The organism is Methanoregula sp. (assembly GCA_026625165.1).
GTDB lineage: Archaea > Halobacteriota > Methanomicrobia > Methanomicrobiales > Methanospirillaceae > MVRE01.
On sequence record CP112999.1, the window covers coordinates 1323230 to 1380900 of the forward strand.

48 protein-coding genes, 2 tRNA genes and 1 pseudogene (2 of these 51 running past the window's edge) are annotated in these 57671 nt (G+C 52.5%); 33 read left to right on the forward strand and 18 right to left on the reverse strand.

Going from position 1 to position 57671, the window contains the following annotated elements:
• The 11 genes and pseudogenes from thiC to ade all read left to right on the forward strand — a co-directional run.
• On the forward strand, positions 1–1245 hold the 3' portion of the coding sequence (gene thiC / locus OS112_06930) for a phosphomethylpyrimidine synthase ThiC (GenBank protein WAC04202.1). It extends 33 nt beyond the left edge of the window; the window shows 1245 of its 1278 coding nt (coding positions 34–1278); its start codon lies beyond the left edge, outside the window; the stop codon is at positions 1243–1245.
• Between the two features lie 101 nt (positions 1246–1346).
• Complete coding sequence (locus tag OS112_06935) at positions 1347–1931, forward strand: 5-formyltetrahydrofolate cyclo-ligase (GenBank protein WAC04203.1); 585 nt, start codon at positions 1347–1349, stop codon at positions 1929–1931.
• 61 nt (positions 1932–1992) lie between these two features.
• Positions 1993–2712: pseudogene (locus tag OS112_06940) on the forward strand (anaerobic ribonucleoside-triphosphate reductase activating protein).
• Positions 2672–3220 (forward strand): AAA family ATPase, encoded by a 549-nt coding sequence (locus OS112_06945; protein ID WAC04204.1) that lies wholly within the window; start codon positions 2672–2674, stop codon positions 3218–3220. Before OS112_06940 ends, OS112_06945 begins: the two are co-directional and overlap by 41 nt.
• Positions 3217–3990 (forward strand): sugar phosphate isomerase/epimerase, encoded by a 774-nt coding sequence (locus tag OS112_06950; GenBank protein ID WAC04205.1) that lies wholly within the window; start codon positions 3217–3219, stop codon positions 3988–3990. The genes OS112_06945 and OS112_06950 overlap by 4 nt, the downstream gene beginning before the upstream one ends.
• Before the next feature lie 155 nt (positions 3991–4145).
• The gene (gene rnz / locus OS112_06955) at positions 4146–5084 is read left to right on the forward strand and encodes a ribonuclease Z (protein ID WAC04206.1); all 939 of its coding nucleotides are present in this window, start codon (positions 4146–4148) and stop codon (positions 5082–5084) included.
• Between the two features lie 182 nt (positions 5085–5266).
• Complete coding sequence (locus OS112_06960; protein ID WAC04207.1) at positions 5267–7111, forward strand: S1 RNA-binding domain-containing protein; 1845 nt, start codon at positions 5267–5269, stop codon at positions 7109–7111.
• A 221-nt stretch (positions 7112–7332) separates the two neighbouring features.
• The gene (locus OS112_06965) at positions 7333–7584 is read left to right on the forward strand and encodes a hypothetical protein (protein WAC06151.1); all 252 of its coding nucleotides are present in this window, start codon (positions 7333–7335) and stop codon (positions 7582–7584) included.
• Between the two features lie 28 nt (positions 7585–7612).
• Positions 7613–7801 carry a hypothetical protein gene (locus OS112_06970; GenBank protein WAC04208.1) on the forward strand — a complete coding sequence of 63 codons (189 nt, stop codon included), beginning with the start codon at positions 7613–7615 and terminating at the stop codon, positions 7799–7801.
• Positions 7802–7973: 172 nt separating this feature from the next.
• Positions 7974–8294, forward strand: coding sequence for a hypothetical protein (locus tag OS112_06975; GenBank protein WAC04209.1), 321 nt, complete (start codon positions 7974–7976; stop codon positions 8292–8294).
• A 12-nt stretch (positions 8295–8306) separates the two neighbouring features.
• Positions 8307–9968 (forward strand): adenine deaminase, encoded by a 1662-nt coding sequence (gene ade / locus OS112_06980; GenBank protein WAC04210.1) that lies wholly within the window; start codon positions 8307–8309, stop codon positions 9966–9968.
• Positions 9969–10002: 34 nt separating this feature from the next.
• Here the strand turns inward: ade and OS112_06985 are convergent, their stop codons facing one another.
• Positions 10003–10749, reverse strand: a complete 747-nt coding sequence (locus OS112_06985; protein ID WAC04211.1) for a heparan-alpha-glucosaminide N-acetyltransferase — start codon at positions 10747–10749, stop codon at positions 10003–10005.
• A 129-nt stretch (positions 10750–10878) separates the two neighbouring features.
• On the opposite strand from OS112_06985, the gene OS112_06990 reads away from it, so the two are divergent.
• From OS112_06990 to OS112_07005, 4 genes are all read left to right on the forward strand, one after another.
• The gene (locus tag OS112_06990) at positions 10879–11742 is read left to right on the forward strand and encodes a DUF2099 family protein (GenBank protein WAC04212.1); all 864 of its coding nucleotides are present in this window, start codon (positions 10879–10881) and stop codon (positions 11740–11742) included.
• A 150-nt stretch (positions 11743–11892) separates the two neighbouring features.
• Positions 11893–12843 carry a DnaJ domain-containing protein gene (locus OS112_06995; GenBank protein ID WAC04213.1) on the forward strand — a complete coding sequence of 317 codons (951 nt, stop codon included), beginning with the start codon at positions 11893–11895 and terminating at the stop codon, positions 12841–12843.
• A 187-nt stretch (positions 12844–13030) separates the two neighbouring features.
• Positions 13031–20347 carry a tetratricopeptide repeat protein gene (locus tag OS112_07000; GenBank protein ID WAC04214.1) on the forward strand — a complete coding sequence of 2439 codons (7317 nt, stop codon included), beginning with the start codon at positions 13031–13033 and terminating at the stop codon, positions 20345–20347.
• Between the two features lie 179 nt (positions 20348–20526).
• Complete coding sequence (locus OS112_07005; GenBank protein WAC04215.1) at positions 20527–20904, forward strand: MscL family protein; 378 nt, start codon at positions 20527–20529, stop codon at positions 20902–20904.
• A gap of 140 nt (positions 20905–21044) precedes the next feature.
• Here the strand turns inward: OS112_07005 and OS112_07010 are convergent, their stop codons facing one another.
• The 4 genes from OS112_07010 to larE all read right to left on the reverse strand — a co-directional run bounded on the left by OS112_07010 (position 21045) and on the right by larE (position 26157).
• Positions 21045–23282: an RND family transporter gene (locus OS112_07010; GenBank protein WAC04216.1), complete on the reverse strand. Its 2238-nt coding sequence runs from the start codon at positions 23280–23282 to the stop codon at positions 21045–21047.
• Positions 23283–23459: 177 nt separating this feature from the next.
• Positions 23460–24368: a quinolinate synthase NadA gene (gene nadA / locus OS112_07015; protein WAC04217.1), complete on the reverse strand. Its 909-nt coding sequence runs from the start codon at positions 24366–24368 to the stop codon at positions 23460–23462.
• 105 nt (positions 24369–24473) lie between these two features.
• A complete protein-coding gene (gene fdhD, locus OS112_07020; protein ID WAC04218.1) occupies positions 24474–25247 on the reverse strand; it encodes a formate dehydrogenase accessory sulfurtransferase FdhD in 774 nt (257 codons plus the stop codon).
• Position 25248: 1 nt separating this feature from the next.
• On the reverse strand, positions 25249–26157 hold the full coding sequence (larE, locus tag OS112_07025; GenBank protein WAC04219.1) for an ATP-dependent sacrificial sulfur transferase LarE: 909 nt from the start codon (positions 26155–26157) through the stop codon (positions 25249–25251).
• Between the two features lie 282 nt (positions 26158–26439).
• On the opposite strand from larE, the gene OS112_07030 reads away from it, so the two are divergent.
• From OS112_07030 to OS112_07040, 3 genes are read left to right on the forward strand one after another with little or no spacing between them, the layout of a single operon-like run.
• A complete protein-coding gene (locus OS112_07030) occupies positions 26440–27189 on the forward strand; it encodes a HesA/MoeB/ThiF family protein (GenBank protein ID WAC04220.1) in 750 nt (249 codons plus the stop codon).
• A complete protein-coding gene (locus tag OS112_07035) occupies positions 27186–27464 on the forward strand; it encodes a MoaD family protein (GenBank protein ID WAC04221.1) in 279 nt (92 codons plus the stop codon). The genes OS112_07030 and OS112_07035 overlap by 4 nt, the downstream gene beginning before the upstream one ends.
• A 26-nt stretch (positions 27465–27490) precedes the next feature.
• Positions 27491–27913, forward strand: a complete 423-nt coding sequence (locus OS112_07040; GenBank protein ID WAC04222.1) for a molybdenum cofactor biosynthesis protein MoaE — start codon at positions 27491–27493, stop codon at positions 27911–27913.
• Positions 27914–28103: 190 nt separating this feature from the next.
• Here the strand turns inward: OS112_07040 and OS112_07045 are convergent, their stop codons facing one another.
• Positions 28104–28616 (reverse strand): hypothetical protein, encoded by a 513-nt coding sequence (locus tag OS112_07045; protein ID WAC04223.1) that lies wholly within the window; start codon positions 28614–28616, stop codon positions 28104–28106.
• A gap of 153 nt (positions 28617–28769) precedes the next feature.
• Between OS112_07045 and OS112_07050 the strand changes: the two genes are divergently transcribed.
• From OS112_07050 to OS112_07070, 5 genes are all read left to right on the forward strand, one after another.
• On the forward strand, positions 28770–29219 hold the full coding sequence (locus OS112_07050; protein ID WAC04224.1) for a DUF2178 domain-containing protein: 450 nt from the start codon (positions 28770–28772) through the stop codon (positions 29217–29219).
• Positions 29209–29427 carry a helix-turn-helix transcriptional regulator gene (locus OS112_07055; GenBank protein ID WAC04225.1) on the forward strand — a complete coding sequence of 73 codons (219 nt, stop codon included), beginning with the start codon at positions 29209–29211 and terminating at the stop codon, positions 29425–29427. The genes OS112_07050 and OS112_07055 overlap by 11 nt, the downstream gene beginning before the upstream one ends.
• Before the next feature lie 272 nt (positions 29428–29699).
• The gene (locus OS112_07060; GenBank protein WAC04226.1) at positions 29700–31034 is read left to right on the forward strand and encodes a hypothetical protein; all 1335 of its coding nucleotides are present in this window, start codon (positions 29700–29702) and stop codon (positions 31032–31034) included.
• 11 nt (positions 31035–31045) lie between these two features.
• Positions 31046–31726: an ABC transporter ATP-binding protein gene (locus OS112_07065; GenBank protein WAC04227.1), complete on the forward strand. Its 681-nt coding sequence runs from the start codon at positions 31046–31048 to the stop codon at positions 31724–31726.
• Complete coding sequence (locus tag OS112_07070) at positions 31723–32916, forward strand: ABC transporter permease (GenBank protein WAC04228.1); 1194 nt, start codon at positions 31723–31725, stop codon at positions 32914–32916. Before OS112_07065 ends, OS112_07070 begins: the two co-directional genes overlap by 4 nt.
• Positions 32917–33024: 108 nt before the next feature.
• Here the strand turns inward: OS112_07070 and OS112_07075 are convergent, their stop codons facing one another.
• The 3 genes from OS112_07075 to OS112_07085 all read right to left on the reverse strand — a co-directional run bounded on the left by OS112_07075 (position 33025) and on the right by OS112_07085 (position 37714).
• Positions 33025–33927, reverse strand: coding sequence for an AAA family ATPase (locus OS112_07075; GenBank protein WAC04229.1), 903 nt, complete (start codon positions 33925–33927; stop codon positions 33025–33027).
• Entirely contained in the window at positions 33924–35882 is a 1959-nt protein-coding gene (cooS, locus tag OS112_07080) for an anaerobic carbon-monoxide dehydrogenase catalytic subunit (GenBank protein WAC04230.1), read from the reverse strand. Before cooS ends, OS112_07075 begins: the two co-directional genes overlap by 4 nt.
• A 527-nt stretch (positions 35883–36409) precedes the next feature.
• The gene (locus OS112_07085; protein ID WAC04231.1) at positions 36410–37714 is read right to left on the reverse strand and encodes a DEAD/DEAH box helicase; all 1305 of its coding nucleotides are present in this window, start codon (positions 37712–37714) and stop codon (positions 36410–36412) included.
• A 240-nt stretch (positions 37715–37954) separates the two neighbouring features.
• On the opposite strand from OS112_07085, the gene eif1A reads away from it, so the two are divergent.
• The 3 genes from eif1A (at position 37955) to OS112_07100 (ending at position 39999) form a co-directional block, all read left to right on the forward strand.
• The gene (gene eif1A, locus OS112_07090) at positions 37955–38293 is read left to right on the forward strand and encodes a translation initiation factor eIF-1A (GenBank protein WAC06152.1); all 339 of its coding nucleotides are present in this window, start codon (positions 37955–37957) and stop codon (positions 38291–38293) included.
• Between the two features lie 190 nt (positions 38294–38483).
• Complete coding sequence (locus OS112_07095; protein WAC04232.1) at positions 38484–38747, forward strand: hypothetical protein; 264 nt, start codon at positions 38484–38486, stop codon at positions 38745–38747.
• A gap of 187 nt (positions 38748–38934) precedes the next feature.
• The gene (locus OS112_07100) at positions 38935–39999 is read left to right on the forward strand and encodes a hypothetical protein (protein ID WAC04233.1); all 1065 of its coding nucleotides are present in this window, start codon (positions 38935–38937) and stop codon (positions 39997–39999) included.
• A gap of 64 nt (positions 40000–40063) precedes the next feature.
• Here OS112_07100 and OS112_07105 read toward each other — a convergent pair whose 3' ends face one another.
• Entirely contained in the window at positions 40064–40231 is a 168-nt protein-coding gene (locus OS112_07105) for a DNA-directed RNA polymerase (GenBank protein WAC04234.1), read from the reverse strand.
• Between the two features lie 173 nt (positions 40232–40404).
• Here OS112_07105 and OS112_07110 point away from each other — a divergent pair, with 173 nt between their 5' ends.
• The 3 genes from OS112_07110 (at position 40405) to OS112_07120 (ending at position 45129) form a co-directional block, all read left to right on the forward strand.
• Positions 40405–43044, forward strand: coding sequence for an aminotransferase class V-fold PLP-dependent enzyme (locus OS112_07110; protein WAC06153.1), 2640 nt, complete (start codon positions 40405–40407; stop codon positions 43042–43044).
• A 128-nt stretch (positions 43045–43172) separates the two neighbouring features.
• A complete protein-coding gene (locus OS112_07115; GenBank protein WAC04235.1) occupies positions 43173–43400 on the forward strand; it encodes a YwbE family protein in 228 nt (75 codons plus the stop codon).
• Positions 43401–44313: 913 nt separating this feature from the next.
• Complete coding sequence (locus tag OS112_07120) at positions 44314–45129, forward strand: hypothetical protein (GenBank protein WAC04236.1); 816 nt, start codon at positions 44314–44316, stop codon at positions 45127–45129.
• A gap of 216 nt (positions 45130–45345) precedes the next feature.
• Here the strand turns inward: OS112_07120 and OS112_07125 are convergent.
• Positions 45346–45430, reverse strand: a tRNA-Leu gene (locus tag OS112_07125).
• Between the two features lie 198 nt (positions 45431–45628).
• Here OS112_07125 and OS112_07130 point away from each other — a divergent pair.
• Positions 45629–46153 carry a hypothetical protein gene (locus OS112_07130; GenBank protein ID WAC04237.1) on the forward strand — a complete coding sequence of 175 codons (525 nt, stop codon included), beginning with the start codon at positions 45629–45631 and terminating at the stop codon, positions 46151–46153.
• A gap of 350 nt (positions 46154–46503) precedes the next feature.
• Here the strand turns inward: OS112_07130 and OS112_07135 are convergent.
• Positions 46504–46588 (reverse strand) — tRNA-Leu (locus OS112_07135).
• A gap of 269 nt (positions 46589–46857) precedes the next feature.
• Between OS112_07135 and OS112_07140 the strand changes: the two genes are divergently transcribed.
• The gene (locus OS112_07140) at positions 46858–47412 is read left to right on the forward strand and encodes a TATA-box-binding protein (protein WAC04238.1); all 555 of its coding nucleotides are present in this window, start codon (positions 46858–46860) and stop codon (positions 47410–47412) included.
• A gap of 35 nt (positions 47413–47447) precedes the next feature.
• On the opposite strand, the gene OS112_07145 is transcribed toward OS112_07140, so the two are convergent.
• The 6 genes from OS112_07145 to OS112_07170 form a co-directional block, all read right to left on the reverse strand.
• Complete coding sequence (locus OS112_07145) at positions 47448–50144, reverse strand: DEAD/DEAH box helicase (GenBank protein WAC04239.1); 2697 nt, start codon at positions 50142–50144, stop codon at positions 47448–47450.
• On the reverse strand, positions 50131–50886 hold the full coding sequence (locus OS112_07150) for a metallophosphoesterase (protein ID WAC04240.1): 756 nt from the start codon (positions 50884–50886) through the stop codon (positions 50131–50133). Before OS112_07150 ends, OS112_07145 begins: the two co-directional genes overlap by 14 nt.
• Positions 50883–51653, reverse strand: a complete 771-nt coding sequence (locus OS112_07155; GenBank protein WAC04241.1) for a hypothetical protein — start codon at positions 51651–51653, stop codon at positions 50883–50885. The genes OS112_07150 and OS112_07155 overlap by 4 nt, the downstream gene beginning before the upstream one ends.
• 60 nt (positions 51654–51713) lie before the next feature.
• Complete coding sequence (locus OS112_07160) at positions 51714–52811, reverse strand: hypothetical protein (protein ID WAC04242.1); 1098 nt, start codon at positions 52809–52811, stop codon at positions 51714–51716.
• A 107-nt stretch (positions 52812–52918) separates the two neighbouring features.
• Entirely contained in the window at positions 52919–53479 is a 561-nt protein-coding gene (locus OS112_07165) for a tetratricopeptide repeat protein (GenBank protein WAC04243.1), read from the reverse strand.
• A gap of 71 nt (positions 53480–53550) precedes the next feature.
• On the reverse strand, positions 53551–54564 hold the full coding sequence (locus OS112_07170; GenBank protein ID WAC04244.1) for a DUF3821 domain-containing protein: 1014 nt from the start codon (positions 54562–54564) through the stop codon (positions 53551–53553).
• Positions 54565–54711: 147 nt separating this feature from the next.
• Here OS112_07170 and OS112_07175 point away from each other — a divergent pair, with 147 nt between their 5' ends.
• Together OS112_07175 and OS112_07180 are read left to right on the forward strand one after the other, a co-directional pair.
• Entirely contained in the window at positions 54712–55680 is a 969-nt protein-coding gene (locus OS112_07175) for a replication factor C small subunit (GenBank protein ID WAC04245.1), read from the forward strand.
• Between the two features lie 9 nt (positions 55681–55689).
• Positions 55690–57671, forward strand: the 5' portion of a protein-coding gene (locus OS112_07180) for a minichromosome maintenance protein MCM (GenBank protein ID WAC04246.1). Its footprint extends 130 nt past the window's final position; 1982 of the gene's 2112 nt are visible here — the first part of the coding sequence; its start codon is at positions 55690–55692; its stop codon lies off the right edge, out of view.

Here is a 57671-nt window from a genome sequence, read left to right on the forward strand (position 1 = left end):
GTCACCGATGAGATGAAGACCGTTGCTGCACAGGAGGGGGTCACCGAAGACTTCGTCCGTCGCAGCGTTGCCGAAGGCCACATCGTCATCCCCGTTTCCCCGTACCGCAATGTAAAAATCTGCGGGATTGGCGAAGGATTGCGCACGAAAGTGAACGCTTCGATCGGCACCTCGACCGATATTGTGGATATTCCGATGGAAGTCGAGAAGGCACGGCAGGCAGAACTCGCCGGTGCCGATACCTTAATGGAACTGTCAACCGGAGGAGATTTTGTTGAGATCCGAAAACAGGTTATCGCAAATACGAAACTATCCGTAGGGTGCGTTCCCCTTTACCAGGCATTCATCGAAGCAGCAGTAAAAGACGGTGCTGTCGTCCACATGAAAGAGGATGACCTGTTCCGGATCACCGCAGAACAGGCAAAACTCGGCACCAATTTCATGGCAATCCACACCGGTATCAACTGGGAGACTGTCAAGCGCCTCCGGAACCAGGGCCGGCATGGTGGTCTTGTCTCCCGTGGCGGTGCGTTCATGACTGCCTGGATGCTGCATAACGAGAAAGAAAATCCGCTCTACTCGGAATTTGACTACCTGCTCGAGATCATGAAGGAGCACGAAGTCACACTTTCGATGGGCAATGGCATGCGGGCGGGTGCCGTCCACGATGCGACGGACCGGGCTGCTGTGCAGGAGCTGCTCATCAACGCAGAACTTGCAGACAAAGCGCACAACGAGGATGTCCAGGTCATTGTCGAAGGGCCCGGACATGTACCAATCGATGAGATTGCGACAAATGTCACGTTGATGAAAAGGGTCACGAACAATAAACCGTTCTACATGCTCGGGCCGATTGTTACCGACATCGCACCCGGTTACGATGACCGGGTTGCAGCGATCGGTGCTGCAATCTCCTCCTCTCTTGGTGCGGATTTCATCTGCTACGTGACCCCTGCAGAACACCTTGCCCTTCCGACTCCGGAGGAAGTATATGAAGGCGTCATCAGCTCCAGGATCGCCGCCCATATCGGAGACATGATCAAACTCAAAAAGACCCGGGAAGCCGACCTCGAGATGGGGCACGCCCGCCACGATCTTGACTGGGAGAGGCAGTTTGCAGTCGCAATGAATCCCTCACGGGCGCGCCAGATACGAGCCGAGAGGATGCCGGCGGATGCTGACGGGTGTACGATGTGCGGGGATTACTGCGCGATCAAAATTGTGAACCGTTATTTCAAATTTTGATACATACTTTTTTTTTTAAACAATCAAGGACCCGGATGGTTTTCCGGCAACCCGATCGTCAATGCTTATAGCGCATTCCTGCCAATAGAGTACAACCTTTCATGATCCAGATTCACCCGGTCCCATCCAAGCAAACCCTGCGAAGTGCTGCAAAACAGAAGCGCAGCGCAATCCCAAAAGATGAAATCGCAGAAAAGAGCGTACGGATCTGCGACTACCTGTTTGGGTTGGTTGACGGGTGCGATCCGGTAATGGTGTATGTCTCAAAACTGCCTGAGGTCGACACACACCCGCTGATTGCAGGTCTGCTGCGCAAGGGGCGACGGGTGATTGTACCGATCATTGAGACGGATACGCGGACACTGCGGCTTTCGTATCTGATGGACCCATCCCTGCTTGTAAAAAGCACGTTCCATGTACCGGAACCCATCGGGAATGAAATCCCCGCAAAGGCTTCAGATATCCGGACAATAATTATCCCCATGCTTGCATTCGACCGCAGGGGAAACCGACTGGGTTACGGTGCAGGATATTATGACCGGTTCCTCAAACAAAATCCCGGCGCAAAAAAGATCGGTGTCGCATTCTCCTGCCAAGAAACAGAATCTGTACCGGGGGACGAGAATGACATCCGGGTTGACATGGTTGTCACTGAGGATGGGATTATCCACTGCACTAGAGAGTGAAACCAACTCAATATGCTCAAATAAACCCGGTTCAAACATTGTGTAGCAGGGTGGTTGTACGCAGGTCAACTTCGGGGGCTTTGTCCCGCTTTCAACGGTAGACTGGAGGGGCAGGTCCGTGTGCACGGTCTTTTTCCGGGGTTGCCCGGTCCGCTGTGTATACTGCCAGAATGCCGCGATCCTCTCCGGGACCGACATGCGCCCGATAAACGAAGTGATCGATTTGATCCGCGGATCGCGGATGTTTGTCTCCGGCATCATTTTTTCCGGGGGTGAGCCCACCATGCAGAGGGATGCGCTGGTTGCGCTCTCACAAGCCTCAAAGGAGATGGGCCTTGTTGTCGGTGTCCAGACTAATGGCATCTACCCGGACACACTCGATGCACTAATTAAACGAGAACTAATCGATCGCGTAGCACTTGACATCAAGGCGCGGTGGGCTCGATATAATAACCTGATCGGTGGAAATTATGTGAAGAATGTACAGCGGTCGCTTGCCCTGTGCAGGGATGCATATGAATCACGGAAACTTCCGGAATTTGAAATCGTCGTTACCCTGTTCCGGGGATATGAGGACGAGGTACCATATATCATGGCAGAAGCAGGCGACACTGAGATCGTGCTCCAGCAGGGCGTCACCGGAGACGTGAAGCCTTTGTCGGAAGACGAGTTGAAGAAGATCGGGGACCAGATGGGCAGGGCAGTCAAGATCCGGACGCGCGAAGGAGGTGAACTGTTCTATGAAAGTGATCGGAGTCGTCGGGCTTCCCGCAAGCGGTAAAGGGGAGTTTGCGCGGATTGCAACCCAGCAGGGAGTTCCTGTGATCGTCATGGGAGACGTGATCCGGGCAGCCGTTCACAAAGCAGGCCTCACACCAGACGACAGGAACATGGGGGCAATGGCAAACAAGCTGCGGAAGGTTGATGGCATGGACGCAATCGCAAAACTCTGTATTCCGGCAATACAGCAGCAGTCTTCCTCCATCGTCCTTGTGGATGGCATCCGTGGCGATGCAGAAGTCCGGTTATTCCGCAGGCATTTCCCGGGTTTTGTTATGGTCGCCATCGACTCCCCGTTTGATATACGGCTTGCCCGCCTTGCCTCACGCGGGCGCTCCGATGACACCACGAGCGAAGAGTCGCTCCGGCTCAGGGATGAAAGGGAGCTCGGGTGGGGATTAGGTGCAGCGCTGTCAAAGGCAGAATACCGGCTGCAGAATGATGGCGATCTGGCAACCTTCGAGCAATCGGTTCGCAACCTTTTACAGATGATCGGGGATGACCCATGAGCCTTTCTCCCTATTTCTCCTCATCAGCAAAGGTCTGGGACTCAATTGAGTGGGTGTATGGCATCGAAGAGGCAGGATATGCCGGCTGGGAGATTGTGGCGGATGGTAACTACCGGCTAGATAATCCCGAAGCGTACAGAAAGATCGAGGATGTTGTTGCGAGCACCGGGCTCCGTGTTTCTGTCCATGCCCCATACGGTGATCTGAACCTGGCCACGCTCAACGACCCGATCTACCGCGAATCCATCCGCCAGATCTGCACCTGCATCCGGCACGCTGCCAGGCTCACTGACAGGGTGACACTCCACCCGGGATATTTATCACCGGTCGGAAAACTGATGCCACAGAAGATCTGGGATCTCCAGAAAGCAGCGCTCGTTGAGATAGGCAGGGTTGCGTCCGATCATTCGGTGCTTGCCTGTGTTGAGAACATGATCAGCACAAAGGAGTTTCTCTGCAGGTTCCCCGGTGAACTGATGGGCATGACGGAAGGCATAGAAGGCATTGGCATGACGTTTGATTTCGGGCACGCGAACACGGTCGGGAAAGTGAATGACTTTTTACCGTTTGTAAACAAGGCTGACCATATCCACCTTCATGACAATCACGGGATGTCTGATGAGCATCTCGCTCTCGGGGACGGTACAATCGACTGGAACGTCGTTGGAAAAACAATCGCAGGAAACTATAGCGGGGTGACGGTGATCGAAGGGCGATCGATCGAAGAAGCAAAGATCAGTCTTGAGGTGTTCAGGAGGTATTTCACGTGAACGTGCGGGTTTATGAGAATGCTTCAGGAAAATCCCAATATGGATTTTATGTGAACGGTGAGCAAATGCGAACCGTTTCAGGAAATTCCGAGGAGGAATTTACGTGAGCGGGCGAGCCTGCGAGACCGCTTCAGGAATATCCGGAGGGATTTTCCATGAGTGGTGAGACGCTTCATGTCCATTTCCTCGGTACAGCGGGTGCTCTCCCGACTCCTCAGCGCAATCCGTCCTGTATCATGATCCGGCACGGCTCTGACACGCTCCTCTTTGACTGCGGAGAGGGGGCCCAGCAGCAGATGATGCGGGCAAGAACGGGATTTTGCGTCGATGGGATCTTTGTCACCCACTGGCACGCCGACCACTTCCTTGGTATCTTCGGGCTTGTACAGACGCTCTCCTTTAATGGCAGGACACAGCCACTTATCATCTACGGCCCGTCATGGGTTCATGAATTTGTGACCACCCTGCATAACGTAGGAAAGCATAATCTCGGGTTTACAGTTGAACCGGTGGAACTTTCCGACGGATCATGGATCCGGTTCAACGGCTATACAGTCACTGCATTTTCTGTCAGCCACGGCATGCCGGCCCTCGGTTATGTATTTGAGGAGGACCCCCGCCCGGGAAAATTTGACCGCGGGCGGGCGATCGAGCTGGGTGTCCCTGCAGGGCCGCTCTTTGGCAGGCTCCAGCGCGGAGAGACAATAACTGTGGAAAAAGACGGAGTAGAACAGGTTATCAAGCCATCAGACGTGATGGGGATGCCCCGTCCGGGACGAAAGGTTGTGTATACCGGAGATACCGGCCCGGTTCCCTTGAAGATTGCCGCGGTTGCGCAGGATGCAGACCTCCTGATCCACGATGCCACCTATGATGACTCCGAAACTGTGCGGGCATCAGAATTCTATCATGCCACTGCAGGCCAGGCAGGAGAGGCTGCTGCAGCTGCTGAAGTCCGGATGCTTGCCCTTATACACATAAGCTCGCGGTACATCACCCCGGAAGTGCATATCGAAGACGCGAAAAAAAAATATTTTGGCCCCATCATTGCGCCGCAGGACCTCGACATGATCGAGGTCCCCTTCAGGAAATAACGCTCACTTTTTACCGGATACCTGCACCAGCTCCGTTTAGTTGCGCTCAATGACAATGTAGTTAATGCACCAGAGAAAATTGATGGTACACGCTGGCGTTTACAGTTATGAAACAAAAGAGAAGTGCAACAGGTAACAGATGAAGAATTTTATTTTGGTACGAAGTGTGTGGTGAGAGATCTATGCAGAAGGACGATATACTCGTCATCAGGCTTGGCGCAACCTGCGACCTAGCCGATGTACAAGAGCAGCAAATATACGCAGGAAAGGTACAGGGATTTGCAAATTTCGGGATGTTTGTCCAGTTAAATGAACGGATCAAGGGGCTCGTCCATAAAAGCAATATTAAGATGGAGCACAAAGAACGGGATTCCATTCTCGTGAAAGTCCGGCAGGTCCGCCCGAATGGCAATATCGACCTGGAGGAAGTCGTGATCCAGGTGTACCAGGTACAGAACCTCGAGAAGAAATCAACGACAGTGCGCATCGCGGACCTCGGGACAAAAATTGGCAGGACGGTCGCCATTGAAGGTGAAGTCGCACAGATCAAACAGACAAGCGGCCCCACGATCTTTACGATTGTTGATGAATCAGGCACCCAGAATGTCGCCGCTTTTGTTGAAGCCGGTGTGCGGGCTTTCCCTGAAGTCGAGCTTGCCGGGATCGTCAAGGTTGTCGGGGAGGTCATGAAGCGAAATAACCAGCTCCAGATCGAGGCAGACGTGATCACCTCCCTGTCAGGGGAGGAGGAGGCAACCGTCAGGGTACGAATCGAAAAAGCGCTCGATGCCCGTTCTGAACCCCGGGATATCCCCCTCCTTGTGAGATCGGATGTGATGGAACGACTGCGCCCAGAAATGAAAAAGGTTGCAAAAATTATCCGGAAGGCAATATTTACAGCGCAGCCGATCATCCTCCGTCACCACGCGGATGCGGATGGGATCTGTTCTGCTGTCGCAATCGAGCAGGCTGTCGTCGCGCTTATCCGGGAGAGCGGTACGGACTTTGATGCAGATTATTACCTTTTCAAGCGGGCCCCCTCAAAAGCCCCGTTCTATGAGATCGAGGACATCACCCGCGACCTGGACTTCTCATTAAAAGACCATGTCAGGTTCGGGCAGAAAATGCCCCTTGTGGTCCTTACGGATAACGGGTCGACTGAAGAGGATGAACCCTCCTACAAGATTGCAAGCGTGTACGATATCCCGTTTGTCGTTATCGACCATCATCACCCGGATGCATCGATTGACAAATACCTGCTCGCCCACGTGAACCCGTATCATGTCGGAGGTGACTTTGGGATCACTGCCGGGATGCTGGGGACGGAGATCGCGCGTCTGATCAACCCGGACGTGGAACCGCTAATCCGCCACCTCCCTGCTGTTGCCGGGGTAGGTGACCGGAGCGAGGCTGCGGAACGTGCCCTCTTCCTTGCACTTGTCCGGGAAAGCTACAGTGAGGATGCCTGCAAGAACATCGCGCTTGCCCTTGACTATGAACAGTTCTGGCTCCGGTTCAACGATGGCAGGGAGATCGTAAAAGACATCCTCAACATCAGCGGAAATTCTGCAAGGCATGAAAAACTCGTCTCTTTACTTGTTGAAGGAGCAAACCTGATGATTGAGGACCAGATGAGTGCGTGCATGCCGCATGTCGTCCCCCGTGACCTTCCCAACGGTGCAAAACTTTTCCTCATCGATGTCGAGATCCATGCCCATAAGTTCACCTTCCCTCCCCCGGGAAAGACCAGCGGGGAGGTGCATGACCGGCTCTGCAGGGCAAACCCGGGATCGCCTGTTGTCACAATCGGTTTTGGCCCGGACTTTGCGGTGCTGAGGTCACGGGGGGTGCTCATGAACATCCCGCGGATGGTCCGCGAGCTCCATGGCGAAATCCCCGGCGGTGGCATCAGTGGCGGCGGGCACCTTGTTGTCGGCAGCATCAAATTTGTGGAAGGCATGCGCGATACAGTGCTCGAAGCGCTGATCAACAAGATTGGCATGGCGCAGGTTCAAAAACAACCTTAAATTACAAATTTAATTTTTGAAACAGGCAGGAATCTTCATAGAACATTCGGATCACGTGTTTTTTGCGCGGATCGATTTTCGAATTCAAACCGGTGGGCAATAAATGCTTTCTGGTCAATTAATTGGTGGGCAAAATGAAAAAGGAGCCCGATTCTGCCACTTGGGGTAGATATATATATATACAAGTGGATCTATATGAGTTTTTAATGCTGAGGCAGCACATGTCAACTTCAAAAAAGATCCGTGAAACGTATAATGAGACCCAGCACAAAATTGTCGGCTATCTCCAGTCAGGGATAACCAAGGGCAAACACTACTTTAAATCAAAGTACATTGCAAAGGACCTCGGGTTATCCCCCAAGGAAGTGGGGACGAACATGGCGATCCTTGCCGATATCTGCAAGGATCTCAACATCATCCGGTGGAGCTATTCGAACAGCACGACGTGGATGGTCACGCCGCGGGCGATGTAATTTAACCATTCTCGCCAACCTTTTTTATATGCAAAAACTTCTTGAGATTGAGTCGGACGTCGAATTTGTCGCCGACATAAATGATCACAAGGACTGCCTGATGTCCCAGGATCCCACACAGGACAATCCCGGAGCCCTCTGGTTCAACATCGATATCCCCAAAGGGCATGGCATAAAAGCCGGTGACCGGGTCAGGGTTACGGTGGAAAAGATCTGACATTTTCAATCGTGGTTGAATCCCTTCATTCCTGCTCACCGGAGTGTTATTGGGTATGTCCGATTCATGGGGCTTTCATTCTAAGGTATAATCCCGGCAACGGTAAACCACAGGATTTATTATGTCAAAATTTTACCATTGAATCATGTCATCATGCCGGTTATCTCTCTGCATGCTGTGTATCATCCTTGTCCTGTCTGCAGGCTGCACGTCACTTGCGATTGGCGATGTAACTCCTGCTGACGGGGGAGTGAGGGTCCATGTCACCAACAGCGGGGATCCGATACAAGCCGGCATCCAGGTGCGGGTATTCCGGATCAATGATCTGGCGCAGAAGGAACTGACCAACACCGGTGTCCCGGTTAACCTGCACCGTGGTGAAAATGACATTACGGTCCCGGTGCGGCTCGAACCGGGAACCTATAAACTCTATGTGTATGTCACCACGAACGGCGAGCGTAAAACCGCAAGCATCAAGGATATTGTTGTCTGAGTAGTCTGATCAATGCCCTCCAATCCTGCCCGCATGGTTGATGCTGCACGCGGACGTGTGCCTGCAGATGCGGTTTTTAGTAACGCGAATATATTCAACCCGTTTACCTGCACATGGGAGCGGGGTGATCTCGCGGTAAAAGATGGAATCGTCCTTGGAACCGGGGATTACCGCGGCACCGTTGAACATGACATGAAAGGGGCATATATTGTCCCCGGCCTGATCGATGCCCACGTGCACATCGAGAGTTCGCTCCTTGTACCCCGCGAGTATGCCCGTCTTGTCGCACATCATGGCACCGCAACGGTGATCGCCGACCCGCACGAGATTGCCAATGTCGCGGGGGTTCCGGGCATCGGTTTCATGCTCTCCCAGAGGGAGGGATTGCCCGTTGACATCCGGTACATGCTGCCATCCTGTGTGCCGGCGACACCGATGGATGTGGGTGGCGCTGTCCTTTCCGCAAGCGATCTTGCCCGGTTCAAAGACACCGACGGGGTACTGGGACTTGGGGAGATGATGAATGTTCCCGGTGTATTGGCAGGGGATGCAGGAATATCAGAAAAACTTGCGGTCTTTTCGATCCGTGACGGGCATGCCCCACTGCTTGCCGGAAAAGACCTCAACGCGTACATCCTTTCCGGACTGCAGAGCGATCACGAGTGTACTTTTCTGGCCGAAGGTGATGAAAAACTCAAAAAAGGGATGTACCTGTATCTCCGGGAGGGTTCAATTGAGCGCAACATCGAAGCTCTGGCATCCCTCGTGACGCCGTTTACCGTCGCCCGCTGCTGTTTTGCCACCGACGACTGCCACGCAGACCTCCTGATGGAAGACGGCCATATCGACCGCTGCATAAGGAGCGCGATTGCATGCGGAATGACCCCGGAACTCGCAATCCGTATGGCCACACTCTCTGCTGCAGAACGCTTCGGGCTTAACGACCGGGGAGCCCTCTCTCCCGGTCGGCGCGCTGATTTCTGTGTTGTGGAGGATCCGGAGCGGTTCCGTGTACGGCAGGTTTTTGTCTCCGGCAGGGAGCTTGCTGATACCGGAGCATCAGCAGTAACACCAGTGCCAATTTCATTCCGGTGCGCGGTCCCATCCGTTGATACGATACGGATCAATGGCAGTGGGACGGCACGTGTCATCGGGATCATACCCCGTCAGATCATCACCGAACCGCTCCGTCTGGAATATGAAGGGAGATCTATGCCTGACCGCGACATCCTCAAGGTCGTGGTCTGTAACCGGTACGGCACAGGCACATGCGGGGTGGGGCTTGTAAAAGGATTTGGTTTTACAGAGGGGGCTATCGCATCGAGCGTCGCCCACGATGCCCATAACCTGATCGCGACAGGGACAAGCGACAAAGAGATCCTTTCTGCGATCGCAGAAGTGATCCGTATGCATGGTGGGATGGCGGCGGTTGCCGGGAAATATTATGCAAGCCTTCCCCTTGACTGCGGAGGGCTCATGTCATCCCTGTCATACCCCGTGGTTGTGGAGCGGTTAAAATCCCTCCAGAATGTCACCCGGAGGATGGGCGGCATTGACGACCCTTTCATGTACCTCTCGTTTTTATCGCTTACCGTGATCCCGGCGGTCCGCATTACCGACCGGGGCGTTTTTGATGGAGCAGAGTTCCGGGACGTCCCTCTGTTTGTAGACTGATGTAATCCTATTTGAGTGAAGAGATTTACCACGGCTACAACAACGGGATTCCCGCAACAAAATGCAGCAGGAGGATGATTGCAGGCTGGTGCACGAGATAGATCACCAGTGAATGCCTCCCGAGGACTGCCAGCGGTGACATGAAAATAAAAGGAATAGCCGGAGCCTCAAACCCGCGCCTTCCACCCGGGTATATGCTCTCTCCAATACCTAGCCCGATAAGGACAAGCCCAAACCATGGGAATAGGGGGGTGTAATCCACCGAGACAAAGGCCGCGGGGTGAATCCCGAACGGGCAGAGCCAGAGCGGCCCGGGGATGCCTGCATATGCTATTGCTATCCCGATGAAAACCACAACCGACCCGATGATGATATTATTGGAACGGAACCGGAAGAACAGGGGGGAGAGCATGATCGAGACGCCAATCGTATGCAGGATACCAAAGATTACAAATCCCTGCCCGAGATAAAGCCATGTTGCCACTGTGACGAGGACCCCGCAGGCAAAGATCCCGGCACCGCGTCTGAGAAATTTACCCGCGATCCGGACTGGCACCCCGTCCCCGGCCAGCCGCATTGCCCGGGAATGGCTGATGGAGAGTGAAATGCCCGCGATGAGCAGGAAGAGCGACGCAGTGGAAAACGCAAAGTACCGCCAGAAGCCGGATGAAACGTTCACCGGGTATATACTGAAAAAATACAGGTCAAAAACCGTGTGAAATATGATCATCATGAGGATCGCAATGCCCCTCGCGGCATCGATTTCACTGTACCGGTCCATTCCTGTCACACCGGACTATCGTTTGTAATCTGCAATAATCCTGTAGTACCTGATAATCACTCAGGGTCGCGCTGGATCAAAGGTCAGGGTTATGACGCACCAGTCGCAATATATAGACCGGGAAGAGCAATGGCGGGACCTGCAAATGACGAACATATCATAGAGGCGATCGGGAGATGCCGGATCGTGGTCCGGAACGGTATTGTTGTCGAAGTTGGGGATCCGATCATCAAAGACTGCCCGCTGGCAAAGAGGTTCGCATATCCCATACCTGCAATCACAAAAGACGAGGTTGCAAAAAACATTGCGCACCGTATTAAATCGTTTGGCATGTGCACGGAGCGCCGGGAAGTCCTTGACAACAGGGAATTTGTCGGGTTCGGGGCATCGGAACTGCTCAGCTTTGCACTTTTAACCGGACTGCTGGATGCTGTTGTCCTTGCCTGTGATGGGGCAGGGACCGTGATCGCGACAACACCCGGCCTTGTGCAGGGTATCGGCGGCAGGATGTCGGGACTGGTCAGGACATCCCCTATCCATACCGTGATGGACCGGATTGAAGAGAACCATGGGATCGTACCCGATCGAAAAACCGCCCGCATCGACCAGCCCGCGGGTGTCGCCCTTGCAAGAAAAAGAGGATACAGAAACATTGCGGTCACAGTCGCTGACGCAGGGACCGCGGAGGAGATCCGCGCAGCATACCCGGATACCATGATCGTAGCTGTTCACGTATCCGGGCTCTCCCATGACGATGCTCAACGGCTTGTTGCCGTTTCCGACATCGTGACTGCCTGCGCATCAAAACCGGTCCGCGAGATTGCAGGAAAAAAAGCGCTGGTGCAGGCAGGTACTGCAATCCCGGTCTTTGCGATGAGCGAGAAGGGCAAGCAGATAATTGTCCGGAAGATGGCGCAGTCGACAGACCCATTCCTTGTCAAGACCACAAAACTCCCGGTCAGTACGGGTTCCCAGCCGGAACCCCTTGTCTGAAAAACGACTCCTTCTCCGCCATTTTAAGGATCACCGACTATTTTATTTTACCGTCAGGCAGATTCCGGATATATATTGCAATGTTCAAATGATATGCTTCAAGAGATCAACCATCCCATAATCATGCAATAATTAAAAAGTCCAAGACCTATGCCGATAATCACCTACTACCATATCCTTGGCGTGAAAGATACTGCAACAAGAGGAGAAATCGCTGCAGCCTACCGCAAAAAAATAAAACAATGGCATCCTGATGTCTGCCGGCACCCTGATGCCGAGGAAAAAATGAGGGGGGTCAACGAGGCAGCAGAAGTCCTGCTTGACATGGATCGGCGTAAGGAGTATGACATTTCGCTTGCCAGGGAATTATCCTGGTTAGAGAAAGCAAAGTCATGGGCCCGTGAAGAAAGGCAGAGATCTGCCCATACTGGAGAGCCGGTTCAAGACGATCCTTTGGCTGAACATGCCAGAAGACAAAAGCCTTATGCGCACACTGATCCATGGATATCACCGGGGACTGCCCGGTTTGCAGCGGGATTCTGCGCCGCCGCATTTATTTTCCTTGTACTTGCGGCCGGAATATTTTCTGCCATTGCATCCTTGAACCCGCCAGGGAACACGTCAGTCCCTGCACCCGGCACTTCACAGGTAAACCCGGAGGTTGCCCCTTCAGGTGCTCAATTAACAATCGAAGAGGGCGATGAACTCTTTGCGGCAGGCGATTACGAAGGCGCACTCAGGATGTATGATGCGGTCATCGCACGGGATCCTGGTATTCCTGATAAAGATGTCTGGTACAACCGAGGTATGGCACAGAATATTTTAGGTCGCTATCACGATGCTTCGTCCTCATTTGACCATGTCCTCGCTTTGGCCCCTTCGGATTCGCTGGCGATGGGGCAGAAAGGAACTGCACTTCTTGGGCTGGGTAAGTATGAGGACGCCCTCGATTATACAGACCGGGCACTCTCAGGAAATTCCGATATTGCATGGATCTGGAACAACCGCGGTATCGCCCTGAGCCGGCTGGGACAGCAGAAGGAAGCCCGTGCAGCTTTCGATAATGCAATGGTAGTTACGACGGCAAGAACCGGATATTAATCCCGGCAATACACACGTTTCCAGGATACAAATACCAAATCCGGGAGTGGCAGGCCAACCTTTCCGTAAAATAAGGTGACGATTTTCATTACAGGTTTTCCTGTAAGAAGAGAATCTATTTTTATAATCAGTATCAAGATTGTTCCTTGACTGCAGATCCGGAGGGAGGGGTTGCGTGCGTAAGGAGATGAGTGATCAGGAAGGCGCCTACAAATGGTTCAACCGGGGGATCGCGCTCATAAAGCTCGGGCGGTACGAGGAAGCGACAGCCGAATTTGACCGGGTGATCTCGGTGCTGCCCCGGTACGCTGATGCATGGTACAATAAAGGCAACGCGCTCAACCGGCTCGGGCGGTACGAGGAGGCAAACGGCGCATATGACAAGGCGCTCGAACTCAACCCCGACCATGCGGTTGCATGGAACAACAAAGGATCCGCACTCAACAAGCTCGGGCGGTTCAAAGAGGCGCTGGCCGCACTCAACCGTGCACTCACCATCGACCGGGAACAGGCAGTTGTCTGGTTCAACAAGGGCACGGCGCTTGACAATCTCGGGCAATTTGAAGAAGCAATCAATTCCTATGACCGAGCCCTTACCCTGCGCCCCAGCGATCCCGATGCATGGAACAACAAGGGCAGCGTGCTCATCAAGGTCGGGAAATATGAAGACGCTGTTGCGGCGATAGACAAAGCGATCAGCATCCTCCCGAAGTTTGTCGCGGCATGGTTCAACAAGGGAGATGCCCTCTACAGGCTCGGGCACCTCGAAGATGCGCTGGGAGCGTACGATATCGTAAATTCCCTTGATCCCAAGTACGTGGAAGCCTGGAACGCGAGGGGCGTCGTGCTCCGCCGGCTCGGCCGGCTGGATGAAGCGATCGACTCCTTTGACCATGCTATCGCCCACCGCCCGAATTATGCCGTGGCATGGTTTGGCAAGGCAGAAGCACTCCGCGATCTCAAACAGGACCAGAAAGCGCAGAGCGTCTACGAAACAGCTGTCGCACTTGACCCGAAATATGCAGATAAATGGCCACAGACTCTCGTGATACCGCAGAAGGTACCGGAAGTACCTGCACCGGTTAAAAGACCTGCTGATACCATTTCCATCCCTGAAGAAAAAATTACAATTATCAAGCCAAAAGCACCGGTTGACGTCCCGGAGGCAGAGCCGGTTTTTGAACAGGAACCATCAGAAGAACCACAGGAAATTGTTCAGGCAGACGATGCAGTGACGTGGCATGATAAGGGGCGCGCACTGCACGCGGCCGGCCGATACGAGGAAGCAATCGAAGCCTACGGGCATGCGCTCTCTTTTGACACCGATAACCCCATGATCTGGAACAACATGGGAAAAGCACAGGATATGATCGGGCACCACGATGAAGCGATCGAGGCGTACGACCGTGCCCTTGCTGTCGATAAAGATAACGCCACCGCATGGTGCAATAAAGGATCGGCACAAAAGGAACTTGGAAAAATCGCGGAAGCAATTGAGTCCTATGATGCCGCGATCAAAATCGACCCCCACGACGCCATTGCATGGTTCAACAAGGGAGTCCTCCTCCACGGGCTCAAACGCGATACCGAGGCACTTGCTGCGATCGATACTGCTCTTGTCCTTGAGCCGGAAGACTCACGTGCATGGGCAATCAAGGGCTCACTTCATAATGCGCTTGGTTCCTACAAAGAAGCAGGCGACGCATCTGACCATGCAACCGCCATCGATCCGAAAGATCCTGTTGCATGGATGACACGCGGCCTGGCCTTACGGCGGCTTGGGAAGACGGAGGAGGCGGTTGAATCGTTCGACCGCGCCATTGTCCTTGGTACACGCGATGCTGCTGCATGGAACGGAAAAGGGGAATCTCTCTGTGATCTCGGCAGGTACGAGGAGGCAGTGGCAGCATTTCAGAGTGCGCTCGAGATTGCTCCCCACGATGCCGCCATCTGGAACAGCAAAGGGCTCGCCCTTGCCAGTTTTGGTATGCACAAGGAGGCGCTTGCTGCATATGAGCAGGCAACCGGGAACCGTCCGGACTATGCTGAAGCATGGGCAAACAAAGGAAACGCGTTATCGGAACTCGGGCAGCATGAAGAGGCAATCCGGGCATTTGACCGCGCCCTTTCAGAAGATACAGATAACCCTGCGCTCTGGTACAGCCGTGGAGCGGCGCTGGCAAAACTGAACCGGTACAATGAGGCAATCGCTGCGTACGACAGGGCAATCACAATGCGTCCTGATTACTGGAACGCATGGTCCGGCAAAGGATCGGCGCTTGCCGGTCTTGGCGACCATGATCAGGCAGTCAGTGCATTCGACCGTGCGATATCACTTGAACCAGACCATGGAGCAGTCTGGAACATGAGGGGAGCATCCCTGAGATCACTCGGACGGCTGGAGGAGGCAGTCGGGTCCCTTGAAAAGTCGATCAGCCTTGATCCTGAAAATCCGTCTATCTGGCAGAGCAAAGGGGAACTCCATCATGACCTTAACCAGTATGCCGATGCGCTCACATCGTTTGACCGTGTGCTCGGCCTTGAGCCGGACAATCCTCTTGCAGAAAACCGCAGGGCAGATGTCCTCCTGAAACTGGGACGACTCGACGAGGCGATCACCTCATTTGAACGGGTTGTCAGGCTCGATCCCAAAAATCCTGCTGCATGGGAAGATATGGGGGAAGCGTTTGCAGGGAAAAGGAACTACGAGCAGGCAGTGAAATCATTTGAGCGTGCCCTCTCCCTCAATACTAATGAGAGCAGGATTTGGCGCAGGAAGGGAGAAGTGCTGCTCGTGTCCAGGCAGGAGAAAGAGGCGGTTGCTGCATTTGAGCGGGCCATTGCGCTTGACCCTGCTGATACTGCAGCGTGGGCAGGAAAAGGAACAGCGTACGGCAATCTCGGGGATTATGAACAGGCTGTTGCAGCGTTCGATACCGCCCTCTCGGCAAGCCCGGACAATGCAGGTCTGTGGATACAGAAGGGGAACGCGCTTCTGTCGCTCAACCGGTCAGATGATGCCCTTGCAGCGTTTGACCGTGCGGTTATCCTGCGCCCGACAGATGCAGGGGCATGGGCGGGGAAAGGCAGTGCACTTGCCTCACTCGGGTATGCAGACGAGGCCCTCACTGCATTTGAACAGGCACTCGACGTGGACCCCCGTTCACCTGAAGTATGGGTCAAAAAAGGAGGAGCTCTTGCCAGCCTTGGGCAGCTGGATGATGCGGTTTCCGCGTATGACCGGGCAGTCACCCTCCGGTCTGATTATCATGCAGGATGGGCAGGACGGGGCACCGCGCTTGTATCTCTTGGACGGTATGCCGATGCCCTCGAAGCTTTTGACCGGGCTCTCGCCATTGTACCTGATGATGCGAAGGTCAGGGTAGCACAGGGGCGGGCCCTGTTCAACATGAACCGGTATGACGACTCGCTTGCAGCCTTTGAACATGCAATTGGGATCCAGCCGGAGAACGTGACTGCGTTATACTGGAAAGGAAGAGCACTACATGCCATCGCCCGTTATCCGGAAGCGCTTACGACCTATGAAAAAGCCCTTGCAACAGCCCCTTCGGATGCAGGGACATGGGCAGCCAAAGGGGATGCGCTGAGCAGCATGGGGCGATACGAGGAGGCTATCAGCGCATATACGAACGCACTCACACTGAACCCCTCCGATCATGTTGTCTGGAACAACCGCGGGTCCGCCTTCAATGAACTCGGACGCTATGAGGAGGCGATTGAGGCGTATGACAAGGCGCTCGCGCTCCATGCCAATGACCCGATTGTCTGGAACAATAAGGGATCTGCCCTCATCAATTCCGGGAATTATGAACGTGCGCTTGGTGTTTTTGACACTGCGATCGGGCTTGCGCCGTCATATGCGCAGCCATGGTTGAATAAAGGCCACGCGCTCGATGCAATGGAGCGGTATGAGGATGCAGTCGCAGCCTACGATACCGCCCTTACTATCTTACCGGACTATGCCGATGTATGGTACCGCAAAGGCAGGGTGCTCGCATCCCTCAACCGTACCGAAGAATCTGGTGCTGCGTTCCGGAAAGCAATCGGCATCCAGCCGTCCCATGCCGACGCGTGGTCAGGTCTTGGCACCGTGCTCGAAGAACAATACCAGTTAAAAGAGGCAATTGACGCTTTTGACCATGCACTATCGCTTGAGCCGGAGAATGCGGGGTTGTGGTTCACAAAGGCACGTGCATTAACAAACATGAAGCGCCATACCGAGGCATTGGAAGCATTTGAGCGGGCGATCAGCCTCGAGCCGGAGAACGCTGCACTTTGGCTTGCCAAAGGATCAGCACTTCGGGATGCTGGCAGACAGCAGGAAGCATCTGATGCTCTGGAACGGGCAACTGCCCTTAGTCCTGGCTCAGCCGAAGCATGGTTCTCGTTAGGACAGGTCCTGTGCACGCTCGGACGGTACCGTGAAGCGGTCGCCTCGCTCGACCGCGGGCTTTCCCTCAACCCCGCAAATGCGGGCGCCCGGGCAATCAAAGGGCAGGCTCTCGAGAGCCTTGGCAGGGCAGAAGAGGCGATAAGGGAGTATGACGAGGCGCTTGCAGCCGAGCCGGGGAATGCCTTATTCTGGGATTTGCGCGGAAACGCCCTGTCAGAGTTTGGGCGGAATGAGGAAGCACTTGAATCGTATGACCGGGCCCTTGCAATCGATCCGGGTGATGCTTCAATCTGGAACAGCCGTGGCAATACCTTATCGGCACTAGAACGATATTCTGAAGCTGTCGATGCATATGACAAGGGGCTGGCACATGAAAAGGACGACCCCACGCTCTGGTTCAACCGGGGGCTTGCACTGAGCAGTCTTGAGCGGTATGATGATGCGTTCGAGGCATATGACCGGGGCCTTGCCCTGGCGCCCGATGATCCGGACGCCTGGAATAACCGGGGAAACACCCTGGAGCAGCTTGGGCGGTTTGAGGAGGCGGCAGAAGCGTATGACAGGTCGATCGCCATTCATCCCGAAGATGCCGTAGTCTGGTATAACAAGGGAAATCTCCTGCGCCGTCGTGAAATGGTTCAGGATGCTGTGGCTGCATATGAGCGGGCAATCGCGATCAGTCCAAACGATGCAGAAGCATGGTTCTCGAAAGGTTCAGCGCTATATGATCTTGGTTCCTTCAGGGAGGCAATAACCGCTCTCAATCAGGCGCTGTCGCTTTCCCCTGACCATGAGGGTGCATGGTACTGGAAGGGACTGGCGCTGGCACGGATGGGGCATTCTGAGGAGGCAATCGCTGCATTTGACCGTTCACTTGCAATCGATCCCCAGTTCCCGGATGCATGGAACGGCAAGGGTATGGCATTCACTTCTCTTAAAAAGTTCGAGGAGGCGGTTGCCGCATACGATGCCTCGCTCGCTTTGGATGCCCATGTTGCCTCATCATGGTTTGGCAGGGCGGACGCACTCCAGCATCTCGGGCGCCAGAACGATGCCGTCAACTCATATGAGCGCGGACTTGCCATAGACTCCCTCAATGCCGGTGCATGGTATAAAAAGGGGAATGCATTGTCCGATCTCGGCCAGTATCCTGAAGCACTTGCCGCATATGATAGGACCTTGTCCCTTGATCCTGCCCGCACTGCCGCGTGGAACGGGAGGGGTTCTGCACTGGTCGGACTCGGGCGGTTCGAGGAAGCGGTTGCCGCTTTTGACCGGGCGCTGACGACCGATCCGGATGATCCGGTCATTCTCTACAACAGGGGCACTGCGCTGGAGAGCCTCAACCGGTATGACGAATCCGTTGCTGCATATGACAAGGCAAAAGAACGCCTTCCGGAAGACGCAGACCTCTGGCACAGGAGAGGGCTTGTCCTCCTGCGGCAGGGCAGGTTTGAAGATGCAATCGCTTCATTTGACCATGCGCTTGCTGTGCAACCGGATGATGCTGTTGTCCTGCACAACAAGGGACTTGCACAGGTCCGTCTCGGAAAACCGGAGGATGCGATCATCACAATCGATAAGGCACTCGCCCTTAAAGCAGACGATGCTGCGGCATGGAACACTAAAGGGACCATACTGAATATGACCGGGATGCACGAAGATGCCATCGTTGCATATGACCGTTCCCTTGCCCTGACCCCTGATGACGCTGATGTATGGTTCAACAAAGGCAACGTCCTGACAGACCTTGGCAGGTACGAGGATGCCGGGGCAGCATATGAACATGCCCTTGCAATCAGACCCGATGACGGGGAGGCATGGGAAAACAAGGGGCTCGCGCTCCTTGCATTGGGCAGGTTATCCGATGCCATCGCTGCGCTCGACCGGGCACTTGCCATCAATCCCGATGATGCCGATGCATGGAACAGCAGGGGATCGGCGCTTGACCGGCTCGGGCAGCATGACGATGCGATTGCGGCTTATGACCATGCCCTTGCTCTTGACCCGGAGCACACGGATAGCTGGAAAAATAAGGGGCTCGCGCTCCACAAACTCGGGAGGTTTGAAGAAGCAATCTCAGCTTACGACCGCGCGCTTGCCCTCGATCCCGATTATGCTGTCGGCTGGAACAACAAGGGCAACGCGCTTCACCGGCTTGGGCGGCATGACGATGCGATCGCTGCCTATGATGAAGCACTTACCCGGCACCCGGACCACCCGATAGGCTGGAAAAACAAGGGGCTTGCGCTCCACAAACTTGGCCGGTATGAGCAGGCGATTTCTGCATACGACCGCGCGCTTGCCCTCAGGCCGGAAGATGCCGATCTCTGGTACAACAAGGGCAATGCTCTCAACCGGCTCGGGAAGTTCCGGGATGCACTTGAAGCAATCGATAAAGCACTTGCTATCAACCCCGAAGACGCCAGCTCGTGGAACAACCGCGGGTCGGCCTTAAACCGTCTTGGCATGCAGGACGAGGCAATTATCGCATATGAAAAATCTTTAGCGATAAACCCCGATGATGCGGATGCGTGGTTCAATAAGGGCAACGCGCTTGTAAAACTTGGGAGGATAGAGGAAGCGATCGAAGCATTTGACCATGCACTCGCTATCAATCCAGATGACGTCAGTGCCTGGAACAACAAGGGGTCTGCTTTAAACCGGCTCGGTATGCACATCGAGGCAGTTGAAGCATACGACCGTGCACTCGCCCTTGACCCTTCCCATGCTGTCGGGTGGAACAACCGGGGGAATGCACTCAAGAAACTCGGGCGGTATGAGGAGGCCATCGCATCATATGACCAGGGACTTGCCGTTGAACCGGACTATTCGAAAGGCTGGTTCTCGAAGGGGACGGTACTCGGTGAACTCCGGAGGCACACCGAAGCGCTGGTGGCATTTGACCGTGCACTCGCCCTTGACCCCAACGACTCGCTTGCATGGTTCAACAAGGGGACAGCTCTCCAGATGCTCGGGCGACACCGGGAAGCACTTGCATCCTACAACCGGGCGCTCGCAATCACCCCTCATGACGAGCGGGTACAGCGGATGAAAAATGACCTGATAAAAATGTTAAAACAGGCATAAAATCCCGCTGCTTCAATCTTTTTTTATTCGTCCGATTTATGGACCGATACCTCATGAGTCAGAATATCCCCTTTGATCCGGCAAAGCAGGGCATAGTACAAAAACAACTTATTTGAGGGCTAAAGATAACCACTCATGCGTCCGTGGACAATGGCATGTTCACGCAAAGGATGGAATTTATGGCAGTGGAAGATATAACCAAAGCCGGAAAGAATGTCGGAGAGGGCGTCAGGGGGCTGACCAAGGGGGCACGGGGATTTCAGGAAGAGTTCCTGGAATTCCTCAAGAAGTACCAGGTGATTGGCCTGGCAGTCGCGATTGTGATCGGTGCTGCAGCAACCAAGCTGGTTACGGCAGTGGTGTCAGATATCATCATGCCGGTGATTGCCATCATTATGCCCCAGGGCGACTGGCGCACGGCAACCCTTAACGTCGGGCCGATCAAATTTCTTGCCGGAGACATGCTGGGCAACATCATCGACTTTGTCATCATCGCGGTTGCGGTGTTTATCATAGTGAAATATATCATGAAAGAGGATACAACGAAAAAAGTGTAATTTTTTCCCGAGTTCTGTGGACATACCGCAGAAAAATATCACCTTTTTTAAGGATTTAATTATAAAAATGACGCCCCTTTCCAGACCTCATCTGATTTTAATAAAATTAATTTCAGATCAGGTTCCGGTGAATGTGTGCCTCAGGAATGTTGCCCCCTTTCCTTTTCATCCATCGTTCCCACCAGTACCAGAATCGCCGGCATTACGATAATTGCTCCGGCCAGTGCAAAGAAAACAGAGATGACAGTTACGGTGCCGAAATTGCTGATGATGCCAAACGAAGAGGTCATAAGTGCGGCAAAACCGAAAACAGTCGTCATGCCCGAGACCGTGATTGCAGTACCGATCTGCTGGATGCTGTACTGTATCGCGGGCAGGAGCGCCATCCCCTTATCACGTTCCTCGTAATACCGTTCCATGATCAGGATTGTATACTCTGATGCAACCCCGACCGACATCGAACCGAGCGTCGCAGTGAGCGGGGTGTAATCGATAGATAGCAGGTACATGATGAGCCCGTTCCATCCGACAATCATGATAATGGGGACAAGCGGGGTCGCAGCCTTGAGAAATTTCCGGTAGATGATGTACAGGAACGCCAAGATCATGCCAAAGCCTAGGAGCGTCATCTGGGTCTTACCCTGCCGGATCTCCCGGATGAGATTCGTGAACATCTCACCCATGCCAGTGAACGACGCAGAAATACCCGGCGGCGGGGCTTTCCATTCCAGGTCCCGGTCCATGTTCTCCATCATCGACATCGCCACGTCATTTGGCATATCGACAGTCGAGAATTCGATCACTGCTTCCGTCCTTCCACTTAAGAACCGTTTTCGGGTATCTTCAGGAACCAGTACCAGTGTCCTGTCTATGTCAGGGCCGGTCTGGGGCAGTATTCCCCCATTATATTGCCTGAGGTAGGTAACGATGCTGGTTGAACCGGTGATCTTGTTGTTATGCGTCTCTTCATACTGCTGGAATTCCGCGATCCAGCGGACAGCATCCGGTGAGAGGACATCATCCCCGCGGACAAGTACCGGGGTAGTGGACGTCTCGCCCATCGTGCGCTTCACCTTGTCAAGGTTCACTTTTGCCGGCATGTTTGCCGGGACAAACGTCTTTTCATCGGTATTGACGATGATCTCGTTGTCCATCTGGAACCCAATAAACGCGATCATGATGCAGAGGATCAGAACCGGGACCGGATTTCTTGAAACAATCCCTACAATACCTCCGACAAAATCGTTATACCGGGCGACATAGGACTTCTCCGGTAATTTATCCGGATGACCCTCAACCACCGGGCGGTAGCGGGTAAGAATCCCAAACGTGGGTACAATGATAATTGATGCAAAATAACAGAAGGCAAGACCGATGACGCAGGTGATCCCGAAGCTTCGTATCATCGGGAGCGGGGAGATCCAGAGGGCAAAAAAACCCATTGCAGTGGCAAGCATCGCATAGATGACCGAAGGGCCGGCTTTAGTAATGGTCGTTTTTACTGCCTGGTCCAATGAGGATTTTTTTGCTTCTTCGTCAAACCGCGAGTGGAACTGGATCGCGTAGTCGATCCCTATCCCGATCATCACCGGGAAAGCACCTATGGTGACCATCGTGATCGGCATGCGTGCAAGACCAATAAAACCGAATGTGAATACCAGTCCGGTACCAACGATAAGGACCGGAAGCAGCCGGTAACGGACATGACCGAAGAGGAGCCCGACTGCGATGACCATCAGGATCATCGCGATCAGGATGAGCGTGCCCATTGAGCTGCCCATCTCTGCTGACATTTCCTTGGAAAACGCCGGGTTGCCTGTGACGATAACACTTACCCCGGGCGGACTGTTTGAGAGGCTCACTCGTTTGTTGACATTTTCGATCAGCCTTGACTGCTGGGAGTCCTCAAGCCCGGGTTCGATTGTCACCACCGCTATTGTCATGGTACGGGACGGTACGAACCGCGAAATGATCTCCTGGGGGAACTCCTCTTCGATGCGCCGGATCTCCGCAGAATTTGCCGGAAGAACACCGCTGTTCTGGCCTTTGACCAGATCTGCGATGCTCGTCATGCCCGTGACATAGCGCTCCCGCATCACATCGTCCTGCAGCCGTCCAATATACGCGAGCACATCGGGAGTTAAGACATTGTCCGCCTCGATAAGGATCAAAATACTGTCGGACTGGAACGTTTTGGTATACCTGTCCAGCAGCATCCCGCGTTCTGTATCCTTGTCCAGGTATGTCTCGCTGCCCGTCTGCATTGTGATGAACGTCGTCCCGTATAGTGCGACCGCGATAAAAACCAGAAAAAGGACCCCGACCATCCGGGGGCGGGTGATGATGACCGAGGAGAGTGTCTCAAACGGGGAGTGCATGGAAACCTATGGAGAGAAAGGTTGGATCGGAAATGTGATAAATTGTGTTCAGGGCATATCAGCAATTGATGGATGACCGGATATCTGCCGGGAAGTTGCTGTATGCCGGTAAGATTGCCCTCTTTTCAGAACAGATACCCCCTGCACTATATATGAAAAGGTGGCAATGACCTTAGGCTATAGTGCAAGCATCCGGTCGATGGCAGAGCGTGCCCCCAATGCGATATTTTCAGGGACGGAGATAACCGGTTGGAGATTGGCAAGGGCATCCTTCACTTTAACCAGATCTGTCCTTTTCATATTCCTGCAGACCGCCGCGTCAGAGAGGGGATGGCATTTCTTTTTGGGGCACAGGATACTGATACGGTGCAGGATACCCGTTTCAGTACCGATAATAAATTCAGTATCCCGCGATCCGCAGACATGGCGTATTATTCCTGATGTACTCGCCACTTCATCCGCGAGATCGATGACTTCGGGGCGGCACTCGGGGTGCACCAGCACCTTTGCCCCGGGGTATTTTTTTTGTGCCTTGGTCACATGCTCCGGGGTGATCTGGTCGTGCACAATGCAGAACCCTTCCCATGGCAGGACTTCCTTGTCTGTGAACCGGGCGACATAGCGGGCGAGGTTCCTGTCAGGAACGAAGATAACCTGGTCCTGATCAACCGAGTTCACGACAGTTACCGCATTTGCTGACGTGCAGCAGATATCGCTCTTTGCTTTCACCCCTGCTGAGGTGTTTACATAACACACGACTGCCGCATCAGGATATCGTGACCTGGCAACCTCAAGCCCTGGCGCTGTGATCATCTCTGCCATCGGGCAGCAGGCGTCAGGAGCAGGCAGGAGGACGGTCTTATCAGGAGACAGGATCGCCGCAGTCTCTGCCATAAAATCCACACCGCAGAAGACTATGACATCCTCTTCTCTTTTTGCAGCTGCCCGCGCCAGTTCAAGAGAGTCCCCGACTACATCGGCAATATCCTGCACCTCACCGATCTGGTAATTATGGGCAAGTATGACCGCATTCCTCTCCTGCTTTAATGTAAGGATATCATCCCTGATTGATCCGGAATCCTTCACGTTTCAGACCTCTGCGAATTGATGACCATTCTTTTTCTTTTTTCGTGGATCGATAATTCAGGACTATAACCGCAGTACCCTGCTGCATGCTTCAGCTGTTTATCTTTACGGCAGATCATCCACATTACCCGCTCCCTCCACACGCTGTGCGTGCGTGTATATATTCATCTTTCCGCCGCGGGCAAACCCGATAAGCGTGAGCCCGGATGTATGTGCAATCCTGATCGCAAGCGTAGTTGTAGAACCCCGGGAAATTATTACTGGCACCTGTGCGATCAGGCACTTGCGTACCATTTCCGATGAGACCCGGCCCGATGAAACAACATAGGTCTGCTGGAAATCGACCTTGTGGTTCAGGCCGTACCCGATGACCCGGTCGAGTGCATTATGCCTCCCGATATCCTCGGAGATGGTGATGACGCCGTCCGCATTGAAGAGTCCTACGAGATGAATTCCACCGGTTGTGCGGTGGACCTCGGAATCAAGGGCTGTTTTAACGGCATTTATTATTGTCTGTGGCCTGATGACCAGCCCGGACTGTATCTGTGGCAGTTTCTCGATGTCTATGTATGAAGTGGTCCCACCACAGCCGGAGAGGATAGTCCGTTTCGGCCCGAATGATTTGAACACATTTTTTGTGAGCACGCTGATCCGGTTTTTCTCCACCTTGACAGATTCGATCTCGTCCGGGCTTTTTATGATCTGCTCGGTGAACAGGTAGCCCGTAACAAAATCCTCAAGCCGGACCGGGGTCATCAGGGCGGTCATCGCATGCCTGCCGTTGATAAAAAGGGCGACAGGGAGTTCTTCTACCACTTCATGCATGGACGGTTCAAATACATCTCCGTCTACCCGGATGCAGGGCACTTTCTGGTACATCCTACTTCACCTGTTTTGCCGGTATTGCGCTGCTGTAATGTCCTGTGCTCCCATGATTGTTAAAACGATTTGCTGTACCGCGGTTTTGTACTTCATCCATGCTGCCGGTACGGTACCCGGCAAGGTCGAGGGTCACATATAAAAACCCGATCTGCCGGAACACATTCACCAGTTCTTGTTGCATCCTCAAAACTATTAACATATTTTTTTTATCGACTTCGATGCGGGCAATACCGGCATGCATCCGGACCCGTGCCCGTTCAATCCCTTTTTCTGCAAGATACGCTTCAGCTTTCTCAATCATTGTGAGTTTTTCTGCTGTGATCGCTTCGCCATAGGGAATCCGTGTCGCAAGACAGGAGGCAGACGGTTTGTTCCAGAACCCGTATCCGCACCGGCGGGCGATGTTCCTGATGTCCTGCTTTGTGATTCCTGATTCCATGAACGGATGTAAAATTCCTTCCTCAGTCATCGCGATAAGTCCCGGCCGGTATTCGCTGGTATCAGATATATTGCTCCCGTCAGCAATACAGGTTATCCCCAGCTCACCGGCCCGCTGTTTGAGAATGCGGGCAATCATTTTTTTACAAAAGTAACAACGGTCAACAGTATTTTTTAAAATCTTTTTATTTTTCATAACCGGCGCTGTGATCACTTCAAGGGAAAGGCCCATTTCCCGGGCAACCAGTTCTGCATCCTCCAGTACTCTTCGTGGAATGAGCGGGCTGTCAATAAATACGCAGCATGTCTTCTCCCCGAGCGCCTCGTGGGCGAGCACGGCAAGGAGTGCACTGTCCGTACCGCCGGAAAAGGCAACAAGCATTGAGCCTTGTCCTGATATGTTATTTATAAGAACCTGCTTTTTTCCCGGGTGGGGGGTTCTCCTTACCGGGAGTTTTTCTTTCATCATTATTATGTAAGGTTTCACGATTGTTTCATAATACGTTGTTGTCACAAATACACAGCATTAATATTGACAGCTGCCTGCAATTATGCGAGCCGAAATATTCAGGGAGGCAGTGAAAGGCAAAATCACTTCCAAAGATCAGATACTCAACCGGCACCGGTCATTCATCAGCAGATATTACAAGAGCAGGAAAGAATAATCCAGAGATAAACGAACATATTCAGATAGCACATACGACCATTAGGAAAAACCGGCATAGACTGACGCTTGCCTTTGAGGTGGATTATGTTTTCAGAACGGGAGCGCACACGATATACACGCCAGATGATGCTCATTGGAGATGCAGGACAGGAACGCCTGAAAAAAGCGCACATTTTTATTACCGGTGCCGGCGGGCTCGGCTCCCCGGTCTCGATCTATCTCGCAGTTGCAGGTGTAGGGAGAATTACGCTCGCTGATATGGATGTCGTGGACCAGACCAACCTCAACCGGCAGATCCTTCATTACGACAGGGATATCGGCAGAAAGAAGACGGCATCGGCAGAAGAAAAATTGCATGAGATGAATCCTGATATTACGGTAAAGGCAATTGACACGGTCATCGATGGATCAAACGCCGAAAAACTTGTCGGGAAGGCTGACGGCATCGTCGATGCCATGGACAACTACACGACACGGTACATTCTCAACGATGTCGCAATAAAAAAGGAGATCCCCCTCTTTCATGGGGGGATCCGGGGGTTCTACGGTCAGGCGACCACGATCATTCCGAAAAAGACGGCATGCCTCAGGTGTATCTTCCCCAAAGCGCCACCAAAGGAAGTGTTCCCGGTGCTCGGCGCCACGGCCGGTATAATCGGGACGTTGCAGGCAACGGAGGTCCTGAAGTACCTGCTCCATTCCGGTGAACTTTTAACAAACCGGCTATTCATATGGGACGGGATGCGCTCGCATGCCGATGAGATATCTGTGGAGAGGAATGCCCGGTGCGAGGCATGCGGCACTGGTAAACGATCAACAAGGAGAGATATATGAACGTCAGGGTACGGTTTTTTGCTCAGTTCGGTGAATTATTCGGGCCAGAGACACTCCAAAAAACTCTGCCCGGAACGACATTTACCAGCCTGATCAAGGAGATAGCATCAAAGAACCAGGAAGGCTATGATGCGATCTTTGATGAGCTAGGTGCATTCCGCGAGTTTGTAATCTTAATGAAAAACGGCAAACGGGTAGATATCGCTGACGCAGCCAAAACCGGAGTTGATGATGGAGACGAGATCGCAGTATTCCCGCCTGTCGCGGGAGGATGAGGAATCCCTTATCAGGAGATTCGGGTATGATAACCATCCGGAAAGATGATGTTGATATCGGGGCGCTGATTAATGCGGCAAAAAAACGTGGTACCGGCGCGATCGTCGTCTTTGACGGGATCGTCCGTGACGATGATATCAGGGAGATGGAACTTGAAGCTTATGAAAAGGTCGCGGTACGGGAACTCGAACGTATCGCGGACGATGCAAAGCAGAAATTCAACCTCATCTCTGTGGACATCATTCACCGGACCGGGCGCCTTGCAGTGGGCGAAAACATCCTGATTATTGTTGTCGGTGCCGGGCACCGGAAGGAGGCCTATGAAGGTTCCCGGTTTATAATAGAGGCGATCAAAGCCGGCGTCCCGATCTGGAAAAAAGAGCTTACCAGAGACGGCGGGCGCTGGGTGCCGGGCGAGCACGGGCACGGGTCAGGATCAACAAAATAATATTTTAGGACAAGACAAAAATTTCTGTCTTTGTGCAACTTCCTTGAAAATCCGTTATTTCCCTCATTTTTATTTTACTTATTACGCCTTTTAAAAAAGCCTGGTTTCTGGATAACCAAACAGGGTTCCGGAAAAATGGACTGATAAGGGAAAAAAGGGATTTGGAGATACCTGACTTAAATCAGACCTTTCACGATTTTCCTATTGATATCTCATTCTTTTTTTTATGGAGATATATGAGCAGTACTGCTAGGAAGACCGGATACAGAAGATCCATAAACATAACCCCACCGGCATTGTTGGGCGCATAGTTACCGTGGAATATCATCTCGTATACATGGCCGGCCCCGGCAGAGAATAAGAAGAGACCGCACCCGATAATGGTCGCCGTCCAGAACCCCTCGTTGCGGAACCTTAAGCAGAGCACACCAACAAACCCCATGAAAAAGTCCCACATCCCGACTTCACGTTGGAACGGGCTGCCGGCAGGCCAGCCGATCGATTCGGCAACTTTATCCGGTGTCAGCAGGTGGCCCAGCCCTCCGAACATGAGCCCCAGACCAAGCCCGAGTGCAATCTGCCACATGAGGAACGTTTCGAGAGCCTTAACGCCCGTATACTGTTTCCACCTGTTGTGGACGATTGCTATACCTGCACCGACAAGAGGGAGAAAGAATGGCCAGAGGAAATTCATCAGATCCATACCGGGATGTTTGTTACGGGGATATTAAATTGGTGTGATAGCCATCGTGGAGAGAAGGGAAAATATTGTCAGGGTTGGACTATTGCTTCAGGAACTCATACAATAGTCACATTTATATTACTAAATGTTAAAATTATTTAACAAAGAGGCTATATGAAAAAGAATTCGTGGTATCTGATTATCGGCTGTATCGCTCTTTTCCTCCTCGCCATTTTCTGGTACTCTGTCGAGACCCGCTTATCACCGCTGGTGATCGAATCTGCGTTTGTCATCTCAATCGGGATCATCTACCTTGCACGGAAAAAGGTGACCGATCTGATCGAAGATGAACGGAGTGCAAAGATCACCGAGATGGCAACCATGAGGACATTCCAGGTCTTCTGGGTGGTGTTCTGCGCTATTTCTATCGGCGCCGTGATGCAGATACTCTATATACCGACCTTTCCAAAGGAACACTTACCGATCCGGCCACCGGAGATTCTTCCCCCAAGGATGATGGGATATTTCCAACTCGGCCTTCTCTGCATGATGATCTTCCTCTACGTCGGGTTCAGGATATATTATGCCCGAAAATACGGGGACTGGGAGACCGATGAAGAATAGGATTAAAGTATTCCGGGCAATGCACGACCTTACGCAGGAGGACCTCGCACAGGTTGTTGGCGTAACCCGGCAGACGATACTTGCAATAGAGAAAGGGAAATATGTCCCGTCCCTTGACCTCGCCTTTAAGATTTCCCGGCATTTTAAGGTAAATATTGAAGAAGTGTTCATGTATGATGCAGAAGGCAGGACAATCGATGTTGATTAGAACACTACACCGGTTAAGGGCAGGACAAAAGAGATTACATGCACCTTTCTTTTATATGTATTCCGTGATCGTGGTCTGACCCGATAACAATACCAATAATTATTTTAAAAATGTAATGTTTAACAGTAAAATCAAAAGGTATATATTACAAAATGTTAAATATACTTTACATTGTGTGTTCAGTTCGCACACCGGCATCCGCACAACACCATGGATGATAAAATCTGCATATCAGACTCAAAAACTTGGACTGAAAATACAACGGAGAAAGTATGAAACCTCAGACAATTGTCCTAAGCATCTTTTTGTTCCTTATCTGTGTTGGAACAGTGAGCGGGGCAACCAGTGTGATCAGTGCCACGTCACCAGAGGATGCCGTTGCACTCGTATATATTTCAGGGTATGATCTCGATCCTCAGGTTTTTTATCCCTATGAAAAGGGAGTAGTCACTGTACATGTATACAACGCGGCCAATGCTTCGGTCGGCCTCTCTCCCCCCAATCTCATCGACCCGAACGTGAATGTCATAAACAAGAACTCCTTTAACACGATGACCAACATTGGGCCAGGGGCGACGGTAGATTTCTCATTCCTTGTCACCGTAGATCCGCCGGATGGCACGTATTTTCCCTTATTTACCGTACCGACAAAAACAGCTAATTCCGTCCACTCGACCCTCAAGATCGTTGTGGATTCAACAGATATCAGGGCAAGCATCTCAAAAAAACCGGACACATTCTCTCTCTTAAAAAAAGACACGGTGAATGTCAGCATTATCAATCCCCGTAAAGGAGACATCACCAATGTCCTGGTCATACCAGAAGGCACCGGGATTGATGTAACGCCGTCAGAATACTTTGTCGGTACATTAAAAGCCGGAAGTTCTGTTCAGGTCCCATTCCAGGTCACCCCTGTCCAGCAGTCAAACCTCACGTTCCACATCAGTTTCCGGAACGGGGATAACAAGCACACGACTGATGTGACCCTCCCGATACTCCTTGGAGAAGATAAACTGGCTGTAGTGCCTGTTGTCAACAATGTTGCCCTTACATCTTCCGGATCAGCCTACACGGTGAGCGGCGATATCAGTAATGCCGGCCTTACGGATGCAAAATCCATGGTCGTTACGATAGGTGCGCCTGCACGGGCAGTCGAACCCTATTCGGAATACGCGATTGGGTCACTTGCTTCAGATGACTTTTCAAGCTTCGAGCTTTCATTTACCGGTAACGATCTTTTAGCAGTCCCTCTTGTCATCACCTGGAAGGACAAGGACGGGAATTCATTTTCCACGAAAAAGATCCTCGATCTCCGGTCTGGTTCTGCGGGGACCTCCCCGGGGATCTCTACGGGAACAGGAATAAGCGGTTCAGGTACTATTGGAAGTTCCGGTACAGCCACAGTTACATCGGGAAGTCCTTCATCAAGGACAGCCGGCGGCGCCCCCGGAGGTGGCAGCATATTCGGGTTTGGAGGAAGCCGGGGGGGAGGTATCAGTTCGTTTTATCCTGTCATCGCAGGTGGCATCATCCTTGTTGTCGGTATTGTGCTCTATAAGAAGCGGAAATGGATTGCTGCAAAGATTCCAAAGATAAAGAAGCCCTAAAGGGTTTTGCCATGACAGCAAATCCCCTCATCCAGCTCCATGATGTCACAAAAGTGTACACTCTGGAAAGTGGGGACTTTACCGCGCTCGATTCTGTCTCACTGGATATCATGGAGAACGAATTCGTGGCGATCATGGGACCCTCGGGCTCCGGTAAATCGACAATGCTGAACCAGCTCGGAATCCTTGATGTTCCCACATCAGGAGAACTGTTCATCGATGGCAGGAACGTTGCCTCCATGACAGCTCTTGAGCGCACGCATATGCGCCGGGACATCATCGGGTATATCTTCCAGAAATTTTACTTAATCCCCCTGCTTTCGGCATACGAGAATGTGGAGTACCCGCTGATCCTCAAATACAAGCACCGGGACACGAGCGGTAAAGCTGCCGCAGTCCTGAAGTCTGTTGGCTTTGACGATTCGCTCAGCGCCCACCGCCCGTCACAGCTCTCAGGAGGGCAGCAGCAGCGCGTTGCGATTGCCCGGGCACTGGTCAATGACCCGAAGATCATCCTTTGCGATGAGCCTACCGGCAACCTCGACCGCAAAACCGGGTTCCAGATCATGGATATCCTTATCGGCCTGCATAAAGAGGGAAAGACCGTTATCCTGGTCACCCATGACCCCAAGATCGCAGAATATGCACACCGGACGATACAGCTTGAAGACGGGAGGGTGATCGGATCGTGAAAGACATATTCTTCGATCTCTCTGTGCGCAGCGTAAAACTCAATTTCATGCGCTCGCTCCTTGCGTCCATTGGGATCGTCATCGGGGTTGTTGCCATATCGTCCATGGGGATGCTTGGGACAAACATGCAGCTGATGGTCAAAGACCAGCTAACGGCGGGCGTCAATACGATTGTTATCACTCCGGATGTTGTGAGGGCTGAACCGGGGTCAACCATTACCTCCACATCGGGTATCACCGAAAGCCAGCTTAATGATATCCGGGACGCGGCTGGAATAAACGGGGTCATCCCGATTGACCGGACAAACACCCAGTTCTCGATAGGGTCAAATGACGGGAGAGGTTCGATCTACGGGCTCGATGTAAATGACATTAAAAATATCATGAACGTTACCGAAGGCTCAACGATTCGCGGGGAAAGCGATGCCATTGTCGGTGCCACCATCGCAAGCAGGTTTAATTTAAAAATCGGCACCCGGATCAAGGTCGGTGAGCCCAATTTGAGTGTCACCCGGCCGGTGATCCGGGTGGTAGGCATTCTCCCGACAGTGGGAATGTCATCTTCCAATGGCATTAATACGGATAATGCGATTGTTGTATCCGATACCTGGTATAGCGCCCAGTTCGGCGGGGATAAAGTGTATGACCAGGTGAACGTGAACCTAAAGGATGTCAGCACCCTTTCGGCTGTTGAAACGGCGATTGCAAAAAAAGTCAACCGTAATAAAGAGGTTGTGCGGATCTCCGATTCCAGCTCACGGATCTCAAGTATCGCTTCAACCTTAAGCTCCCTCACCACATTCATCCTTGCGATCGGAAGTATCTCGCTCCTTGTCGCTGCGACAAGTATATTCAACGTGATGATGATGTCGGTCAATGAACGCGTGCAGGAGATCGGCATCCTGCTCTCCATCGGGACAGAGAAAGGCGAAGTGCGACGGATGTTCCTGTATGAAGCGTTCATCCTGGGAATTATCGGTGCCACCATTGGCGGGGTCATGAGCCTTGTCATCGGGTACTCGGTGGTAAGTGCGATGATTGGCAATACGGCATATTTCTTCAAGCCGGACAGCCTGATCTATGTCCCTTACGGGATGGTAATCGGCGTTGTTGTCTGTGTCTTGTCCGGTCTGTATCCTGCGTGGAAGGCATCCAACATGGACCCTATCGACGCGCTCAGGCAGGAGTGAGCAGGGAAGAACACTCCCTTTTTAACTTTAGAATTCAGCATCGGGCAGGTTGAGGAATAAAAAGGTTGCCAAAGAAAATGACCGCGGGCCGGCGCTGACAACTGCAGGTCAATGGAATCCGGAGGAGACGAGGTCAACCTGACCGGTGATTGCGGCTGCAAGTATCCGGAGATTGTTGACAAACGGAGATTTTTGTTCAAGGAGCCCTGAGACCTCCGGCTCAATGCGGAGCACTTCCTGGTTAAACGGCAAATAAAACAGCCGGGAAAATTCCTCAAGCTCTTGCACCTTTCTGCCGATTTTGCCTTCATCTTCCTGTCCGGCTGCCCGGTTTACAACGAAAACGACCTGCCCTATCCCCAGTTGCCGAGCGAGGTCTGCCGACTCTCTGGCTACGGAAAGGGCATTGTAGGACGGATCTGCCATTACGATCGCCGTGGAAAACCCATCGGCGACTGCCCTCCCGAAATGTTCAAGTCCCGCCGGGGTGTCAAGAAGGATCACCTCATCGGAAAAAAGCCTGATGTTGCGGAGGATAGAAGAAAGCAGTGTATATTCGGGGCACAGGCAGCCTGTCCCGGCCTGCTTGACCCCACCCATGACAAGGAGCCGGAGGTTGGGAGCAACCCTGACGGAGAACCGGTCGACCACATCACCCACATCGGGGTTTAGCGTTAACAACCCCCCGGGAGACAGGTCAGGGCTGGCACCGGTCTTCTCACGGATATAGTCCGGGCTCCTGCAGACCGGCACGATCTGTTTTGCTTCATTTGGGGCAATTCCCAGCGTCACTGCAAGGTTTTTCTGGGGATCGCCGTCAACGGCAAGTACCCGTAATCCCTCCCGCGCAAACAAATGGGAGAGAAGCGCGACAAGGGTGGTCTTGCCCACTCCGCCCTTGCCCGTCACAACAACGCGTATTCCTTCTTTATTGCCGCGGATCGTTGTGGTTCCCCCTGTCATTGCACGCAGCGGCACAGCGGTCCCGGATGCTCCAGAGCCGAAGTTCATATCCCCAGCTCGGTCCGCTTCCGCTCGATGTGACTTGTGATAAGATCCGCTGCTTTGACCGGGTCTGGTTCTACCGCGAAGCTCGCGTTCACCGCACCCTTGAGCCCTTCGGTCAGCAGCGATATTACAGCCGGGCTGCCGGAGATATGCGGCATAACACCAAGCACGGTGTAGACCCCGGATGCAACGAAGTACGCACCGATAGAGACTGCCTTCTGGGAGTACCATTCCGGCGCTGCACCCGCAATAGGCAGCTTGTGGATGGGGACGTTGAGCGCATTTCCAAGCTCCGCAGCGAGGACAAGGATTCGGGAGTTGTCAACACAGGAACCCATGTGGATTACTGGGGGGATTTTTAAGGATTCGCATACCGCTCGCAGGTCATCACCTGCCAGTGCAGCCGCTTCCGGCCGGAGGAGACCGGCTTTTCCAGAGGCAATCGCCGCGCAGCCTGTCTCAACGCAGAGAATATTTTTCTTAATGAGTTCCTTTGCCAGTGTCACATGGCCAAAGTCGTGTTTTACATGCGGGTTGTTGCATCCGACAATCCCGACCGCTCCACGGATCTTACCGGCAGCGATCAGATCGATAAGGGGCTTGAAGGAACCACCCAGCGCTTTTTTGATCGCTTCGTTGGAGAAACCGGACATCAGCGGGACAGGTTCTCCGGGAATCATGACCCTTTTGGGGTTCCGGTTTTTGAAGTTCTCGACCGCCATCCTTACGATCGCTTTTGCAGTCTGGTAGCCCTTGTCGGCTCTAAAATCGAAGTAGTACGATCCGGGAATCTTTGCTTTGGAGCTTGTCGATATGATGAGAGTATGGTAACAGCTCGCGGTCCTCGGGAGCGATGGGAAGATACACTGGTAATCGACGATCATCGCTTCAAGGGCGCCTGTCGTGATAACGAGTTCCTGGTTCAGGTGGTTGCCGCTCATCGGGATACCCTTGCGCATCAGTAACTCGCTTCCCGTGCAGCATAACCCGACAAGGTTGATCCCTTTCGCACCGTGTTTCTTTGCGAGCGCCAAAAACTCGGGGTCCGCGACAGCTTTCACGACCATCTCTGATAGCACCGGGTTGTGGCCATGAACGGCGATATTCACATGGTCTTCTTTGAGCACCGCAAGGTTGACACGGGATTTCAGGATCGATGGCGTACCGAACAGGACATCGGAGATATCTGTCCCGATCATTGACCCGCCCCATCCGTCCGAGAGACTGCAACGGAGTCCCTGCAGCAGAATGTTGGTATAATCTGCCCCGACACCCATCTGGATCCGGTGCATGCAGTCCACCACTTCGCGGTCGATCCCCCTCGGGGTGATTCCGAGCGCATTCCAGATATCCCGGGTTGCTTTCGGGGCACGGTTTAGGAGCTGGAGTGTGTTTTTCACCATCCCGTACTCTTCGAGCATGGCACGCCCGAGTTCGGCGGCAAGTTTCTCCGTGCTCTTGCCCTCGGTTCTGATACTATATTCCACACAAAGGCGGCGAAGTTTTTCCGGATCGGAAATACCGTAGTCCTTTGTCTTTCCGGTGCCGACAAGGTACAATGTTTCAACAATATCCCGGCCATGATCAGAATGCGCCGCAGAACCAGTCGCAATGGTGTCCAGAAGGTTGCGGGCAACGATCAGATCCGCATCAGCACCACAGACACCGCGGATGCGGTGGGGCGGGATGATCCGGCACGGGCCCATGGTGCACCGCGAACAGGATATTCCCGCTTCACAATACTTGCACGGAGGCTGCTGCATCTCAAACCGGTCCCAGACCGTTTCGATGCCCTCCTTCATCGTCATTTCAAGGAGTGGTTTTGCATTCTCATCGATCGTTCTGGCTTCTTTCTTCTCTTCGATTAACACAGGGTTCAGGAGGGACATCCGGGCACGATCGAGCTCGCAGACATCGATCCGTTCACGGATCAACTTGGGTTTTGGTTCTTCTGCCATTTCATACACCACGATAATCGATTAGTACGTGGTAATCAATTCAGGCGATATTTATAACTTCTTCTGATGTGAAGGGTCTTATTTTGACTATTGGGTAATTAAAAAAAAACGGGTGAGAAGTAGTCTTATACCAAAATGAAAATAATAAAAAAGGGTATAGTACCATTCTAACCACCAATTTTTCTTTGAACAATTGGAAAAGTAATTCATTCAGACACTCATGGGGGCTTCGCCATCGGCTCGCCCCCGCCATTGAGGCGACCCCCATATTGCGATATATGGGTAAAATCCTGTTTGAGCCGGGATCAACCATGTCTTACATTATCTCACTTTTTTTCTAACTATTTAATTTCTAATTTTTCAGCTAATTTTTACATCTGAACTCAAATTTTATTTTAGTGGTTTAATAAGGACTATACCCTAAAAATCAAAAATCGTTACCGGATACGGTCTGCTGGCATGTCCGACTGCGCCATTCCTGATGTGTCCGGGATTCGCTGTGCCCACAGGTTGAGGGTGGATTAATCCTATCCCTGGCTGCCTGCATCCATCTGTAACTTCAGCAGCGCAGCGGCGATCTCAAGAGATGTGTAATCGTCCACCATGATCCGCTCGATTGTCTCCAGCTGTTTGTCAAGGTTGCCCGCATCGATGGTCTGTTTGATCTTGTCGGCAAGGGCTTTTATCCGTGATTCTGCAGCATCACGCGCCGAGGGGATCGGGATCCGCGAGATCGTGATATTTGCGATACGCTGGATCTCGCGCATCTTGTATACATCTTCAGGGCCTACAAACGTGATCGCACGTCCGCTCCTGCCCGCCCGCGCCGTCCTGCCGATCCGGTGGACATAATATTCGGCCACCTGCGGGACGTCTAAGTTGACGACAAGATCGATATCATCCACGTCAATACCCCGCGCTGCGACGTCGGTTGCGACAAGTAAGTCGATCTCCCCTTTGCGGAACTGCGCCATCACCCGGTCACGCTGGGACTGTTTTAAGTCCCCATGAATTTCCCCGACACGGTACCCAAGGGTCTTGAGCCTTTTTGTCAACTGGTCGACCCGCCGCTTTGTATTGCAGAACACCAGCACAAGCTTGGGGTCCATCTGGTCAAGGAGGCGGCAGAGGATATCGAATTTGTCCCGGCTGTGCACCTCGACATACCTCTGTTCGACCTGGGGGACGGTCAGTTCCTTATGGGGGATCTCGACAAATTCGGGGTTCTTCTGGAACCGGCGCGAGATCGCTAAGATCGGCTTGGGGAGGGTTGCAGAGAAAAGGATGGTCTGGCGGTCTTTGGGAGTCTGCCCGATAATCGTTTCGATATCAGGCAAAAATCCCATGTCCAGCATCTGGTCTGCCTCGTCAAGGACGACCATCTTCACCCGGGACAGCGACAGCGTCCTGCGGCGGAGGTGGTCAAGCACGCGCCCCGGTGTCCCGACAACGATCTGGACGCCGGTCTTTAACGAGCGCAACTGGCGTTCGATCGGCTGCCCGCCATAGATGGGCAGCACAGTCGTGTGGGCCATGTGAGCTGCAAGCAGGGCAATCTCTTCTGCTGTCTGGATTGCCAGTTCCCTCGTGGGGGAGAGGATGATGACCTGCGTCTGCCTGTCGCGGGGATCAAGCCGTTCGAGGGCAGGGATGCCAAACGCCGCGGTTTTTCCCGTGCCGGTCTTTGCCTGACCGGTCACGTCATTACCTGCGAGGATTATGGGTATTGCACTGGTCTGGATTGGTGTGGGCTCTTCAAAGCCCATATCTTCGATAGCCCTGAGTATTTTCGGGCTGATGCTGAAGTTTTTGAATGAAAAAGAAGTTTCCATTTATCAGGTATTGGTGTTCTGATGTCTTTATATATCTTATTGGACAAAAAATTAAACCCTGCAGGCAATCGGATACTGGAATAAAAATCCAAAAAAATTCCCGCTTCTGTTTTACACGGGATTTTTTGCACTGGACCGTACACACAATACCTTAATCCCGTCAGACATCATTTCTATATACTCTGATACAGCGTTTTAAGCAGAAATTGGGTTATCAGGAAATAAGAAGGAGTGGATTAACTGTCATTCAGGAAAGACCAGAATAACGGGGAATTTGATGTTGAGACTCAGAACGAGACCGGTACTGAAGTTATCCGCGTCCGTCTGCCAAAAAAACGGAACCGCGAGATGTTTGCTTCTGCTGACCTCATGATGGGGGCAAACCACATACGTGTCCGGTGTTTCGATGGCGTCACCCGCATGGGCAGGATCAAGGGCAAGATCAAAAAAAGGGTCTGGATCCGGGAAGGAGATACGTTAATTGTTATTCCATGGAGCTTCCAGGACGAAAAATGTGATATTGTGTACAGATACCTCAAACCACAGGTCGAGTGGTTGCGAAGAAACCGGTACCTGTAACTTTTTTTTTAAATTTTTTTTATCTTTAGCTTTTTTTTAAACAACTGCGGCATATCAATCGATTCAAGCATAAAAAAATCCCTTCTGGCACAGGGCATAATACTTCCGGTGTGCCCCACCTCCTGATGAGGCATGACTACATCATCCTGCAGGACATATACTAATATGTGATTCGTTCACAGGATGAAAAATGAAAGGGATATTTCTTGATTCACGGGTCTTTGTGCCTGACCCCACGCAGATCCAGATCCTCAAAACAGTGGCAGAAAAACCAGCATGCCATATCAGTCATGTTGTGCACCAGCTGCTTCCTGACTACAGCGAGAGCAGCGTTCGCTCGGGCGTCCACAAGCTGCTCTCAAAAAGATATCTGGACGGTGGGAAAGCCAACAACGAGATCCTTTTAAGGATCACATCGGGCGGCCGCATGGCCCTCCAGCGGACAGCGGACTGACTGCCGGGCAATCATTATATTATTTTTTTATTCCTTGTAACCTTTAGGCAAACAAGAGTCTTTTTTTGTAAAAAATTCTTTTTACGACTGCGTCACAGTCAGGCAATAAAGGGTATCCCAAGGATTTATCATCCGGATCGTTGTTCATTGTAGCAGGTTAAAGAACACATAAAGGAGACCGATCGCGGTGATTTCACTCCGTTTTTACCGGATTTATGACATTGGCAGGGAGATTGACCTTGACTGGCTGGAGCGCGAGCTTGCAGAGAGCTTTGTAACGGCAAGGGCGAGTTTCTTGAGGGTCAAGCAAAAGTCTATCATGATCGAAGATCCGCCTCTCGCCATCCGGATGCAGCCGGTGCAGGTGGAGCGGCAAGGGAAAACATTTGAGTTTTCCGTTGTCGCACGGGTATATGATATCGGTGTGATCAGTTTCTGTTTTGTTTACGAAAACCCTGCTGCGGATTATTCCATGCTCAGCGAGATCACGTTTAAGTTTGCCGGCCAGGAAGGGCTGTCAGACTTATTCTTCGAGAACCTGACAAAACTGGGAGAGATCATCCGCCCGCATATCAGGAACTTTGCAATCGACCGGGATTTCTTTGAAGATTATACCGTCTATTTGACCGACCGGAGGGACGACACGGTTGACCCGGTACCACTGCTCATCGGCGAAACGACAGAAATCTCCCCCCAGATGAGAGAGGAGATTATCCGGAATTCGCTCAGTTACACCCCGGACGACCTTGCATTAATCTCATGGGATTCCGCGCTCCTCTGCAACCCGGAAGTTCCGACCGATCTCATTGACCTTATTGAATACGCCAATGTACAAGTCCTCGAGCTGAGGTACTATGACCGGGAACTGACCCGGCAGATGGAGAAGATGTATGACGATATTGAACATGCCGACCGTATGTGGCGGTTCCTCCGGATGCACCAGTACCATACAATCATGGGGAAACAGATGGAGACATATGCAGAGATCTCCGAGATTATTGAGAAAGTCAACAACCTGATCAAGGTCACCGAGGACGTGTATTATGCCCGGGTCTATGCAACTGCATTAAAAGTGTTCCGGAGCGGCCAGTGGAGCAGGAGCGTGAGCCGTAAGATTGATGTGATCCGGGAAAACTATTCGATGCTTTCCGACGAGGTCCGCATCCAGCACTCCAATTTCCTCGAATGGATTATCATCATCCTGATCGCCATGGAGTTTTTCTTTGCCATCTGGCAAAGCATGCGGGGATAGAAATTTAAAATAAGAACGGAACTGTATCGTAAAATATTTTTTAAAAACAAAAGAGAGAAAAAAATTAAAACCGGGGTTTCCGGTGCTTCGGGAGGCAGTCCTGGCAATAGACAGGTCTTCCCTCGGTCGGCTTAAATGGAACTTCGCAATCTTTACCGCAGTCTGAACAGACTACTTTTGTCATTTCACGGGGGCCGAAGTTTCTCGGGCCACCAAATTTTGATCCGTACATAATGTTTCTCAAACAGCCTTTTGTTAGAAAACTGTATACTTAAGAGAACGGCTGAGGTTAAGAAGCTCTGCATGCCTGCAGGGGCACATGCACCTTGTTTGGAGGGCAGGTTTGCCAGCATCCTACGCGCAATCGTTTCTCTTATCTCCTGAACCACCCCACCAGTGAGTGTGATGCGCGAGCCGCCGGTCAAAAAGATACTATACTGGTGCGACAACTGCAATGTCCCCCTTATAGGGAAGGGGTGTGCATGTGGAAAGGAGGGAAAGAAGATCCCACTTCTGCAGCCGTACGATGTACGCCCGGCACTTGCCGCAGACATGGAACTTTTAGCACGCCTTGTGCACGAGCATTTCGGTACCGTAACGCTCCAGAACATTGTGCTCTTCAACAAGACCGGCGGCGTCGACCGGGCAGATCTCGTGATCATGAGCGGGGAGCGGTTCGGATGGCTCACGTTCGATCCGGTCACGAGGGAATATAATCTCGATATCGCACCGGAAGCCCTGCTGTTCCTGCTCCCGCATGCGACCCGTGGCATCGTCGACCTTGAACAGTACACCAATGTCAGCAGGGAACAGGGGAGGATAGGGGGCAAGAAGCTCGTGCTCAACACCCCGGTCTCCGATGGGACGGTGATCGTAAAATACCGCAGTAAGTTTGGAACCGCCATGGTAAGGGACGGGCAGATCAAAGTCAGGGAGATCGTTTCTGTTGATCCAAGAACTCCCCCAAACCCGGACTGGAGTGTTGCCGTCCACCAGAACCGGTATCACCTCAAAAACCTTGAGCGCACCGCGGTCAGGACTATCAGGCACCATATGAATGACCGCCCGGTCATCAACGTCTCGTTCTCCGGGGGCAAGGACAGCACTGCCGTACTGCACCTTGCCCGCAAGGCAGGCGTGACATCGGCGTTTTTTATTGATACCGGAATCGAATTTCCTGAAACGGTGGAGTTCATCCGGTCACAGGGTATTGAGATCATCCCGCCGGTTGTCGATTTCTGGCAGGCCGCAGAGAAGGCGGGACCTCCCGGCAAAGACCACCGATGGTGCTGCAAGCTCTTAAAACTCCGGCCCCTCAAACTCTACCTCGCAAAAATTGGTCCGTGCGTGACCGTTCAGGGGAACCGTTGGTATGAGTCATGGAACCGGGCCGATCTCGAAGAGACAAGCCAGAACCCTGAAAATGTGCTCCAGCTCAACATCTCGCCAATCCGGAACTGGCGGGCGCTCGAAGTGTTTTTATACCTCTGGTGGCAGAAGATTCCCACCAATGTACTCTATGAACGGGGTATCGAGCGGATCGGGTGCTACCCCTGCCCGTCGATGCTTGAGAGCGAGTACGAGGAACTGGGGAAGATGCACCCCGGTGCGGTGCATCGCTGGAACGAGATACTTGAAAGATGGGCGGCAAAGAAAGGACTTCCGGAAGAATACTCCAGATGGGGTCTATGGCGCTGGAAGGCGCTGCCAAAGAAGATGCGGGAGCTGTGCAGTGCAAAAGGGATATTACTCAACGATGATTATTCCTTAAAGCCTGTGAGGGAACGCAAAGTGGAACAGAAACAGGATACCAACGAAGGTGATACAGTCGTGACCCAGACGGATGTACGGGAACCGGATACATTTGATGCAGAGAGAGCACGCAGGGACTTCCCGATCCTTTCAGAACTCATTTACTTTGACAATGCTGCAACTTCATTCTCCCCTGAGCCGGTTGTGCAGGCACTTGTTGAATTCGAGCACCAGTACCGTGCCAACGTCGGGAGAGGGGTGCACCGGCTGACAAGGATCGCCTCGCAGCGTTACTGGCACGCCCACGAGAAGGTGGCAAAGTTTATCGGCGGGCAGGATGGCATGACTGTCTTTACGAAAAATACCACCGAGGCGATCAATATGGTGGCGCAGGGGCTTGCATGGAAGGCAGGCGATCATGTCATTACCACAGTCATTGAACACCATTCAAATCTCCTGCCGTGGCGGAACCTGACCAGGCAGGGGGTCAAAGTCGATATCATCGGGATACAGCCGGACTATTCCCTTAATCCTGCTGCATTTGAACGGTCAATTTCAGATAAAACCCGTCTTGTCGCGGTCACGCATGCCTCTAACGTGCTCGGTACCATAACCCCGGTTGAACAGATCGCAAAGATCTGCCATGATCATGGCGCGCTCCTGCTTATCGATGGTGCACAGGCAGTCCCCCATATACCGGTTAACGTCGCAGACATCAGGTGCGACTTTTATGCGTTCTCCGGTCATAAGATGCTCGGGCCGACCGGCACCGGAGTCCTCTGGATGAAGGATCCGGTCATCGAACCTTCGGTGCTAGGAGGCGGGATGATCGAGACCGTGACAGCCGAAGGGTTTACTCCTGCGCAAGGCTACCAGAAATACGAAGCGGGCACCCCTAATATTGCCGGGGGGATCGGCCTTGGAGTGGCAACCGATTACCTGACAGCAATCGGCATGGACCGGATACGGGAACACGAGGAGCGGATCACAACCCGTCTTATCGACGGTCTTTCAAAGATCGACCGAATCCGGGTGTATGCCCCGGCACAGCAAGCATCCCGGATCGGAGTTGTCTCGTTTACCATTGAAGGGCTCCACCCGCACGAAATCGCCCAGCAGCTCGATGAGGGCTCCGACATTATGGTGCGGTCAGGGCACCACTGTTGCCAGCCACTCATGGACCACCTTGGCCTCAGTGACGGCACCGTGCGGGCGAGCCTCGCGCTCTACAACATCGGGCAGGAAGTGGATCTGCTCATTGCGGCGGTTGAAGAGATCGTGCGGGGATTGTAATACAGAAATAAGATACCTGATATACTGATACCTAAAACAGATACCAAAAAAATCCAAAAACGAGTATCCTGCGAAAAAATTACAGGGAGAATTACACCCGGTACAACCCCAATCCAGAAGTCCACCCTATGACACCTCCCAACGATACGAAGCAACGCTCTGCGGTTCTTCCAGGTATTACCGTTGATATCATCACGAAAACAGACCAGCGGAGCGGAAAACTGGTCCGTGGCATCGTGAAGGACGTCCTCACCAATTCCTCATTCCACCCACACGGGATCAAGGTGAGGTTGCAGGATGGAAAGGTAGGCAGGGTTCAGGGGATTATTCCATCTGGGAGGGGGCAGAAGGAGTAAAGTTAAATGATGATCATTTTTACTTGGTTGACGATACCTCTGACATCGTACACTTGTCAGAGAGTATCCTGATAAAAACCAAAGACACTCTCCTCGATCCCAACAGGTTCAGACCTTCATTTTAGTTCAATCCCCTTGTGCACAGGAAGCGGAGGTTGTAGCAATGACAGCTCTTGTAAGAGAGCCCGGAACAGTTACGTGAGGTACTCCCCCCACCTTCATACATGAGTGGGGGGAGCTGGTCTGAGCAAGGCCGACCCCATGGTGGGGTCTGAGGGGGTACCTCGCTTTGATCGGGTGGGGGGCACCTTAAGGCACATAAGTGGGGATACCCCCTCTGTTTGCACAGGAAACGAAGCCGATCCCGCTGGAATCTCTGTCGGAGACCAAAAACCGGAACAGGGTGGGGGTACCCCCTCATGTGCTCAAAGGTGGGGGGCTGGTCATCGTACTCAAGACCCCTCACGCGATCGCGGAAGGGGTCTCGATCCAAGTGGGTGGGGGGTGTCTGCCTTTCCTAAGGCCGCGATAGCGGACTTGAGAAGATATCGAAGATATCTTCGAGTTGCCCCTTGCCCGCGAGCGGGCGGGCCAACATTTTATCGTTGGGAAGTCGCTCAGAATTTGAGGGAGTGGGTTGAAAATAGAGAGGGGTAAATGGGTTTTGAAGGTGGGGGTAGGGCATGGCCAATGGGTGGCCCCCCACCCTTTGGACCGAAAGAAACAGTATGAGGGAGGTGGCGAAGGCTTGATGCAATCCAATCAAAATCGCGGAGATTATTCAGATGCGGCAATGTGAAGCGGAGAGAATTGGGATTGCGAGGTTTACGAGATGGAGAATGAAAAATCAAGAACACATATGATTTAGTTTGTTACAAATATTTTTTATTATAGTAACTCAATTAAGCGTTTTGTGAGATTTATCGTTACGATAACAGATTTGTTTTCAATAAAGCCGAAAAAACCATTTCCAATAATTGTAATAATTGTTGGATTTTTCTTCATTTTGACAAGTGGATGTGTTAACACAACAGAAATAAAAAATCAAACCGTTCTTCCAACAACTACGGCTGTTCCAGTCCATATTGTGGAAATCAAACCGGATCGATCTATCTATGATTCGTGGGGAGTGCTGTACGTCGGTGAGGGGGATATGAAAATATCCGTGCCTCCTCAATGGAAAAATACAACGTGGAATGGCGCAAATCAATTATATGCAACAGACAAATATGAAATGTCAGAAACAGCATTTGTGTTTGTTAAAACCGGATTGGATTTTGGAACTTACTCTTTTAAAAAACAAATTGACCAAAATTATATTGATAATGAAACCCTCGATTATTTAATTAAAATATTACTTCCTGATGGGACATCGAGTCCAGAGTGTAACCACACGTGGATTTATAAAGGCGAGGCAGGGGGGGTCGTCTGTCCCAAAGCCTTTAGTGATCCAACATATTATCTCATATCAGGTCACCCAGCACGCAAAATATCGTGGGATACTCATTTTCAGACTCTATACAAAGAATCCGGTACAACAATAGTCCAGAGTCGGCAGACTGGATATATTGTGTGGAGGACCATCGAGGATTCTCATAACGAAGCATACATCCTCATTCAAAACGATGGTCGTGTGGCCTACGTTCATGGTCAATACAGACCAACTGTTGCACTATGGGAGAAGACAATAGTGAAACAATCAATGGAATCGTTGACAGATAATTTTTGAGGCTCTGTAGAAACTCTGATTTTTTTTCAATAACCTCTCAAGATGGATGAGATCATTTTCTGTTCGGATTGCTATTGAGGAATTCTACAGAGCCCAATTTTGAAAACTATATATTACAAAATCTCGAAACTGCGCCCGAGTCAATAACCTAGTTTTGGAGGATGGTGAGATAAATAGAGTTCCAAATTGTGAGATAACTATAACCAAAAACAAGGATGCGAGGGAGGGGATTTAAACCCCCGAACTCCTGCGAGATCAGGCCCTCAACCTTGCGCCTTTGATCTAGCTTGGCAACCCTCGCGCCCCTGTCCTCTCTCGCCATTTTGTCGTAAGCGAACCAGTCATAACGAACCCGGAAAACCGGCGGTTGAGGCGCATAATTCCCGGACCGAAAGGAACCGGATCTCCCCCGGCCTTTGATAATAAAGGTGATGGAGGAGATACCCGTCACCCCGGTCACTGGCAAAAAGATATTAACAGAGACAGACGTTTTACTCTTATGCCCCGTCCGTCTGTTGTCATTATCGGTGTTCTTCTGGCCATTCTCATTGCATGCATCCTTTCCGCAGGGTGCAGTGAGGGGCTCCCATTGTCCAGTGAGTGCTCATATCGGGTAAGTTACGGAGGTAATTTCCTCCTGACCAAAGACCAGCCGGAATTCAAGTTGACAACACCGGAAGCCAACAAGAACTGCCATGCCCAGATGACACTCACCTATTGGTACAAGGACCAGGCGCTTGCAGAATCCGGGACAAAACCTCCGGTCATGTACAATTTCCGTACCTGGACCGGGGGTTTCCCGGACCCGGTCTCAAAACAGGTCGATGCGTACAATGATCAGGGCGTTAAAGTAAAGGCATGGAAAGCTTCTGTAGACGAGGCTGCAAAGAATGCGCAAGGGGACTATACCTATTATTCCGTATATGTCTTCTACCCGCGGGGAACGACCAATTATCCTAAAGATGGTGTTGAGGCAGACATCGAGATCTCGTATGTCCCGTTCAAACAGGGACAGTCGAAATAACCGGATACAATCATTCTTTTCCGTATCGACAAGGAAGGCCAAGGAGAGCCCTCCTGCCCGCCAGTCATTCCCATGCTTATCCTGCGGCACCAATTGCGGGGATCGGGGCGGCTGCATGCCTGCGCGACCGGGCCCTGAACCCGGCGCCTCTGATCTGGTATGGCAACCCTCGTACCTCTGCCCTTCTCACCGTTTTGTTGTAATCGGACCGGTCATAACAAACCCGGATAACCCCGTCATCTTCCGGACTTAACCATATTTAACCGCATTAACTTCCGGACGTAACCATACTGCATCGAATCCGGAAAAAACACAAACGGAGATCTTGAAAACAATAACAAAACCGCGAATGCGAGGGAGGGGATTTGAACCCCCGAACTCCTGCGAGATCAGGCCCTGAACCTGACGCCTTTGACCTGGCTTGGCAACCCTCGCGCCTTTAATCATTGCTTTGTAAAATTTAATAAAGTTAGGTATTCATTTGTTTCTTTGACCCGGATACCCTATCTATAAAATCGATCTTTTTTGTCAGTTCCTCATCCTTTGTAACTAAAAAATCAAACCAAAACCGTACCATCATGATTTGCCAAAAAGGACGGGGACAATAATTTCTGACAGATGGGACATCATGCCATCGTCACCGTAGAATGGGACATAAAGGTTCTCCATTAGTATTATGATTTGATGCGCAGATTACATACTGGATGGCTGATAAACGGTACGAAACATTAAAAATCGAAAATATCGTCGCGTCCGGCGTTATTGCTGATTCCATAGATCTCGCAATAGTATCAAAAAAGATCCCAAGCTGCGAGCTCAACACCAAACGGTTCCCCGGGGCGGTATACCGGATCGAGAAGCCAAAAATTGCGTCCCTGATATTTTCTTCAGGAAAGGTCGTCCTCACCGGCATCAGGGATAAAAAGGCGCTTGATGACGGGCTCAAACTCATCATCAGCTCGCTTAAGGGAGCAGGAGTGAAGACCTACAAAGAACCCAAGGTCGCGATCACCAACATCGTCTGTTCGTACGATATCGGCAAGTACATCAACCTCAACAAGGTCGTCATCACGCTGAACCTTGAAAATATCGAATATGAACCCGAACAGTTCCCCGGCCTCGTGTATCGTATCAAGGACCCAAAAATCGTTGCCCTGCTCTTCAGCTCGGGAAAGATCATCCTCACCGGTGGGAAAAACCTTGAGGACATCAAGAAGGGGCTGGACTTCCTAGAGCAGAAACTCGAAAGTATTATGTAATATTTTTTTTTTGTAAATCCCATTTTTTTATATTTTTACTGCCAGAACCGGTGCGTCTGGATAAAATTGCGCTCTGCTTTTAAGATTTCGCGGTAAAACGCGTCCCCGTCGGTAAGGGTCCCCATGATACGGGATGCGTTCTCGGGGCCGATACCCCTTGCTGCAAGCGCGATAACCGCCTTTTTACCGCTGGATAGCACGATATTTGCGTTCTTCATCAGCCGCCGCTCGTTCTCCTGTTCTTCAGCGGTCTTCTTCTTTTTCTTCATTGCCGCACACAACTGCTCCTCCCATGGTTTGAGGGCTGCGATCAGCCCGGCCCCGCATTTCGGGCACCGGGGCTTCTCAGGGACCCTGAAGACCACAGTACGGCTCTTCCAGTCACGGCAGTTCATGCAGCAGAGCACGACATCATCAGAGTCCAGCCGGCGTTTGACCGCAGCAAGGATCGCCTGGTCTGCGGTTGGCGGGGGGATCTGGTCGCGCGAGGTGAGCAGCCCTTCCGCACCGATAATGGAGAGGCTCCCGGTACTGATGCTGATCTCATCCTTTTGGACGAGGGTTATGATGGCTGCAGCTGTTGCAACATCCATGTATTCCGAGAGCAGCTCGCGGTACGCCTCCTGCTGCACGACCGTGGAATCAAAGAATTCAAGCAATCTCTGGATACTTATCCTTTCATAATCTGCGTCCGGGTCGATCGCCCCGAATTTTTTTGCCACCTGCACAAGCTTCCACTTAAAAAGAGCGGTGCGCTTGAGAGCAAGCCGAATGATGCCCGGCATGTGCAGGGGGTCAACGGACATCAGCATATCACGCACATCGGCCGCCCGTATATAGGAAGGCAGCCGGAGTAGGATCCTGTATGCATCCAGCTCGATACCAACTGTCGTGCCGAACTTTGCCGAGATCAGGATGGAGATGACTCGCCCGAGGGCTTCATTTGCCTTGTGCCCGGCGCAGATGTTGCAGACAACCCCCTCGTCGGTATTTTCAAGCGTGATAAGCTCATCGGTGGGGACAGGTGAGCGGTTTTTGTCCATCGCTTCAAGGAATGTCCGGGCATATTGTATCCCGTCGGGTTCACTGGTGTAGTCCCCAATGCTCCTGCTCCTGCGAAGCGCCCCGGCTTCCTTGGCAATCGTGTACGGGACCGGTATCTGTTCGCCTTCCCATGACGGGATCTCCCCCTGCACCTTTCGTGCCGGTTCGACGGTGAGTTTCCCGTCAGCGATCTCGATCACCCGCCACAACTGGCCCTTGGTGACAAAAACTGCGCCAGTATGCACCCAGCCGACGACAAAGGACTCATCGAGCGTCCCGACCGTCCGCCGGGATACCATGTCAAAGACCGGCACCTTGCGCTCGTCATGGATCATGGAGAGATTTCCCGCAAGGTACTTCCGGGCCCGCGCAGTGGTTATGATCCTGCTGCCGTCCAGCCTGATGAGCCGGTGCTCCTCCATCTGCCGGCAGACATCGTCAAGCAGGCTCCCATAGTCAGAAAACACATGCGCCCTGTTAATAATTCCGCGCACCCGCTCCAGTTCGATCTCCCCATATTCGACCGCGATGCCTGCGATCTGGTTTGCGAGCACATCGGCGGCATTTTTGTGGGGGATCACGTCCTCAATATCGTTTGCAAGCGCCCTTCGCACAATGACAAGCGATTCCAGAAGGTCGGAGAAACCTGTGGCAAGGATTGTGCCGCGCGAAACTGTATGCAACCTGTGCCCCGCTCTTCCGACACGCTGGACCAGCCGGGCAACTTCCCGCGGGGACCCGAACTGTATTACGTGATCCACCCTGCCGATGTCGATCCCGAGTTCCATGGACGACGTGCAGATCAGGGTCTTTATCTCCCCGCGTTTGAACCGCTCCTCTGCGTCGATCCGCACATCCCTTGAGAGCGAACCATGGTGGACCTCAACGTCGCCACGCTCAAAGAGCTCGTGCGCCAGCGCCTCGGCAGTCACCCGCGTGTTCACAAAGACCAGCGTTGACCCTTTCGCACTAAGCATTGAAGAGAGCACGCTTACCTGTTCCTTGAACGACTCGCCTGCAAACCTGACGCTGACATCCAGCTGCTTTGCCACGGGAACTAGCACATCAAAGAAAGGCCGGGAACCGCACAGGAACCGCCCGATCTCGTCCGGGTTTCCCACAGTCGCAGAAAGGCCGATGCGCTGGAAATCTCCTGCATAGACAACAAGCCGTTCGAGTGCAACGGCAAGCTGCGCCCCCCGCTTGCTGCCGGCAAGCTCGTGAATTTCATCAACAATCACGTACCGTATGCCGGAAAGGTGGCTGCGCAGGCGCCTGCCCATAAACAATGCCTGCAGGGTCTCGGGCGTCGTGATGAGGAGGTCCGGGGGGGATAGTGCCTGCCTTCGGCGCTCTGATATGGAAGTATCACCGTGCCGGACACCAATTTTGACCGATAACTCATGGCACCACCATTCCATCCTTGACAGGATGTCACGGTTGAGAGAACGCAGCGGAGTGATATACAGTGCCTTGATCCCTTTGCCATAAGTTCCCGTTACCAGACCGTTAAAGACAGGGATCATTGCACTCTCAGTCTTCCCGGTGCCGGTCGGAGCAATGAGGATGATGTTTTTACCTTCAAGGACCAGGGGGATCGCCTGCATCTGGGGGTCGGACAATGCAGAAAAACCCCGCTTCCAGATGCAGGCGCTCACCCGCTCATCGAGGCGGTCAATCGGGGACATTTTCCTCCAGTGCAGATACCGGGCCGACATACGTACCATCCGCACAAAAGATCTCAGCACGGTCAGTCCGGATCGACCTTGAGAGCGGGGAGAATGGGTGGTGAATAATCCGGAGAATATCAAAACCTGCACATTCATTGAACGCAGGCATAAAGAGGACCCGGGTCTTTTCTGACATGGAGGGGACATCCTTAAACCGGAACACACCTTCATCGATCCCTGCAAGAAGGTACGCCGGTGCACGGAGCGAGCACCCCACCTCGTCATGCAATGAGACCATGGGGTGGTGGTGGCCGGCAATAATCAGGTGACCGGACAGGTCCGGGTTTGGAAGGGTATGCCCGTGCATGTACGCGACGCCATCGATGACCGCCCCATCCTTTGGAAGGAGTTCTCCCTTTTTGAGAAAAGGGGCAATCCCGGTGTCGTGATTGCCTGGCAGAACCCGGATTGGGACTCGTTCGCGCAGGGCAGCGAGGATATCGGGGATCTCCCGGTATTCCTGCCGGGTGGTCCTGGGAATGCTGTGTTTTACGTCCCCGAGAAGGACGAGAAGATCCGGTTTCGTTGCCTTGACGCATGCAATCACGCGCCAAAGCCGTTCCGTGCTCCTGCTTGCAAAATGCCAGCCATGCTGGGCAAGGTCCGACTCGATTCCAAAGTGGAGGTCGGCCACAACGAGCAGGCGCTTTTTGTTCTTCACGATGAGCGCCGGGCCGTCCTCAAAAAACCGGAGATTCATAGCAGCCTGATGACGCCTTTCTGGGGCTGGTAGCAGGTATCGTCTTTGATCATCTCTTCAATTGCAGCCTTCGCAGCTTCCGGAGAGATGCCAGAAGGAACAGCATGCCGTATGATTTCTTCAATCGCAACCCCCCGCGAGCCTTGATGCTCCTGAATAATCGTGGTGATGAGATTCCTGGGATTGACTAGAGGAGGATGGGAGGAGGCCGGTATGCGGACTGTAGAAAGCGCTGAAGTTGCCATCACCACGAGATCCCGGAGATTCTCCCGTGTAACCGAATAGTGCCCTGTCACTGCCTGCAATTCCGGGTTCTCCGATGGGTTATCAAGGGCATTGGCAAGACTCTCCACACGATGCAGGGTGAGATCCGCTGTCCTGACCACCCAGAGATCGCGGGCAGCGCGATCGACGACCTCTATTGATTCCGGGCGTACCGAGAGTGTGGTGCGCCCGTCCCTCTGGTACATCTGCGCTGTTCCCATAATGGCGAGAAACGAGGGGACAGGGATATTCTTTGCCATTGTGAAAAGATCTGTTCTGGCTCCCCTGATCACAACATCAAATGCTCCGGTCGGATCGGAGATCCTGCACCGGAGCATATCACCAAGATCGGATAATTCGGTCAATGCTCCGATCAGTAACAGCAGACGGCAGTAAGCACCGCCGGGGGTGACGATATAATTATAACCTTGCCCATCCCCTCTCTGAACGGTTAATGTCGAGCGGTTGAATTCTCCCGCAAAAACCCGTGCTGTCCCTTCCATAGACCTGTGAGAGTATTTGGGGAGGATATAACTTCAAGGTATAGTCCTATGCAAAAAGGGTTAGGTGCAGCTCATGCAGGCAGAGTTATGCGGTAGCTCGCTCTCGCGGATCGCCTCCATTGCCGCGACACGGTCATTTGTCGACATGACAAAGTTGTAGGTATTGACGTAGGAGACATATGCATCGTAATCCCACTTGTAGAGAGTGTGGGTGGGGCCACCCCGTTCTTCGAGAGTCTTCATGTTGGTCTTGATTGTCTGAATATCATAAAAAATACTCATCACGTAATTTACCTTGCCATAAAGGAGCTTCCCTTTGCCGACCGGCACAATGATTGGCGCAGGAGCTTTTTCGTACTCGTCATCATAGAAACCGATGAGCCGTGTTGTTGTCGTCTCGATATAGACATAGTCCCGTTTGGAATCGGAAAATACCCTGAACGAGGGTTTGTTTGTTGCAAGGTGGATCCGGATCCCCGCCGTTGCATGTTCCAGCGAGGGAAATATCAGGAGCCCGACATCATAGTCTTCCCTGGAGAGGAGCCCGGTGAGAAGGATGGATTTTTCATCGCAGTCTCCCTTTGCATCGTAGATGACCTCCACCGGATATCTCGGGTTGCCGGTCGTGGTATTGTCATACGGTATCTGCTGCACGAAACTTACAAGAAATTCAAGGTATTCGTCATCAGTGAGCGTCCGGCCTCCCTTGAACCGCTGTTTTCGTATCTCTTTTAGGATGTCGGAATAGAACGGCTCTATCGCGGGATCATCAGTCATCTGCTGGTAGAAGTACCCCACTTCCTTGCTGTCGATGATCATATGTTTGTTTGAAGATGCGTTTGCCGCGTGCAGGATGGAGGTGTTCACCGGGAGCCGGACCGAGTAGTCAACTGTCCTGTACCGGAAATTGAAGGTCCGGTATTCCACCGTATCTTCCGGTTGGGGGATAACCCGCAGATTGTTATAGGAATACGGGTCCTCTGTTGGAGTAACAGTGATTTCCGGGGTTTCAGGGAGCGTAGTCGCCGGTGTTGTCGGGACAGGTAACGGGGACGGAGATAGCAGGCGGGCAGTAGAATTTTGAGGTGATTCCATGAATTTTGTGAGCGGACCTTCACGCGTCAGCAGTCCTGTACACCCTGCAGCGACCACGCACATAGACAAAAAAAGGAGACAAACAAGGGAAAAATCCTGCCTGCGCATATTCGATGGTAAGAATGCATTCTATTCAAGGATTGCCATTTATCAATAAAATTTTAAAAAAATTAAATTTTTGAACGGAACCCAAGGCAAGCTGCGCAGGCACCAAGGATCGCTGCAATTGCTGCAAACGGCGAAAGGGGGGACTTTGTCGTTGCCGGTGCAGCGGGTGTAACCGGAACGCTCAAATCAGGAGGTACCAGGGACGAATCTAATTCCTGCGCTTTTTTAAACATATCACGGGCTTCATCGGTTCTCCCGAGATGGCGGAGTGCATCGCCCTTGTTGTAATACGCGATCGAACGGGTGGTCGTCAGGTTCCCGGAGACCGATAGTGCCGCATCTGCCGCAGTGATCGCCTCATCATACCTGCCAAGCATGACAAGGATCCCGGCCCGGTTTGCCTGGATGAGATGCGTGAGCGAGCTTGCATTGAACGCAAGTGCCTCATCGGAAGCCTTGAGGGCTTCTTTGTACTTCCCTTCATTTGCAAGGTCAACGCTTTTTGAGTACAATGCTCCGGCGCTTGTGTATGAATCCTGCTCCGATGCAGCAGCGCTGGCAGGAGCAAGAACGAGAAAGAACACAACAAGCCCGATAATCAGGATATGAGTCTGGATATCCATACTATGCCTCAGGTTAAGATTGATATTCTCACTATGATTGCGAACGGGAGTAAAAAAAGATGATCAAAATATCAGCGGTTGTCTCTCCGGTACAAGACAAATACCATGCATCCCATGCCAAGCGCCATGAACGTGACCCATTCCGGAAGGGGTGCCGAAGTCCATGTCGGTTTTTTTGTCACCGTGGTCACTGCCCGGGTTGGCGCAAGCGTCGCAACCGTTGTTGCCGGCAGGGATGGTTCAGGAGTAATGACAAGCTGTGACAGAGTGGCCGTTGGGGCAGGGGTGGCCACATCGGCAATGAAGGTAATATTTACCGGACCCGAGACTGTGACCCCTACCAGATCCCCGTAATAATTTTTCATATTGTTGAGGTTCTGTGTCCCGGTAAAGGTATAGGTACCCGGAGGATAGAGGGGTGTCCCGTCCCCGCTCCGCGCTGTGTGGTTCCATACCTTCCCGTCCCTCCAGATAAATGGAGATGTTCTCACATCAGGTTTTGAATCAAAGGAAAGGATCTCGGTACCTGGTGCTCCCGCACTGCCCGTAAAGATATTTGAGATACCGGCTCCATTAGGTCCTTTGAGGCGGACATCGAACAACTGGTCAAGTGGGTTGACCAGAGGGCGGTAAAGGTTGTTGAACGCCCGGTTCAGGTTCGTGTCGATCCGGTAGGTGACCTGGGTGCTTCGCGGCACGCTCTGCCCGCTCATATCCTTATCAAGGTCGACGTCCCAGATTTTCAAGGTAAACCAGGGTTTTTCAACCGTAAACGCCTTATAAACTGGTTTTTTATCCGAGCAATACCATGTGCCTTCATATCCTGAAAAAAGTTCGGGACTTATGTTATAACTGAACCTGTTTTGTGTGATCTCAATTACCTTGCCTGCCGGTGAGCTTGTGTCATTACCGGCCGGCCACCACGAGATCTGGTTGCAGCCGTTGAGCGCAGTGGATATATCAAGCCCCATTTCACCGACATATACCGGAGCCCCTGCGTCGATCTTTGTGAGGCCTGCAGATACCGGAACAGCGATGATTCCCATCAGTAACACTAGAACACAGAAAATGAGCCGGTAATTCATAAGGAGTAATTTCAAAACTCTTATGATAAAGATTATGACATTCATGTAGTACAGTCAGGCAGCATTGTTCTGCCCTCAAAAGTTGTAGGCAAAACAATACTTAACCTCTGCATCTTAATACATGGGACGGAAATTATCGAGGTACTCATGGAGGAGAACCACACAATCTGGATCGAGAAATACCGGCCGACGCGGCTTGCCGATATTGTCGGGCAGGACGAGATCGTCGAACGTCTCTCCTCGTATGTAAAAACAAAAAACCTTCCTCACCTTCTTTTCACCGGGAGCGCTGGTGTCGGGAAGACTACAGCTGCAGTCACGCTTGCACGCGAGATCTTTGGCGGGTCATGGCAGATGAACTTCCGCGAACTGAACGCATCTGACGAGCGGGGGATTGACGTGGTGCGCAACCAGATAAAACAGTTTGCCAGAACAACTCCTCTTGGCGATGCAACGTACAAGATCCTCTTTCTTGACGAGGCGGATGCGCTCACCACGGATGCGCAGGCTGCCTTACGAAGGACGATGGAGAGCTATGCACAGACCTGCCGGTTTATTCTCTCCTGCAACTACTCCTCAAAGATCATCGACCCGATCCAGAGCCGGTGCGCGATCTACCGGTTCAAACCCCTTCCCCGTGAGGCAATACAGGAAGAGATCCGCAGGATTGCCCACCGTGAAGGCCTGAGTGTCAGCCAGGACGCGCTGGATGCAGTTGTCTATATCGCGCAGGGTGACATGCGCAAGGCCATCAATGCCCTGCAGGGCGCAGCAATCATCACAAAAAAGATTGATGCCCCTGAGGTCTATGCAATCACCTCGACGGCCCGCCCGAATGAGATAGAGGAACTCCTGACCCTCTCGCTTACCGGCGACTTTGACGCTGCCGAATCGCTGCTCGCCCAGCTGATGCACGAGCGGGGAATTGCCGCGCATGAACTGATCAACCAGTGCTACCGCGCTCTCCTCAGACGGAACATGGACAGGGGACTTAAAGTCCGTTTGATCGACCATCTGGGCGAGGCCGATTTCCGGCTCTCGGAAGGCGCGGACTGCGATATCCAGATGGAGGCACTTATCGCAAGGTTTGTGCTCTCTTCGCAGGAACGGGCATGAGGTTTGTGCATGGATAAGAGTGCTGAGACCGGTGTTGAAGACCGGGCATCGGACTGGAACCGGTTTTTAAAAAGCCGTTATAAAAAAGACCTCGGGGAGCTGGGCCGCGAATACCCCCACCGCCGTTCGCTTTATATCGATTACCGGGAGATAGAGAAATTCGGAAAACCTGGCATAATACTCGCCGACGAACTTCTCGTAAATCCCGGAAAAGTGCTCGAAGATGTATGGGACGCGATCAAGAACAACCAGCTGATCAGGATAAAGGATGGCAAGGAACCCCGTGGCATCAATATCCGGTTCAGGAACCTCCCGCAAAAGATCGGGGTCCGTCATATCAGGTCCGATGATATCAACCGGTTCATCTCGGTCGAAGGCATTTTGCGAAAGACCACCGAGGTCCGACCAAGGATTGTCGAGGCTGTCTTCAAGTGCCCCGCAGGCCATTTCACGTACAAAAAGCAGAAATACGGGAAGTTTATCGAACCGGATGGTTGCGCCACAGACGGGTGCACGTTCAAGAAACTGGAACTGCTACCTAAACGCTCCAGGTTCGTGGATTCCCAGAAGCTGCGGGTGCAGGAATCCCCGGAAGGGCTGCGCGGAGGGGAGCAACCCCAGACACTTGATATTGATGTCACGGATGACCTTGCCGGACTGGTGTCACCGGGGGACCGCGTGATCATCAACGGGATCCTGCGTTCGATGCAGCGGGTAGTCCGAGGCGAGAAGAGCACGGTCTTTGATATATTTCTTGAATGCAACTCCATCGAGATACAGGAAAAAGAGTTTGAGGAGGTGGAGATCGACGACCATGCGGAGGATGAAATCCGGGAACTCTCCCGTGACCCCCTGATCTACCGGAAGATCACGCATTCAATCGCCCCGACAATTTACGGGAGCGAGGATGTTAAAGAGGCAATTGCGCTCCAGCTGTTTGGCGGTATAGCCAAGGAGATGCCTGACGGGAGCCACCTGCGCGGCGACATCCACGTGCTGCTGATAGGAGATCCCGGCATCGCAAAGAGCCAGCTGTTGAGATATATCGTCAAGCTGTCCCCCCGCGCGATCTACACGAGCGGGCAGTCATCAACATCAGCTGGACTTACGGCAACTGCAGTAAAAGACGAGTTCGGGGAGGGGCGGTGGACGCTTGAAGCCGGTGCGCTGGTACTTGCCGACATGGGAGTCGCCGCAGTGGACGAAATGGACAAGATGCAGAAAGAGGACCGGAGCGCCCTGCACGAGGCGATGGAGCAGCAGACGATTTCGGTTGCGAAAGCAGGTATTACAGCGACACTCAAGTCCCGCTGCGCCCTGCTCGGGGCGGCAAACCCGAAATACGGGAGGTTTGACATGTATGGCGACATTGCAGACCAGATCAATATGCCCCCCACCCTGCTCTCTCGGTTTGACCTGATATTCATCATGGCCGACCAGCCCGAACCACGTAGGGACCTTGCGATTGCCGAACACATCCTCAAGACGCACAGCATCGGTGAGCTCATTCAACAACACAAGAAGACACCGATCCCGGGGGTTAACGATGCATATATCGAGCAGCAGCTCTCGCAGGTAAGACCGGATATCGAGCCCTCGCTCTTCCGCAAGTATGTTGCATATGCAAAACGGTCCTGTTACCCGATCCTTTCTGCGGAAGCAAAGGAAGCCCTCGTGAATTATTATCTCAAGCTCAGGGGAATTGCAGAGCCCAACAAGCCGGTACCGGTGACTGCCCGGCAGCTCGAAGCCCTTGTCCGGCTCGGAGAAGCTAGCGCACGTATCCGGCTCTCCAGCACTATCGAGCAGGCTGATGCGGAGCGCGTGATCCATATTGTCGATGCATGCCTGCGCCAGATCGCGTATGATGCAAAGACCGGCTCATTTGATATCGACAAGGTTGCGACCGGCATATCCAAGGAGAAACGCGATATCGTCCGGGTGATCAAGGACGCGATACGTGACATTGGGGGAGAGGGCAGGCGCGCTTC

Coding starts and splice junctions, on each gene's coding strand:
- OS112_06935 (WAC04203.1), top strand. CDS start 1,347: ATGATCCAGATTCACCCGGTCCCATCCAAGCAAACCCTGCGAAGTGCT.
- OS112_06945 (WAC04204.1), top strand. CDS start 2,672: ATGAAAGTGATCGGAGTCGTCGGGCTTCCCGCAAGCGGTAAAGGGGAG.
- OS112_06950 (WAC04205.1), top strand. CDS start 3,217: ATGAGCCTTTCTCCCTATTTCTCCTCATCAGCAAAGGTCTGGGACTCA.
- rnz (WAC04206.1), top strand. CDS start 4,146: ATGAGTGGTGAGACGCTTCATGTCCATTTCCTCGGTACAGCGGGTGCT.
- OS112_06960 (WAC04207.1), top strand. CDS start 5,267: ATGCAGAAGGACGATATACTCGTCATCAGGCTTGGCGCAACCTGCGAC.
- OS112_06965 (WAC06151.1), top strand. CDS start 7,333: ATGTCAACTTCAAAAAAGATCCGTGAAACGTATAATGAGACCCAGCAC.
- OS112_06970 (WAC04208.1), top strand. CDS start 7,613: ATGCAAAAACTTCTTGAGATTGAGTCGGACGTCGAATTTGTCGCCGAC.
- OS112_06975 (WAC04209.1), top strand. CDS start 7,974: ATGCTGTGTATCATCCTTGTCCTGTCTGCAGGCTGCACGTCACTTGCG.
- ade (WAC04210.1), top strand. CDS start 8,307: ATGCCCTCCAATCCTGCCCGCATGGTTGATGCTGCACGCGGACGTGTG.
- OS112_06985 (WAC04211.1), bottom strand. CDS start 10,749: ATGGACCGGTACAGTGAAATCGATGCCGCGAGGGGCATTGCGATCCTC.
- OS112_06990 (WAC04212.1), top strand. CDS start 10,879: ATGGCGGGACCTGCAAATGACGAACATATCATAGAGGCGATCGGGAGA.
- OS112_06995 (WAC04213.1), top strand. CDS start 11,893: ATGCCGATAATCACCTACTACCATATCCTTGGCGTGAAAGATACTGCA.
- OS112_07000 (WAC04214.1), top strand. CDS start 13,031: ATGAGTGATCAGGAAGGCGCCTACAAATGGTTCAACCGGGGGATCGCG.
- OS112_07005 (WAC04215.1), top strand. CDS start 20,527: ATGGCAGTGGAAGATATAACCAAAGCCGGAAAGAATGTCGGAGAGGGC.
- OS112_07010 (WAC04216.1), bottom strand. CDS start 23,282: ATGCACTCCCCGTTTGAGACACTCTCCTCGGTCATCATCACCCGCCCC.
- fdhD (WAC04218.1), bottom strand. CDS start 25,247: ATGTACCAGAAAGTGCCCTGCATCCGGGTAGACGGAGATGTATTTGAA.
- larE (WAC04219.1), bottom strand. CDS start 26,157: ATGATGAAAGAAAAACTCCCGGTAAGGAGAACCCCCCACCCGGGAAAA.
- OS112_07030 (WAC04220.1), top strand. CDS start 26,440: ATGTTTTCAGAACGGGAGCGCACACGATATACACGCCAGATGATGCTC.
- OS112_07035 (WAC04221.1), top strand. CDS start 27,186: ATGAACGTCAGGGTACGGTTTTTTGCTCAGTTCGGTGAATTATTCGGG.
- OS112_07040 (WAC04222.1), top strand. CDS start 27,491: ATGATAACCATCCGGAAAGATGATGTTGATATCGGGGCGCTGATTAAT.
- OS112_07045 (WAC04223.1), bottom strand. CDS start 28,616: ATGGATCTGATGAATTTCCTCTGGCCATTCTTTCTCCCTCTTGTCGGT.
- OS112_07050 (WAC04224.1), top strand. CDS start 28,770: ATGAAAAAGAATTCGTGGTATCTGATTATCGGCTGTATCGCTCTTTTC.
- OS112_07055 (WAC04225.1), top strand. CDS start 29,209: ATGAAGAATAGGATTAAAGTATTCCGGGCAATGCACGACCTTACGCAG.
- OS112_07060 (WAC04226.1), top strand. CDS start 29,700: ATGAAACCTCAGACAATTGTCCTAAGCATCTTTTTGTTCCTTATCTGT.
- OS112_07065 (WAC04227.1), top strand. CDS start 31,046: ATGACAGCAAATCCCCTCATCCAGCTCCATGATGTCACAAAAGTGTAC.
- OS112_07075 (WAC04229.1), bottom strand. CDS start 33,927: ATGAACTTCGGCTCTGGAGCATCCGGGACCGCTGTGCCGCTGCGTGCA.
- cooS (WAC04230.1), bottom strand. CDS start 35,882: ATGGCAGAAGAACCAAAACCCAAGTTGATCCGTGAACGGATCGATGTC.
- OS112_07085 (WAC04231.1), bottom strand. CDS start 37,714: ATGGAAACTTCTTTTTCATTCAAAAACTTCAGCATCAGCCCGAAAATA.
- OS112_07095 (WAC04232.1), top strand. CDS start 38,484: ATGAAAGGGATATTTCTTGATTCACGGGTCTTTGTGCCTGACCCCACG.
- OS112_07105 (WAC04234.1), bottom strand. CDS start 40,231: ATGTACGGATCAAAATTTGGTGGCCCGAGAAACTTCGGCCCCCGTGAA.
- OS112_07110 (WAC06153.1), top strand. CDS start 40,405: ATGCGCGAGCCGCCGGTCAAAAAGATACTATACTGGTGCGACAACTGC.
- OS112_07115 (WAC04235.1), top strand. CDS start 43,173: ATGACACCTCCCAACGATACGAAGCAACGCTCTGCGGTTCTTCCAGGT.
- OS112_07130 (WAC04237.1), top strand. CDS start 45,629: ATGCCCCGTCCGTCTGTTGTCATTATCGGTGTTCTTCTGGCCATTCTC.
- OS112_07140 (WAC04238.1), top strand. CDS start 46,858: ATGGCTGATAAACGGTACGAAACATTAAAAATCGAAAATATCGTCGCG.
- OS112_07145 (WAC04239.1), bottom strand. CDS start 50,144: ATGTCCCCGATTGACCGCCTCGATGAGCGGGTGAGCGCCTGCATCTGG.
- OS112_07150 (WAC04240.1), bottom strand. CDS start 50,886: ATGAATCTCCGGTTTTTTGAGGACGGCCCGGCGCTCATCGTGAAGAAC.
- OS112_07155 (WAC04241.1), bottom strand. CDS start 51,653: ATGGAAGGGACAGCACGGGTTTTTGCGGGAGAATTCAACCGCTCGACA.
- OS112_07160 (WAC04242.1), bottom strand. CDS start 52,811: ATGTGCGTGGTCGCTGCAGGGTGTACAGGACTGCTGACGCGTGAAGGT.
- OS112_07165 (WAC04243.1), bottom strand. CDS start 53,479: ATGGATATCCAGACTCATATCCTGATTATCGGGCTTGTTGTGTTCTTT.
- OS112_07170 (WAC04244.1), bottom strand. CDS start 54,564: ATGAATTACCGGCTCATTTTCTGTGTTCTAGTGTTACTGATGGGAATC.
- OS112_07175 (WAC04245.1), top strand. CDS start 54,712: ATGGAGGAGAACCACACAATCTGGATCGAGAAATACCGGCCGACGCGG.